This window comes from Pseudomonas sp. S1(2024) (assembly GCF_046557535.1).
The window spans coordinates 1-55,866 of record NZ_JBKGFP010000020.1; the positions used below are offsets into that span (position 1 = coordinate 1).

52 protein-coding genes and 1 pseudogene (1 of these 53 only partly in view) are annotated in these 55,866 nt (G+C 63.6%); 23 read left to right on the forward strand and 30 right to left on the reverse strand.

The window, feature by feature from the left end; translation table 11 throughout:
- Positions 1 to 78: 78 nt before the first annotated feature.
- Entirely contained in the window at positions 79 to 693 is a 615-nt protein-coding gene (locus ACLCGK_RS08385) for an NAD(P)-dependent oxidoreductase (protein ID WP_410951808.1), read from the reverse strand.
- Between the two features lie 27 nt (positions 694 to 720).
- Positions 721 to 1,596 carry an MBL fold metallo-hydrolase gene (locus ACLCGK_RS08390; RefSeq protein WP_410951809.1) on the reverse strand — a complete coding sequence of 292 codons (876 nt, stop codon included), beginning with the start codon at positions 1,594 to 1,596 and terminating at the stop codon, positions 721 to 723.
- Between the two features lie 103 nt (positions 1,597 to 1,699).
- On the opposite strand from ACLCGK_RS08390, the gene ACLCGK_RS08395 reads away from it, so the two are divergent.
- The gene (locus tag ACLCGK_RS08395; protein WP_410951810.1) at positions 1,700 to 2,605 is read left to right on the forward strand and encodes a LysR family transcriptional regulator; all 906 of its coding nucleotides are present in this window, start codon (positions 1,700 to 1,702) and stop codon (positions 2,603 to 2,605) included.
- A gap of 25 nt (positions 2,606 to 2,630) precedes the next feature.
- On the opposite strand, the gene ACLCGK_RS08400 is transcribed toward ACLCGK_RS08395, so the two are convergent.
- The gene (locus ACLCGK_RS08400) at positions 2,631 to 3,500 is read right to left on the reverse strand and encodes an oxaloacetate decarboxylase (RefSeq protein ID WP_003259571.1); all 870 of its coding nucleotides are present in this window, start codon (positions 3,498 to 3,500) and stop codon (positions 2,631 to 2,633) included.
- A 488-nt stretch (positions 3,501 to 3,988) separates the two neighbouring features.
- On the opposite strand from ACLCGK_RS08400, the gene ACLCGK_RS08405 reads away from it, so the two are divergent.
- Positions 3,989 to 5,440, forward strand: coding sequence for an MDR family MFS transporter (locus ACLCGK_RS08405; protein ID WP_410951811.1), 1,452 nt, complete (start codon positions 3,989 to 3,991; stop codon positions 5,438 to 5,440).
- Between the two features lie 221 nt (positions 5,441 to 5,661).
- Here the strand turns inward: ACLCGK_RS08405 and ttgR are convergent, their stop codons facing one another.
- On the reverse strand, positions 5,662 to 6,294 hold the full coding sequence (gene ttgR, locus ACLCGK_RS08410) for an efflux transport transcriptional regulator TtgR (protein WP_013974034.1): 633 nt from the start codon (positions 6,292 to 6,294) through the stop codon (positions 5,662 to 5,664).
- A 258-nt stretch (positions 6,295 to 6,552) separates the two neighbouring features.
- Between ttgR and ttgA the strand changes: the two genes are divergently transcribed.
- From ttgA to ACLCGK_RS08440, 6 genes are all read left to right on the forward strand, one after another.
- Positions 6,553 to 7,707 carry a toluene efflux RND transporter periplasmic adaptor subunit TtgA gene (ttgA, locus tag ACLCGK_RS08415; RefSeq protein WP_013974035.1) on the forward strand — a complete coding sequence of 385 codons (1,155 nt, stop codon included), beginning with the start codon at positions 6,553 to 6,555 and terminating at the stop codon, positions 7,705 to 7,707.
- Between the two features lie 3 nt (positions 7,708 to 7,710).
- Positions 7,711 to 10,863, forward strand: a complete 3,153-nt coding sequence (ttgB, locus tag ACLCGK_RS08420; RefSeq protein ID WP_015271645.1) for a multidrug efflux RND transporter permease subunit TtgB — start codon at positions 7,711 to 7,713, stop codon at positions 10,861 to 10,863.
- A complete protein-coding gene (locus tag ACLCGK_RS08425) occupies positions 10,860 to 12,317 on the forward strand; it encodes an AdeC/AdeK/OprM family multidrug efflux complex outer membrane factor (protein ID WP_013974037.1) in 1,458 nt (485 codons plus the stop codon). Before ttgB ends, ACLCGK_RS08425 begins: the two co-directional genes overlap by 4 nt.
- Before the next feature lie 359 nt (positions 12,318 to 12,676).
- Positions 12,677 to 13,933 (forward strand): OprD family porin, encoded by a 1,257-nt coding sequence (locus ACLCGK_RS08430; protein ID WP_410951812.1) that lies wholly within the window; start codon positions 12,677 to 12,679, stop codon positions 13,931 to 13,933.
- A gap of 183 nt (positions 13,934 to 14,116) precedes the next feature.
- Positions 14,117 to 15,040 carry a LysR family transcriptional regulator gene (locus ACLCGK_RS08435; RefSeq protein ID WP_410951813.1) on the forward strand — a complete coding sequence of 308 codons (924 nt, stop codon included), beginning with the start codon at positions 14,117 to 14,119 and terminating at the stop codon, positions 15,038 to 15,040.
- Between the two features lie 194 nt (positions 15,041 to 15,234).
- Positions 15,235 to 15,759 (forward strand): DUF962 domain-containing protein, encoded by a 525-nt coding sequence (locus ACLCGK_RS08440; RefSeq protein ID WP_410951814.1) that lies wholly within the window; start codon positions 15,235 to 15,237, stop codon positions 15,757 to 15,759.
- A gap of 113 nt (positions 15,760 to 15,872) precedes the next feature.
- Here the strand turns inward: ACLCGK_RS08440 and pcaC are convergent, their stop codons facing one another.
- From pcaC to pcaR, 9 genes are all read right to left on the reverse strand, one after another.
- Positions 15,873 to 16,268: a 4-carboxymuconolactone decarboxylase gene (gene pcaC / locus ACLCGK_RS08445; RefSeq protein WP_054571991.1), complete on the reverse strand. Its 396-nt coding sequence runs from the start codon at positions 16,266 to 16,268 to the stop codon at positions 15,873 to 15,875.
- 10 nt (positions 16,269 to 16,278) lie between these two features.
- The gene (gene pcaD / locus ACLCGK_RS08450; RefSeq protein WP_410951815.1) at positions 16,279 to 17,070 is read right to left on the reverse strand and encodes a 3-oxoadipate enol-lactonase; all 792 of its coding nucleotides are present in this window, start codon (positions 17,068 to 17,070) and stop codon (positions 16,279 to 16,281) included.
- Positions 17,071 to 17,081: 11 nt separating this feature from the next.
- Positions 17,082 to 18,434, reverse strand: a complete 1,353-nt coding sequence (locus ACLCGK_RS08455) for a 3-carboxy-cis,cis-muconate cycloisomerase (RefSeq protein WP_410951816.1) — start codon at positions 18,432 to 18,434, stop codon at positions 17,082 to 17,084.
- A gap of 9 nt (positions 18,435 to 18,443) precedes the next feature.
- Entirely contained in the window at positions 18,444 to 19,733 is a 1,290-nt protein-coding gene (locus ACLCGK_RS08460) for an MFS family transporter (protein WP_015271652.1), read from the reverse strand.
- A 189-nt stretch (positions 19,734 to 19,922) separates the two neighbouring features.
- Complete coding sequence (gene pcaF, locus ACLCGK_RS08465) at positions 19,923 to 21,128, reverse strand: 3-oxoadipyl-CoA thiolase (protein ID WP_169774743.1); 1,206 nt, start codon at positions 21,126 to 21,128, stop codon at positions 19,923 to 19,925.
- Positions 21,125 to 21,904, reverse strand: a complete 780-nt coding sequence (locus tag ACLCGK_RS08470) for a CoA-transferase subunit beta (RefSeq protein ID WP_015271653.1) — start codon at positions 21,902 to 21,904, stop codon at positions 21,125 to 21,127. The genes pcaF and ACLCGK_RS08470 overlap by 4 nt, the downstream gene beginning before the upstream one ends.
- Positions 21,901 to 22,761, reverse strand: a complete 861-nt coding sequence (locus ACLCGK_RS08475) for a CoA transferase subunit A (protein ID WP_015271654.1) — start codon at positions 22,759 to 22,761, stop codon at positions 21,901 to 21,903. The genes ACLCGK_RS08470 and ACLCGK_RS08475 overlap by 4 nt, the downstream gene beginning before the upstream one ends.
- 239 nt (positions 22,762 to 23,000) lie before the next feature.
- Positions 23,001 to 24,347, reverse strand: a complete 1,347-nt coding sequence (locus tag ACLCGK_RS08480; RefSeq protein WP_023660978.1) for an MFS transporter — start codon at positions 24,345 to 24,347, stop codon at positions 23,001 to 23,003.
- Positions 24,348 to 24,674: 327 nt separating this feature from the next.
- On the reverse strand, positions 24,675 to 25,565 hold the full coding sequence (pcaR, locus tag ACLCGK_RS08485) for a pca regulon transcriptional regulator PcaR (protein WP_013974048.1): 891 nt from the start codon (positions 25,563 to 25,565) through the stop codon (positions 24,675 to 24,677).
- A 489-nt stretch (positions 25,566 to 26,054) separates the two neighbouring features.
- Here pcaR and ACLCGK_RS08490 point away from each other — a divergent pair, with 489 nt between their 5' ends.
- Positions 26,055 to 26,255, forward strand: a complete 201-nt coding sequence (locus ACLCGK_RS08490) for a hypothetical protein (RefSeq protein WP_003259583.1) — start codon at positions 26,055 to 26,057, stop codon at positions 26,253 to 26,255.
- 311 nt (positions 26,256 to 26,566) lie between these two features.
- Positions 26,567 to 28,039: an inorganic phosphate transporter gene (locus tag ACLCGK_RS08495; protein WP_013974049.1), complete on the forward strand. Its 1,473-nt coding sequence runs from the start codon at positions 26,567 to 26,569 to the stop codon at positions 28,037 to 28,039.
- A 170-nt stretch (positions 28,040 to 28,209) separates the two neighbouring features.
- On the opposite strand, the gene ACLCGK_RS08500 is transcribed toward ACLCGK_RS08495, so the two are convergent.
- Positions 28,210 to 29,685 (reverse strand): helicase HerA-like domain-containing protein, encoded by a 1,476-nt coding sequence (locus tag ACLCGK_RS08500; protein WP_410951817.1) that lies wholly within the window; start codon positions 29,683 to 29,685, stop codon positions 28,210 to 28,212.
- A 170-nt stretch (positions 29,686 to 29,855) separates the two neighbouring features.
- On the opposite strand from ACLCGK_RS08500, the pseudogene ACLCGK_RS08505 reads away from it, so the two are divergent.
- The 5 genes and pseudogenes from ACLCGK_RS08505 to ACLCGK_RS08525 form a co-directional block, all read left to right on the forward strand.
- A pseudogene (locus ACLCGK_RS08505) lies at positions 29,856 to 30,872 on the forward strand (cache domain-containing protein); the annotation flags it as partial.
- A 93-nt stretch (positions 30,873 to 30,965) separates the two neighbouring features.
- Complete coding sequence (locus tag ACLCGK_RS08510) at positions 30,966 to 31,730, forward strand: methyl-accepting chemotaxis protein (RefSeq protein WP_370464237.1); 765 nt, start codon at positions 30,966 to 30,968, stop codon at positions 31,728 to 31,730.
- A gap of 233 nt (positions 31,731 to 31,963) precedes the next feature.
- On the forward strand, positions 31,964 to 33,085 hold the full coding sequence (locus ACLCGK_RS08515) for a glycosyltransferase family 4 protein (protein WP_061303725.1): 1,122 nt from the start codon (positions 31,964 to 31,966) through the stop codon (positions 33,083 to 33,085).
- Positions 33,078 to 33,842 carry a DUF2334 domain-containing protein gene (locus tag ACLCGK_RS08520; protein ID WP_015271659.1) on the forward strand — a complete coding sequence of 255 codons (765 nt, stop codon included), beginning with the start codon at positions 33,078 to 33,080 and terminating at the stop codon, positions 33,840 to 33,842. Before ACLCGK_RS08515 ends, ACLCGK_RS08520 begins: the two co-directional genes overlap by 8 nt.
- The gene (locus ACLCGK_RS08525; protein ID WP_410951818.1) at positions 33,839 to 34,831 is read left to right on the forward strand and encodes a lysylphosphatidylglycerol synthase transmembrane domain-containing protein; all 993 of its coding nucleotides are present in this window, start codon (positions 33,839 to 33,841) and stop codon (positions 34,829 to 34,831) included. The genes ACLCGK_RS08520 and ACLCGK_RS08525 overlap by 4 nt, the downstream gene beginning before the upstream one ends.
- Positions 34,832 to 35,139: 308 nt before the next feature.
- Here ACLCGK_RS08525 and purU read toward each other — a convergent pair whose 3' ends face one another.
- Positions 35,140 to 35,991: a formyltetrahydrofolate deformylase gene (gene purU / locus ACLCGK_RS08530; protein ID WP_023662871.1), complete on the reverse strand. Its 852-nt coding sequence runs from the start codon at positions 35,989 to 35,991 to the stop codon at positions 35,140 to 35,142.
- Between the two features lie 284 nt (positions 35,992 to 36,275).
- On the opposite strand from purU, the gene mvaT reads away from it, so the two are divergent.
- The gene (gene mvaT, locus ACLCGK_RS08535; RefSeq protein ID WP_015271662.1) at positions 36,276 to 36,653 is read left to right on the forward strand and encodes a histone-like nucleoid-structuring protein MvaT; all 378 of its coding nucleotides are present in this window, start codon (positions 36,276 to 36,278) and stop codon (positions 36,651 to 36,653) included.
- Positions 36,654 to 36,738: 85 nt separating this feature from the next.
- Here mvaT and sbcB read toward each other — a convergent pair whose 3' ends face one another.
- From sbcB to ACLCGK_RS08550, 3 genes are all read right to left on the reverse strand, one after another.
- Entirely contained in the window at positions 36,739 to 38,172 is a 1,434-nt protein-coding gene (gene sbcB, locus ACLCGK_RS08540; protein WP_410951819.1) for an exodeoxyribonuclease I, read from the reverse strand.
- Between the two features lie 71 nt (positions 38,173 to 38,243).
- Positions 38,244 to 38,603, reverse strand: a complete 360-nt coding sequence (locus ACLCGK_RS08545; RefSeq protein WP_003259592.1) for a PilZ domain-containing protein — start codon at positions 38,601 to 38,603, stop codon at positions 38,244 to 38,246.
- Positions 38,604 to 38,726: 123 nt separating this feature from the next.
- Positions 38,727 to 39,113 carry a hypothetical protein gene (locus ACLCGK_RS08550; protein ID WP_003259593.1) on the reverse strand — a complete coding sequence of 129 codons (387 nt, stop codon included), beginning with the start codon at positions 39,111 to 39,113 and terminating at the stop codon, positions 38,727 to 38,729.
- Positions 39,114 to 39,292: 179 nt separating this feature from the next.
- On the opposite strand from ACLCGK_RS08550, the gene pyk reads away from it, so the two are divergent.
- Positions 39,293 to 40,747, forward strand: coding sequence for a pyruvate kinase (gene pyk, locus ACLCGK_RS08555; RefSeq protein WP_013974057.1), 1,455 nt, complete (start codon positions 39,293 to 39,295; stop codon positions 40,745 to 40,747).
- 138 nt (positions 40,748 to 40,885) lie between these two features.
- Here pyk and ACLCGK_RS08560 read toward each other — a convergent pair whose 3' ends face one another.
- Entirely contained in the window at positions 40,886 to 41,806 is a 921-nt protein-coding gene (locus ACLCGK_RS08560) for an iron-sulfur-binding ferredoxin reductase (protein ID WP_410951820.1), read from the reverse strand.
- Positions 41,807 to 42,054: 248 nt separating this feature from the next.
- On the opposite strand from ACLCGK_RS08560, the gene ACLCGK_RS08565 reads away from it, so the two are divergent.
- Positions 42,055 to 43,578: a fumarate hydratase gene (locus tag ACLCGK_RS08565; RefSeq protein ID WP_013974059.1), complete on the forward strand. Its 1,524-nt coding sequence runs from the start codon at positions 42,055 to 42,057 to the stop codon at positions 43,576 to 43,578.
- A gap of 121 nt (positions 43,579 to 43,699) precedes the next feature.
- Here ACLCGK_RS08565 and ACLCGK_RS08570 read toward each other — a convergent pair whose 3' ends face one another.
- Together ACLCGK_RS08570 and ACLCGK_RS08575 are read right to left on the reverse strand one after the other, a co-directional pair.
- Positions 43,700 to 44,572: a carbon-nitrogen hydrolase family protein gene (locus tag ACLCGK_RS08570; RefSeq protein ID WP_410951821.1), complete on the reverse strand. Its 873-nt coding sequence runs from the start codon at positions 44,570 to 44,572 to the stop codon at positions 43,700 to 43,702.
- Positions 44,569 to 45,159 carry a GNAT family N-acetyltransferase gene (locus ACLCGK_RS08575; protein ID WP_013974061.1) on the reverse strand — a complete coding sequence of 197 codons (591 nt, stop codon included), beginning with the start codon at positions 45,157 to 45,159 and terminating at the stop codon, positions 44,569 to 44,571. The genes ACLCGK_RS08570 and ACLCGK_RS08575 overlap by 4 nt, the downstream gene beginning before the upstream one ends.
- Before the next feature lie 115 nt (positions 45,160 to 45,274).
- Here ACLCGK_RS08575 and ACLCGK_RS08580 point away from each other — a divergent pair, with 115 nt between their 5' ends.
- Complete coding sequence (locus ACLCGK_RS08580) at positions 45,275 to 45,673, forward strand: nuclear transport factor 2 family protein (protein WP_015271666.1); 399 nt, start codon at positions 45,275 to 45,277, stop codon at positions 45,671 to 45,673.
- Between the two features lie 124 nt (positions 45,674 to 45,797).
- Here the strand turns inward: ACLCGK_RS08580 and ACLCGK_RS08585 are convergent, their stop codons facing one another.
- The 6 genes from ACLCGK_RS08585 to ACLCGK_RS08610 form a co-directional block, all read right to left on the reverse strand.
- Positions 45,798 to 46,376: a DJ-1/PfpI family protein gene (locus ACLCGK_RS08585; RefSeq protein ID WP_410951822.1), complete on the reverse strand. Its 579-nt coding sequence runs from the start codon at positions 46,374 to 46,376 to the stop codon at positions 45,798 to 45,800.
- A gap of 51 nt (positions 46,377 to 46,427) precedes the next feature.
- Positions 46,428 to 47,585, reverse strand: a complete 1,158-nt coding sequence (locus ACLCGK_RS08590) for a phospholipase D-like domain-containing protein (RefSeq protein ID WP_015271668.1) — start codon at positions 47,583 to 47,585, stop codon at positions 46,428 to 46,430.
- A gap of 1 nt (position 47,586) precedes the next feature.
- Positions 47,587 to 48,168, reverse strand: coding sequence for a YceI family protein (locus ACLCGK_RS08595; protein WP_013974065.1), 582 nt, complete (start codon positions 48,166 to 48,168; stop codon positions 47,587 to 47,589).
- A gap of 44 nt (positions 48,169 to 48,212) precedes the next feature.
- The gene (locus tag ACLCGK_RS08600) at positions 48,213 to 48,509 is read right to left on the reverse strand and encodes a hypothetical protein (protein ID WP_013974066.1); all 297 of its coding nucleotides are present in this window, start codon (positions 48,507 to 48,509) and stop codon (positions 48,213 to 48,215) included.
- Positions 48,506 to 49,585, reverse strand: coding sequence for a serine hydrolase domain-containing protein (locus tag ACLCGK_RS08605; protein ID WP_410951823.1), 1,080 nt, complete (start codon positions 49,583 to 49,585; stop codon positions 48,506 to 48,508). Before ACLCGK_RS08605 ends, ACLCGK_RS08600 begins: the two co-directional genes overlap by 4 nt.
- Before the next feature lie 172 nt (positions 49,586 to 49,757).
- A complete protein-coding gene (locus tag ACLCGK_RS08610; RefSeq protein ID WP_410951824.1) occupies positions 49,758 to 50,645 on the reverse strand; it encodes an acyl-CoA dehydrogenase in 888 nt (295 codons plus the stop codon).
- Between the two features lie 160 nt (positions 50,646 to 50,805).
- Here ACLCGK_RS08610 and olsB point away from each other — a divergent pair, with 160 nt between their 5' ends.
- Together olsB and ACLCGK_RS08620 are read left to right on the forward strand one after the other, a co-directional pair.
- The gene (gene olsB / locus ACLCGK_RS08615; RefSeq protein ID WP_013974069.1) at positions 50,806 to 51,561 is read left to right on the forward strand and encodes an L-ornithine N(alpha)-acyltransferase; all 756 of its coding nucleotides are present in this window, start codon (positions 50,806 to 50,808) and stop codon (positions 51,559 to 51,561) included.
- Positions 51,561 to 52,349: a lysophospholipid acyltransferase family protein gene (locus tag ACLCGK_RS08620; protein WP_410951825.1), complete on the forward strand. Its 789-nt coding sequence runs from the start codon at positions 51,561 to 51,563 to the stop codon at positions 52,347 to 52,349. Before olsB ends, ACLCGK_RS08620 begins: the two co-directional genes overlap by 1 nt.
- Before the next feature lie 122 nt (positions 52,350 to 52,471).
- On the opposite strand, the gene ACLCGK_RS08625 is transcribed toward ACLCGK_RS08620, so the two are convergent.
- Positions 52,472 to 53,056 (reverse strand): ACP phosphodiesterase, encoded by a 585-nt coding sequence (locus tag ACLCGK_RS08625; protein WP_410951826.1) that lies wholly within the window; start codon positions 53,054 to 53,056, stop codon positions 52,472 to 52,474.
- A 150-nt stretch (positions 53,057 to 53,206) separates the two neighbouring features.
- Here ACLCGK_RS08625 and ACLCGK_RS08630 point away from each other — a divergent pair, with 150 nt between their 5' ends.
- On the forward strand, positions 53,207 to 53,509 hold the full coding sequence (locus tag ACLCGK_RS08630) for an ArsR/SmtB family transcription factor (protein ID WP_003258229.1): 303 nt from the start codon (positions 53,207 to 53,209) through the stop codon (positions 53,507 to 53,509).
- A 17-nt stretch (positions 53,510 to 53,526) separates the two neighbouring features.
- Complete coding sequence (locus ACLCGK_RS08635) at positions 53,527 to 54,576, forward strand: alkene reductase (protein WP_013974072.1); 1,050 nt, start codon at positions 53,527 to 53,529, stop codon at positions 54,574 to 54,576.
- 108 nt (positions 54,577 to 54,684) lie between these two features.
- On the opposite strand, the gene ACLCGK_RS08640 is transcribed toward ACLCGK_RS08635, so the two are convergent.
- Positions 54,685 to 55,554 (reverse strand): ATPase, encoded by an 870-nt coding sequence (locus ACLCGK_RS08640; RefSeq protein WP_397460946.1) that lies wholly within the window; start codon positions 55,552 to 55,554, stop codon positions 54,685 to 54,687.
- A gap of 87 nt (positions 55,555 to 55,641) precedes the next feature.
- Positions 55,642 to 55,866, reverse strand: the final stretch of a protein-coding gene (locus ACLCGK_RS08645; RefSeq protein ID WP_015271678.1) for an NAD-dependent epimerase/dehydratase family protein. The gene runs 771 nt beyond the window's last position; the window shows 225 of its 996 coding nt (coding positions 772–996); the start codon falls outside the window, past its right edge — the gene reads right to left on this strand; it ends in the stop codon at positions 55,642 to 55,644.

Sequence of the window (55,866 nt, forward strand, 5' to 3'; positions counted from 1 at the left end):
CCGCTCCCACAGGTACAGCACAGATTCCAAGACCTGTGCTTTACCTGTGGGAGCGGGCGTGCCCGCGAAGCAGGCGACTCAATAGCCGACAGTGAAACGCTGCCGCGAATGCGCCGGTTTTTCCAGTTCATCGAGCATGGCAATCGCGTAATCGGCAAAGGTGATCCAGCTCTTGCCATCCGCGCCGATCAACAGATGATCCTTGCCCAGCTTGTAATGCCCGCTGCGCTCACCTTCAACGAACTCCGCCGACGGCGACAGGAAGGTCCAGTCCAGGTTCGGCTCCCGTTGCAACGCTTCCAGGAAACGCACTCCGGCAGTGGCATCGGCCTTGTATGCCTCGGGGAAGTCCGGGCTGTCGATCACCCGATGCCCAGACGGCAGCAACAGGCTGCCGGCCCCCCCCACCACCAGCAGGCGCCTGACCCCGGCCCGTTTGACTGGCTCGATGATGGCGTGTGGCTCGATGGTCGAGAAATGCGCCGCACTCAGCACCGCATCCACACCCGCGACCGCCGCTTGCAGGGCTGCGCTGTCCTTGGCATCCAGCGCCTTGACGGTCACCCCCTCCCGCCCCTGCAACCGCGACGGGTCGCGGGCGATGGCCAGCACACTGTGGCCACGGCGCAGGGCCTCTTCCAGCAACTGGCTGCCAGCGCGGCCAGTGGCACCGATGATTGCAATCTTGCTCATGGGATACTCTCCATCAGTTGAACGGAACTACCACTTCATCTCGCCCTTGGCGACCTTGGCCCCCAGCTCCAGCGAGCTTTCATCGGCCAGGCTCGGGTAACGTCGCTTCATCGCCGCGATCAACGCACCGGCGTCTTTCGCCTGGGCGGTCTCGGCATCGAAGTCACGAATGTAGTTCGCCGTGAAATGCACGGCCTCCAGCGATCGACTGCTGTCTTCCAGGTAATGCCCGGGGATGACCGTGCGCGGCGCCAGCGCTTCGATGTGCGCCAGGGTGCCGAGCCAGTCGGCGTGGGACTTGGCCGTTTGCGTGTCGGCCATCCACACATGAATGTTCTCCGACACCACCACGCCACCGACCACCGCCTTGATCGACGGGATCCACACAAAACTGCGGTCAGGTTGCGAGCCGTCGAGGCCGACCACCTCGAGGTCCTGCCCTTCCAGCGTCAGGCGGTTGCCTTCGAGCACCTGTGGCAGCACCAGCCGCGCCGGCTTGTCCGCGCCCATCTGCGGGCCCCAGTAGGCCAGCTTGGCATCCTTGGTCTGGCGGATATGGGCAACCGTGGCGGCCGACGCCAGCACCTTGGCGTCCGGGAAGGCCTGGGTCAGGGTATCCAGGCCGAAGTAGTAGTCCGGGTCGCCATGGCTGATGTAGATAGTGGTCAGCTGCTTGCCGCCTGCCCGCAGGCGCTGCACCAGCTGCTCGGCCTGGGCCTTGCCGAACTGGGCATCGACGAGGATGGCGTCGTGCTCGCCGCTGACGATCACCGAACTGACCGGGAAGATCGCCTCGTGCCCGGGGTTGTAAACCTCCAGCCGCAAGGGGTCGGCAGCCAGCGCCGGGCCGGCCAGGGTCACACAGGCCAGCAGCAGGCCACGCAAGGGAGTGAAAAGAGACATCGCAAACGCCCGTCAGATGAACAATGCCCAACAGCTTAGTTGCCCAATCCGTGACAAAAAATGCGATGCTCGAACATAGTTTGTTTCTGAAACCGGGCAAATCATGGACCGTCTCAACGCCATGCGCGTTTTCGTCACCGTCGTCGACCTGGGCAGCCAGTCGGCGGCGGCGGATCATCTGCAACTGTCGCGGCCAGTGGTATCGCGCTACCTGGCAGAGCTGGAAGACTGGGTTGGCGCACGGCTGATGCAGCGCACCACACGCAAGCTCAGCCTCACCGCCGCCGGCCAGGAAACCCTGCCCCGCTGCCGGCAATTGCTGGAATTGGCTGGCGACCTGCAGGCCGCGGTGCAGCAGCCGGATGACGCGCCCAAGGGCGCGCTGCGCATCAGCGTCAGCACCTCCTTCGGCCAGGCCCAACTGGTGGATGCTGTGGCCGCTTACGTCCAACGCTACCCCGGGGTGAAGGTGGAACTACAGATGCTCGATCGCACGGTCAACCTGGTGGACGAGCGCATCGACCTGGCCATCCGCACCAGCAATGACCTGGACCCCAACCTTATCGCCCGGCGCCTGAGCGTATGCCGCTCGGCAGTGTGTGCGGCACCGGCCTACCTGCGCGAGCACGGCACGCCGCAACGGGTCGAGGAACTGAGCCGGCACAACTGCCTGACACATGCCTACTTCGGCCACAGCCTGTGGCATTTCGAGGTAGCCGGCCAGCAAGTCGCCGTGCCAGTGGCGGGGAACATCAGTGCCAACGAGGCGATGACACTGCAGAAGGCGGCGCTGGCCGGCGCAGGTATCGCCATGCTGCCGACCTACCAGGCCGCGCAGGCCCTGCGCCGGGGTGAACTGGTGCGCCTGCTGCCCGAAGCCAGCCCGCGCGAGCTGAACCTGAATGCGGTGTACACCTCACGCAAGCACATGCCGGCGACCTTGCGCAGCATGCTGGATTTTCTTGTGCAGTGGTTCAAGGACGAACCGGAGTGGGATCAGGACTTGTAAAGCCGCTCCTACAGGAATGGCATTGTCACTCCTCGACGCTCATGTACTCCTTGGCCCAGCGGATGTAGTCCTCGGGCTGGGTGTAGGTGTGCGAGAGTTCGGTGGCGCTGAGGTTTTCCGACTTGTTCTGCTGGCCGCGCTGCAGCCGCAGGCAATCGTAGGTGGCCTTGATCGCGGCAAAGTAGGCCGCGTGACCATCGACCACGATGCGCACGCCCAGGCGTGCCAGGCGCTCGTCGTCACGCAGGTTCGGGTTGCCGTAGGTCACCAGCATCAATGGCACCGTCAAGTGCTCGGCAATCTGCTCGAGTTGCTCGAAGTCCTTCACCCCCACCATGCAGATGCCATCGGCTCCGGCCTTCTGGTAGCTCTGGGTACGCACGATGATTTCTTCGGTGGTGAGCACGCCAGCGTTGGTCCGGGCAATGATCGACAGCGACGAATCGACCCGTGCCTCCAACGCCGCACGGATCTTGCCGACGCCCTCTTCAACCGGGATCAAGTCGGTGGACTTGCGCCCGAACTGGGCAGGTAGCAGGGTGTCCTCGATGGTCAGCGCAGCCACGCCGGCGCGCTCCAGTTCGATGACCGTGCGCATGACGTTCAGCGCGTTGCCATAGCCGTGGTCGGCGTCAGCCAGCACCGGCAGTTGTGCCACGCGACCAATACGGGTGGCCTGCTCGACGAACTCGCTGAGGGTGATCAGGGCGAAGTCCGGTGCAGCCAGTACCTGCAGCGAAGCGACGGAGCCACCGAGGATGCCGACCTCGAAGCCCAGGTCTGCGGCAATGCGTGCCGACATCGGGTCGAACACCGATGCGGTGTGATAACAGGAACCTGAAGCGAGCAGCTCGCGGAAGGCAAAACGCAGATCTTGATGGGAAGCCTTGGGCATGATCACTCCGCAAAATAAGTTGAAATTCGAACGGTAACTACCGACCCCTGTAATCGGGTCTACCTGGCCTGTTCCAACCGTCGCCATCTGGGCGGTCATGCTCGACATGCAGGCAGAGGAATAAAAGGTGTGGGAGACAGCGGCGCAAAAACCTGCGGCATAATGTTGCACCAAGCTGGTGCAAACCCCCGATTTTCGGCCTCTGTGGCATACCAACGATATCACGCAGCCATGCAGCACTGAATGAATGCGCCAATGCCGATCTTGCATAGGGGATGCAGATAGTGGATAGGAAGCTACCTAACTCAGGTTACAATTTCGGGGCCCCTTCGCGGGCACGCCCGCGAAGAGGCCTCAACCGATAAACAAGGTATCCCCGTGACCGCCGCCCTGCCCCACAGGTACACCACAGCCTTCAAGCCCTGTGTTGTACCTGTGGGAGCGGGCGTGCCCGCGAAGAGGCCTCAACCGATAAACAAGGTATCCCCGTGACCGCCGCCCTGCCCCCCACCACCCTGCGCAACGTGCTCACCGCCCTGATGCTGGCGATCTTCCTCGGCGCCCTGGACCAGACCATCGTTGCCGTCTCGCTGCCGGCGATCTCGGCGCAGTTCAACGATGTCGGCCTGCTGGCCTGGGTCATCTCCGGCTACATGGTGGCGATGACCGTGGCCGTGCCGATCTACGGCAAGCTGGGCGACCTGTACGGGCGGCGCAGGATGATCCTCACCGGCATCAGCCTGTTCACCCTGGCCTCGATCGCCTGCGCCCTGGCCCAGGACATGCAGCAACTGGTGCTGGCCCGGGTACTGCAGGGCATTGGTGCCGGCGGCATGGTCTCGGTGAGCCAGGCGATCATCGGCGACTTCGTGCCCCCGCGAGAGCGCGGCCGCTACCAGGGCTATTTCAGCAGCATGTACGCGGTGGCCAGCGTCGCCGGGCCGGTGCTGGGCGGCTGGCTGACCGAATACCTGTCATGGCGCTGGGTGTTCTGGATCAACCTGCCGCTGGGGCTGGTTGCACTGTGGGCGATCCGCCGCGCCCTCGGCGGCATGCCGGCGCAGCGCCGCGAGGCGCAGGTGGACTACCTTGGCGCCGTGCTGCTGATCCTCGGCCTGGGTAGCCTGTTGCTGGGCATTACCCTGGTCGGCCAGGGCCACGCCTGGGCCGACCCGGCCGTGCTGGCCCTGTTCGCCTGCGCCGCGCTGGGCCTGATGCTGTTCATCGCCCATGAACGCCGCTGCCGGGATCCACTGCTGCCACTCGGCCTGTTCGGCAACCGCGTGGCGGTGCTGTGCTGGGGCGTGATCTTCTTCGCCAGCTTCCAGTCGATCTCCCTGACCATGCTCATGCCGTTGCGCTACCAGGGCATCACCGGTGCCGGCGCCGACAGTGCTGCCCTGCACCTCCTGCCGCTGGTGATGGGGCTGCCCATGGGTGCCTTCACCGGCGGGCGCATGACCAGCCTGACCGGGCGCTACAAGCCGCAGATCCTGGCCGGCGCACTGCTGATGCCACTGGCCATTTTCGCCATGGCGCTGACCCCGCCGCAGTCGGTCTTGCTCAGTGCACTGTTCATGCTGCTGACCGGCATCGCTTGCGGGCTGCAGTTCCCGACCTCGCTGGTAGGCACGCAAAGCGCGGTGGACAGCAAGGACATCGGCGTGGCCACCAGCACCACCAACCTGTTCCGCTCGCTGGGCGGGGCCATGGGAGTGGCGTGCATGTCCAGCATGCTGCTGGCGCTGCTGCACCAGGGCGGGTTCGAGTCGCTGGGTAATCCGTTGCTGGGGAGCCTGAAGGCCGGTGAAGTGGACCTGGTGACACAGGGGCGGTTGCTCGAGACGTTCCGGCAGTTGTTGATGGGGAGTGCCGGGGTAGCCGTGCTGGGACTGTTTGCAGCGTTTGCATTGCCCGACCGGCAACTGCGCGGACGCTAGAAGCTACGCGATCTCTGTGGGAGCGGCCTTGTGTCGCGAAAGGGCCGCGACGCGGCCCCAGGATTTCAGCAGTGATGCACAAATTGCCGGGGCTGCTGCGCAGCCCTATCGCGACACAAGGCCGCTCCCACAGGATCTGTGATTTGTTCAAGGTCATCCGGAAGCATTAATCCCCCCTTAACACAAAGGGGTAACACTCCCTCACAATCCTTAACAAAGTGTCATTTGCGCAGAGCCGGGCTCAAGCGCAGCATATCCAGCCCGGTGTCGACCCATTTTTCGACATCCTTCAACAAATCGACACTGTCAGGCAGCAACAGCCAGCGCCCGATCAGGCCATCGACATAGGCGAACATGGCCACCGCCGCGCGCTCGACATCAAGCTCGCCTGGCAACTGGCCCCGGCGCACGGCATTGGCCAACGCCAGGGTGATGCCCTTGTGGCAATCCAGCACAGCAGCCTGGCGCTGCTGGCGAATTTCACACATGTCATCGGTGAACTCGCACTTGTGATGCAGGATTTCGTTGATACGCCTGGTTCGGGCATCGAGCACCAGCTCGTTGAACACTTGCAGCAACAGCTTGCGCATGCAGCCAAGCGGGTCCACTTCGTCCTCGCTTTCGCTCGCCCGCGCCAGGTGGTCATGGGTTTCATGCAGGCTGTCGAGCAACGCCTGCACCAACTCGGCCTTGTTGTTGAAATGCCAGTAGATCGCTCCTCGCGTCACACCCGCCAGTTCGGCGATGTCGGCCAGGGTGGTTCGCGCAACCCCGCGCTTGTAGAAGGCCTTTTCCGCCGCCTCGATGATCTGGGCGCGGGTTTCCTGGGCTTCTTCTTTGGTTCGACGGACCATGGCAGTACAAACCTCATCTGCCCCGAACGCGCGGCGCGTGCGGGGAACACTCCGGGGGCACCTCTGCAGGGCGCCTCGCGGGGGAGCTAATCAAGAGCTGTGGCAGTACCCGAGTACAACCCAGCGGTATTTACAAACAACCATGAATGTAAGTATATTCCTTAGCAAGCTATTTATCCACCGGATAGCAATTTTTCCAGATCAAGACTCTTCCATTACTCTTGAGCGTCTCCCAGCTCCAGCGACCCGAGGATCCTCATGCAATTCAAGCCAGCCGTTACCGCTCTGGTTTCCGCCGTCGCCCTGGCAACCCTGCTCAGTGGCTGTAAGAAAGAAGAAGCAGCGCCAGCGGCGCAGGCTCCTCAGGTCGGCGTCGTGACCATCCAGCCCCAAGCCTTCACCCTGACCTCGGAATTACCGGGGCGTACCACTGCCTACCGCGTCGCCGAAGTGCGCCCGCAGGTCAACGGCATCATCCTCAAGCGCCTGTTCAAGGAAGGCAGTGAGGTCAAGGAAGGCCAGCAGCTGTACCAGATCGACCCTGCCGTGTACGAAGCCAACCTGGCCAATGCCCAGGCCAACCTGCAGGCCACCCGCTCGCTGGCCGAGCGCTACAAGCAGCTGATCGACGAACAGGCTGTCTCCAAGCAGGAATACGACGACGCCAATGCCAAACGATTGCAGGCCGAGGCTTCGCTCAAAAGCGCGCAGATCGACCTGCGCTACACCAAGGTCCTGGCACCGATCAGCGGCCGTATCGGCCGTTCTTCGTTCACCGAAGGTGCACTGGTGAGCAATGGCCAGGCCAACGCCATGGCTACCATCCAGCAACTCGACCCGATCTACGTCGACGTAACCCAGTCCACCGCCGAACTCCTCAAGCTGCGCCGTGACCTGGAAAGCGGCCAGCTGCAAAAGGCCGGCGACAACGCCGCCTCGGTGCAGCTGGTGCTGGAAGACGGCAGCCTGTTCAAGCAGGAAGGCCGCCTGGAGTTCTCCGAAGTCGCGGTCGACGAGACCACCGGCTCGGTCACCCTGCGCGCCCTGTTCCCCAACCCCGATCACACCCTGCTGCCAGGCATGTTCGTGCATGCGCGGCTCAAGGCCGGGGTCAACGCCAACGCCATCCTGGCCCCGCAACAGGGCGTGACCCGCGACCTGAAAGGCGCGCCGACCGCGCTGGTGGTCAACCAGGAGAACAAGGTCGAACTGCGCCAGCTCAAGGCCAACCGTACCCTGGGCAGCGACTGGCTGATCGAGGAAGGCCTGAACCCGGGCGACCGCCTGATCACCGAAGGGCTGCAGTACGTGCGCCCGGGCGTCGAGGTCAAGGTCAGCGAAGCCACCAACGTCAAGAAGCCGGCCAGCCCTGTTCAGGCCAACGCGGCGAAAGCAGACGCCAAAGCGGAGTAAACCATGTCGAAGTTCTTTATCGATCGCCCGATCTTCGCCTGGGTGATCGCCTTGGTGATCATGCTGGTCGGCGCCTTGTCGATCCTGAAGCTGCCGATCAACCAGTACCCCAGCATCGCGCCGCCGGCCATCGCCATCGCCGTGACCTACCCGGGCGCCTCGGCGCAAACCGTGCAGGACACCGTGGTACAGGTGATCGAGCAGCAGCTCAACGGTATCGACAACCTGCGTTATGTGTCGTCGGAGAGTAACTCCGACGGCAGCATGACCATTACCGCCACCTTCGAGCAGGGCACTAACCCAGACACTGCGCAGGTGCAGGTGCAGAACAAGCTGAACCTGGCTACCCCGCTGCTGCCGCAGGAAGTGCAGCAGCAAGGTATCCGCGTCACCAAGGCAGTGAAGAACTTCCTGCTGGTGATCGGCCTGGTGTCCGAAGACGGCAGCATGACCAAGGACGACCTGGCCAACTACATCGTTTCCAACATGCAGGACCCGATCTCGCGTACCGCGGGTGTGGGTGACTTCCAGGTGTTCGGTGCGCAGTACGCCATGCGTATCTGGCTCGATCCGGCCAAGCTGAACAAGTTCCAGCTGACCCCGGTCGACGTCAAGACCGCCGTGGCCGCGCAGAACGTGCAGGTGTCCTCCGGCCAGCTCGGCGGCCTGCCGGCCATGCCGGGTACCCAGCTGAACGCCACCATCATCGGCAAGACCCGCCTGCAGACTGCCGAGCAGTTCGAGAAGATCCTGCTCAAGGTCAACAGCGACGGTTCGCAGGTGCGTCTGGGTGATGTCGCCCAGGTTGGCCTGGGTGGTGAAAACTATGCCGTCAGCGCCCAGTTCAACGGCAAGCCGGCCTCCGGCCTGGCAGTTAAACTGGCTACCGGTGCCAACGCCCTGGACACCGCCAAGGCCCTGCGCCAGACCATCGCCGACCTGGAACCGTTCTTCCCGCCTGGGGTGAAAGCGGTATTCCCGTATGACACCACCCCGGTGGTCACCGAATCGATCAGTGGCGTTATCCACACCCTGATCGAAGCCGTGGTCCTGGTGTTCCTGGTGATGTACCTGTTCCTGCAGAACTTCCGCGCCACCATCATCACCACCATGACCGTACCGGTTGTGTTGCTGGGTACCTTCGGCATCCTTGCCGCTGCCGGCTTCAGCATCAACACCCTGACCATGTTCGCCATGGTCCTGGCCATCGGCTTGCTGGTGGACGACGCCATCGTCGTGGTGGAGAACGTCGAGCGGGTGATGTCCGAGGAAGGCTTGCCGCCCAAGGAAGCGACCAAGCGCTCGATGGAGCAGATCCAGGGTGCCCTGGTGGGTATCGCCCTGGTGCTGTCGGCGGTACTGCTGCCCATGGCGTTCTTCGGCGGCTCCACAGGTGTGATCTACCGGCAGTTCTCCATCACCATCGTCTCGGCCATGGGCCTGTCGGTGCTGGTGGCGCTCATCTTCACCCCGGCCCTGTGCGCCACCATGCTCAAGCCGCTGAAGAAGGGCGAGCACCATGTGGCCAAGCGCGGCTTCTTTGGCTGGTTCAACCGCAACTTCGACCGCAGCGTAACCGGCTACGAGCGCAGCGTGGGCACCATCCTGCGCAACAAGGTACCGTTCCTGCTGGCCTACGCGCTGATCGTGGTCGGCATGATCTGGCTGTTCGCCCGCATCCCTACCGCATTCCTGCCGGAAGAAGACCAGGGCGTATTGTTCGCCCAGGTACAGACCCCGGCCGGCTCCAGTGCCGAGCGCACCCAGGTGGTGGTCGACCAGATGCGTGAGTACCTGCTCAGCGAAGAGGCCGACACCGTGGCTTCGGTGTTCACCGTCAACGGCTTCAACTTCGCCGGCCGTGGCCAGAGCTCGGGTATGGCATTCATCATGCTCAAGCCGTGGGATGAACGCTCCAAGGAAAACAGCGTGTTCGCCCTTGCCCAGCGCGCTCAGCAGCACTTCTTCACCTTCCGCGATGCGATGGTGTTCGCCTTTGCCCCGCCTGCGGTGCTCGAACTGGGTAACGCCACCGGCTTCGACGTGTTCCTGCAGGACCGCGGCGGTGTCGGCCATACCAAGCTGATGGAAGCGCGCAACCAGTTCCTGGCCAAGGCCGCGCAGAGCAAGATCCTCAGCGCCGTGCGACCGAACGGCCTGAACGACGAGCCGCAGTACCAGCTGACCATCGATGACGAGCGTGCCAGCGCCCTGGGTGTGACCATCGCCGACATCAACAACACCCTGTCGATTGCCTTGGGTGCCAGCTACGTCAACGACTTCATCGACCGTGGCCGGGTCAAGAAGGTGTACATCCAGGGCGAGCCGAACGCGCGGATGAGCCCGGAAGACCTGCAGAAGTGGTACGTGCGCAATGGCGCCGGCGAAATGGTGCCGTTCTCCTCCTTCGCCAAGGGCGAATGGACCTACGGTTCGCCGAAGCTGTCGCGTTACAACGGCGTCGAGGCAATGGAAATCCTCGGTGCTCCGGCCCCGGGTTACAGCACCGGTGAAGCCATGGCCGAGGTCGAGCGCATTGCTGGCGAACTGCCAAGCGGCATCGGCTTCTCCTGGACCGGCATGTCCTACGAGGAAAAACTCTCCGGTTCGCAGATGCCGGCACTGTTCGCCCTCTCGGTACTGTTCGTGTTCCTGTGCCTGGCAGCCCTGTACGAAAGCTGGTCGATCCCGATCGCCGTGGTACTGGTAGTACCGCTGGGTATCATCGGTGCCCTGATCGCCACCAGCCTGCGCGGGTTGTCCAACGACGTGTACTTCCTGGTCGGCCTGTTGACCACCATCGGCCTGGCGGCGAAAAACGCCATTCTGATCGTCGAGTTCGCCAAGGAACTGCACGAGCAAGGCCGCAGCCTGTACGACGCGGCGATCGAGGCGTGCCGCATGCGTCTGCGCCCGATCATCATGACCTCGCTGGCGTTCATCCTCGGCGTGGTACCGTTGACTATCGCCAGCGGCGCCGGCGCCGGCAGCCAGCATGCCATCGGTACTGGCGTGATCGGCGGCATGATCAGTGCGACCGTGCTGGCTATCTTCTGGGTACCACTGTTCTTCGTCGCAGTGTCGTCACTGTTCGGCAGCAAAGAGCCGGAAAAAGACGTCACCCCTGAAACTCCACGTTATGAGGCTGGGCAATGACCAAGTCTTTGTTGTCCCTGGCAGTAACCGCTTTCATTCTTGGCGGCTGCTCGCTGATCCCTGACTACCAGACCCCGGAATCGCCGGTGGCTGCGCAGTGGCCGCAAGGCCCGGCTTACTCGCCGACGCAGTCGGCGGAGGTTGCCGCCGCCGAACAGGGCTGGCGTCAGTTCTTCCACGACCCGGCCCTGCAGCAGCTGATCCAGACCGCGCTGGTGAACAACCGCGACCTGCGCGTTGCCGCGTTGAACATCGACGCCTACCGTGCGCAGTACCGCATCCAGCGTGCCGACCTGTTCCCTGCGGTTTCGGCCAACGGTAGCGGCAGCCGCCAGCGCGTACCGGCGAACATGTCGCAGACGGGCGAAGCGGGCATCACCAGCCAGTACTCGGCCACCCTGGGCGTCAGCGCCTATGAGCTGGACCTGTTCGGCCGCGTGCGCAGCCTGACCGAGCAGGCCCTGGAAACCTACCTGTCCAGCGAACAGGCGCGTCGCTCCACGCAGATCAGCCTGGTGGCCAGCGTGGCCAACGCCTACTACACCTGGCAGGCCGACCAGGCGCTGTTCAAGCTGACCGAAGAAACGCTGAAGACCTACGAGGAAAGCTACAACCTCACCCGTCGCAGCAACGAAGTCGGCGTAGCCTCGGCGCTGGACGTCAGCCAGGCGCGTACCGCCGTGGAAGGCGCCCGGGTCAAGTACTCGCAGTACCAGCGCCTGGTCGCCCAGGACGTCAACAGCCTGACCGTGCTGCTGGGCACCGGCATTCCCGCCGACCTGGCCAAGCCGCTGGAGCTCAATGCCGACCAACTGGCCGAAGTACCGGCCGGCCTGCCGTCGGACATCCTCCAGCGTCGCCCGGACATCCAGGAAGCCGAGCACCTGCTCAAGGCCGCCAATGCCAACATTGGTGCAGCCCGCGCAGCGTTCTTCCCGAGCATCAGCCTGACTGCCAATGCCGGCAGCCTGAGCCCCGACATGGGCCATCTGTTCTCGGGCGGCCAGGGCACCTGGCTGTTCCAGCCGCAGATCAACCTGCCGATCTTCAACGCCGGCAGCCTGAAGGCCAGCCTGGACTACTCGAAGATTCAGAAGGACATCAACGTCGCCAAGTACGAAAAGACCATCCAGACCGCTTTCCAGGAAGTCTCCGATGGCCTGGCGGCGCGCAAGACCTTCGAAGAGCAGCTGCAGGCGCAACGCGACCTGGTGCAGGCGAACCAGGACTACTACCGCCTGGCTGAGCGCCGCTATCGCATCGGTATCGACAGCAACCTGACCTTCCTCGACGCCCAGCGCAACCTGTTCAGCGCCCAGCAGGCACTGATCGGCGACCGCTTGTCGCAGCTGACCAGCGAGGTCAACCTGTACAAGGCGCTTGGCGGTGGCTGGTACGAGCAGACCGGGCAGGCCAACAACCAGCAGGCTGCGGTGGAAGCACCGAAGAGCTGATTGAAGCTGTCAAAGCATCAAGCCCTCCCTCGCGGTGGGCTTTTTGTTTTGTGTTGCCTGGACCGGCCTCTTCGCGGGCTCGCCCGCTCCCACAGGGCCACCACAGTTTCCGAGGCTGGGATGATCCTGTGGGAGCGGGCAAGCCCGCGAAGAGGCCAGCACAGGAAAAACAATTAACCAACCAGAACATTCCGTTCGATTATCGCCCGCTTCCGCTTGTGGCGAATTGCCTCACCCCAGCCATACCCCGCACCATCCTCCCACGCAACGTTGCCCCGGTTCATCCCAAAAGACCCGCACCTGCAGGCCGCATCCTGCAACGTACCGGCTCGCCCATAAAAACAAGAGATCCACGACAGATGAGCACTTTGCTACCCGCACGCCAGCTGCTGCCCGGCCTGTTGGCCATGTCCTGCGCACTCCCCGTGTTCGCCGCCGACCAAGGTGGTTTCCTGGAGGACGCGAAGGCCACCCTCAACCTGCGAAACTTCTACATCAACCGCAACTTCGTCGACCCGGCCCACCCGCAGGCCAAGGCCGAAGAGTGGACGCAGAGCTTCATCCTCGACGCCCGCTCCGGCTTTACCCAGGGCACCATCGGTTTCGGCGTGGACGTACTGGGCCTGTATTCGGTCAAGCTCGATGGCGGCAAAGGCACCACCAATACTCACCTGCTACCGGTGCACGACGATGGCCGCCCCGCCGATGACTTCGGCCGCCTGGGCGTGGCACTGAAAGCCAAGCTGTCCGAAACCGAGCTGAAAGTGGGTGAATGGATGCCGGTACTGCCGATCCTGCGCTCGGACGATGGCCGCTCGCTGCCGCAGACCTTCCGCGGCGGCCAGCTGACCTCGAAGGAAATCGCCGGCCTGACCCTGTACGCCGGCCAGTTCCGCGGCAACAGCCCGCGCAACGACGCCAGCATGGAAGACATGTCGATGAACGGCAAGGCAGCGTTCACCTCCGACCGTTTCAACTTTGGCGGCGGCGAATACACCTTCAACGACAAGCGCACCATGATCGGCCTGTGGAATGCCCAGCTCAAGGACATCTACCGCCAGCAGTACCTCAACCTGGTGCACAGCCAGCCCTTGGGCGACTGGACCCTGGGCGCCAACCTGGGCTACTTCATCGGCAAGGAAGACGGCGCCGAACGCGCCGGCGAACTGGACAACCGCACGGCCTCGGCCATGCTCTCCGCGCGCTATCAGGGCCACACCTTCTACGTCGGCCTGCAGAAAGTCAGCGGCGACGACGCCTGGATGCGGGTGAACGGCACCAGTGGCGGCACCCTGGCAAACGACAGCTACAACTCCAGCTTCGACAACGCCAAGGAGCGCTCCTGGCAGGTGCGCCATGACTTCAACTTTGCCACCGTTGGCGTGCCAGGCCTGACCCTGATGAACCGCTACATCAAGGGTGACAACGTCACCGCAGGCGGCGTGGACGATGGCAAGGAATGGGCGCGGGAAACCGAGTTGGCCTATGTGGTGCAGTCGGGCAGCTTCAAGGACCTGTCGGTGAAGTGGCGCAACTCCACCATGCGCCGGGACTTCAGCACCAACTCGTTCGATGAGAACCGGTTGATCCTGAGTTACCCGCTGAATCTCCTCTGAATTCTTCGCGGGACCGCACCAGCCTTGAAACCTGTGCGGTCCCTGTGGGAGCGGGCATGCCCGCGAAGAGGCCAGAAGCTACAACAAATAACCCTAAGCTATAAACAAATCAATAAACCTTCTTTGACGACATATGCAGCAACCGCTTGAATAGGCCCCTGATCCCCGCCCCAGAGCCATGACATGGACCTCCGTCAGCTGCGCTACTTCATCGCCCTCACCGAATACCGCAGCTTCGTCCGTGCCGCCGAGGCCATTGGCATCACCCAACCCGCCTTCAGCCGTGCCATCCAGAGCCTGGAACACAGCTTCGGCTGCCCACTGGTCGACCGCGCCAGCAAAGCCCTGCCGCCCACCCCCGAAGGCCTGGTGGTGCTGCAACATGCCCGGCGCCTGGTACAAGGTGCCGCGCAGCTGAGCAACGAAGTGCTGCAGATGACCAAGCTCGACGCCGGCGAACTGCATTTCGGCAGCGGCCCGGCGCTGGCCGTGCGCCTGGTGCCCGAAGCCCTGCGCCACTTTCTCGAACGCCACCCGGGCATCCGCACCTCACTGCTGGTGGACAACGCCGAACGCCTCGGCCAGGCCCTGCGCCGCGAGCAGATCGAATTTTTCGTCGACGATATCCGACCGTTCGAAGCCGATCCCAACTTTCACACCGAGCCCCTTTCAACGCGCCCCGGCCTGTTCTTCTGCCGCCCGGGGCACCCATTGCTGGCCAAGGACAGCCTGTCGACCAACGACCTGTTCAGCTACCCGCTGGCCAGCGCCCTGCTCGCCCCCGGTGTGCGCAAGCGCCTGGCCAACCTGAGCGGGCGCAGCGATTTCACCCCGCACCTGCAAACCGAGCACCTGGCCGTGCTGCGCAGTGTGGTGCAGGCCAGCGATGCCATCGGCACCGCCAGCGAGGAAGCAGTTGCCGAAGACCTGGCCAGCGGCCGGCTGGTGCGCCTGCACTGGCGCAACCTGCCACCGGCGCTGGAAGTGCTGAGTGTGCGCTGTGGCGTGGTCAGCCGCAGCGGTTACCGGCTGTCGCCGGCGGCGCGAGCGATGATCGAGACGCTGGTGGGGCTGGATATGCCAGTGCGGGCTGCTGCCATTCGCTGAGCTGATGATGGTGGTGGCTGCGGGCTATCCTGATCACTATCCGGTCACAGGTTGCCTGTACTGGCCTCTTCGCGGGCTCGCCCGCTCCCACAGGTAATCCACCTGGTTTGAAAACTGTGGTGATCCTGTGGGAGCGGGCAAGCCCACGAAGAGGCCGGTTCAGGCAAAACAAAGCTGAACAGGGAGGCACAACAATGAAAACCCTCGTCGACCACCTGAGCCAATACGCCAGCTACCACCGCGACCCACGCAACATCGCCACCCACTTCGTCGGCATCCCGATGATCGTGCTGGCGGTCACCATTCTGTTGTCGCGCCCTGGCTGGGAGGTAGCGGGCATGTGGCTGTCCCCTGCCCTGCCTGCGGCGGCGGCCTCGGTCTGGTTCTACCTTCGCCTGGACCTGCGCTTCGGCCTGGTGATGGGGTTGTTGCTTGGGCTATGCCTATGGGTCGGCCAGGTGCTGGCGATGCAGACGACAGCGCTGTGGCTCGGCACCGGGCTGGGAGCGTTCGTGGTGGGCTGGATCATCCAGTTCGTCGGCCATTACTACGAAGGCCGCAAACCGGCGTTTGTCGACGATGTCAGCGGATTGATCATCGGGCCGTTGTTCGTGGTGGCAGAAGCGGCATTCATGCTCGGCCTGTGCCCAGCCCTGAAGCAGGCTGTGGAAAGCAAAGCCGGCCCGGTGGCCATGCGGCAGAAGAATGCGGCCATGTAAACATTCCATGGCCCTATCGCCGGCAAGCCAGCTCCCACAGGGACTGCACTGCCCTCAAGCCTGATGCAATCCCAGTGGGAGCTGGCTTGCCGGCGATAGGGCCGGTACAGGCATTACTGCTGTCGCGACTCCACACCCAGCTCATCCCACACCGACTCAGCCATGTGGAAGGTGGCATTGGCCGCCGGAATGCCGCAATAGATCGCGCTCTGCATCAGCACTTCCTTGATTTCGTCGCGGGTCACGCCGTTGTTGGCCGCCGCGCGCAGGTGCAGCTTCAGCTCGTCGTTGCGGTTCATGCCAATCAGCATGGCGATGGTGATCAGGCTACGGGTATGGCGCGGCAGGCCCGGGCGGGTCCAGATGTCACCCCAGGCGTGGCGGGTGATCATCTCCTGGAACTCGCCGTTGAATTCGTTGAGCTTCTCCAGGCTGCGGTCCACGTGGGCATCGCCAAGCACTGCGCGGCGTACTTGCATGCCGGCGTCGTAACGTTGTTTCTCGTCCATGGCGGTATCCTCAGTGAGCCAGCAGGAAGTCGAGCACACGGCGACTGAACGCCGCGCCGATCTCGACGTTGGACAGGTGCGCCGCCGGGAAGTCGACGTACTCGGCACCCGCGATACCGGCCTGCATGAAGCGGCCGTGCTCCGGAGTGGTCACCACGTCCTCGGTACCGGCAACGATCAGCGCCGGCACCTGGATACGGCCCAGTTGCTCGCGGTAATCGGCATCACGCACCGCCGCGCAGTTGCCGGCATAACCTTGCGGGCTGGTTTGCGCCAGCATCTGGCAGATGCGCTGGGCCTGCGCTGGCTGGGCCTGGGCGAAGCCTGGGGTGAACCAGCGGGCGATGGAGGCATCGCGCAGGTCGACCATGGCCTGCTGGCCGCCCTTGAGCACGGTGTCGATACGGGTGTTCCACACCTCGTCGTTGGCGATCTTGGCGGCGGTGTTGCACAGGGTCAGGCTGTGCAGGCGCTCGCCGGCGTTGATGCCCAGCCACTGGCCGATCAAGCCGCCCATCGACAGGCCGACGAAGTGCGCCTTGGCGATATCCAGGCCATCGAGCAGGGCCAGCACGTCACGGCCCAGCTGTTCGATGCTGTAGGGGCCTTCAGTGACCAGCGACCCACCGTGGCCACGGGTGTCGTAGCGCAGCACGCGCAAGTGCTGGCTCCACAGTGGTATCTGCGTGTCCCACATGCCCAGGTCGGTGCCCAGCGAGTTGGACAGGACCAGCACCGGGGCGTTTTCCGGGCCATCGATCTGGTAATTCAAAACGCCATCGGCCAGTTGCAAGTGCGCCACAGCGGTCTCCTTCAGGCAGTGAAACGTTGATGTTCGGACACGGCGCGCGCCACCCAGACGCGGGCCTGGCCCAAGTAATGGGCAGGGTCGAGCAAGCGATCGAGTTCTTCGGCAGACAGCTCGGCACTGACCTGCGGCTCTTCACCCAGCACGGTGCGCAGGTGGCGCTGTTCGGCCACAGCGCGCTGACAGCACTGCTCCAGCAGGTGATGGGCGTGGTCGCGGCCCAGGCGCTGGGCGAGGACGATGCTCACCGCTTCGGCCAGCACCAGGCCCTGGGTCAGGTCGAGGTTACGGCGCATGCGCGCGGCATCCACTTCCATGCCCTCGGCAATCACCTGGGCCTGGCGCAGCGCACCAGAGACCAGGCAGCAGATGTCCGGCAGGGTTTCCCATTCGGCATGCCACAGGCCAAGGCTGCGCTCATGCTCCTGGGGCATGGCGGCGAACAGCGTAGAGACCAGCCCCGGCACGCGGGTCGCGGCGCCGATCAGCACCGCGGCGCCGACAGGGTTGCGCTTGTGCGGCATGGTCGAAGACCCACCCTTGCCCGGCGCGGAAGGCTCGAACAGTTCCCCCGCCTCGGTCTGCATCAGCAAGCTGACATCGCGTCCGAACTTGCCCAGGCTACCAGCGATCAGGCCCAGCACCGAGGCAAACTCCACCAGGCGATCGCGCTGGGTGTGCCAGGGCTGCTCGGGCAGGGTCAGCTTGAGCTGCTCGGCCAGGGCTTCGGCTACCGGCATCGCCTTGCTGCCCAACGCCGCCAGGCTGCCCGAGGCGCCGCCGAACTGCAGCACCAGCAAGCGTGGGCGCAGCTCATGCAAGCGCTGGCGGTGACGGGTCAAGGCGCCCAGCACACCGGCCAGTTTCATCCCCAAGGTCACGGGGGTGGCGTGCTGCAGCCAGGTGCGCCCCACCAGCGGCGTGTCGGCGTGCTGCAAAGCCTGGCGCGACAGGGTATCGGCGAGCTTGCCTAGATCGGCTTCGATCAGGTCGAGGGCAGCACGCAGCTGCAGGACCAGCCCGGTGTCCATCGCGTCCTGGCTGGTGGCGCCCAGGTGCACATAGCGCTCGGCTTCGGGCACGCCACTGGCAATCACCTTGCCCAACGCCTTCACCAGCGGGATCGCCGAGTTGCCAGCAGTGGCGATGGCATTGGCCAGCGCGTCAACGTCATAGCGCTCGGCGTGGCACGCCGCCTCGATGGCCGCTACAGCGCTATGCGGGACCAGCCCGGCAGCCGCCTCGGCACGCGCCAGCGCCGCCTCGAAATCGAGCATGCCCTGCAGGCGGCCACGGTCGGAGAAGATCTCGCGCATGGCCGGTGCGGTGAAGTAGGCGTCGAACAGTTGGTTGGTCATGCCACGTCCTTAATTATCGTGGTGCAGGTAGGCCGCCTGCTTCGGCAGGCGCAGGCTGAACAGGAAGGCAATCGCCATCATCGCCGTCACGTACCAGTAGAAAGTGTTTTCCATGCCCAGGGTCTTCAGGCCCAGGGCCACGTACTCGGCCGAACCGCCGAACGCCGCGTTCGCCACTGCATAGGCCAGGCCCACGCCCAGTGCGCGTACTTGCGGCGGGAACATCTCGGCCTTCACCAGGCCGCTGATCGAGGTATAGAAACTGACGATACACAACGCCAGGGTAATCAGCACGAAGGCCATGAACGGGCTGCTCACGGTTTTCAGCGCCATCAGCAACGGCACGGTAAACAGCGTCCCCAGGGCACCGAACAGCATCATCGAATTACGCCGACCGATGCGGTCGGAGAGCATGCCAAAGAACGGCTGTAGCACCATGAACAGGAACAGCGCACCGGTCATCACATAGCTGGCGTTCTTCGCGGTCATGCCAGCGGTGTTGACCAGGTACTTCTGCATGTAGGTGGTGAAGGTATAGAAGATCAGCGAACCGCCCGCGGTATAGCCGAGCACGGTGATGAAGGCCGCCGCATGATCGCGGAACAGGCCCTTGATGGTGCCGGCATCCTTGTCCTGGCGGGTTTCGGCGCTGCTGGTCTCATGCAGCGAGCGGCGCAGCATCAGCGAGATCAGTGCGGCAATGGCACCGACCACGAACGGAATGCGCCAGCCCCAGGCGCGCAGCTCTTCTTCGGTGAGCAGTTGCTGCAGGATCACCACCACCAGCACCGCCAGCAACTGGCCGCCGATCAGGGTCACGTACTGGAACGAGGCGAAGAAACCGCGCTGGCCGCGCAGGGCTACTTCACTCATGTAAGTGGCAGTGGTGCCGTATTCGCCGCCTACCGACAGGCCCTGGATCAACCGGGCCAGCAAAAGCAGCGCCGGGGCCCAGGTGCCGATGCTGGCATAGGTAGGCAGGCAGGCGATCATCAGGGAGCCGAAGCACATCATCAGCACCGAGATCATCAGGGAATTCTTGCGACCATGGCGGTCAGCGAGGCGGCCGAAGATCCAGCCACCGATGGGGCGCATCAGAAAGCCCGCGGCGAACACGCCTGCCGTGTTCAACAACTGCACGGTGGGGTCGTCGGAGGGGAAGAAAGCCGGGGCAAAGTAGATCGCGCAGAAGGCATAGACGTAGAAGTCGAACCATTCCACCAGGTTGCCTGAAGAGGCACCAACGATAGCGAAGATGCGTTTGCTGCGTTCTTCGCCGGTGTAATAGGTTGAGGTCATGGTGAGTTTACTCCTGGAGGGTCGCAGGTAATTCTAGACACACCTGGTAACACACTCGTTCCGCTATCTGGCTGGCAACTGGCCTTGAGTCTGGCAGGACCGGCCTCTTCGCGGGCAAGCCCGCTCCCACCGCGGGAGGCGTGGTTCCCCCTGGGGGGGCGGGTTTACCCGGGAAGAGGCCGGTACAAGTCAAACCCGCTCGATGGCCAGCGCCAAACCTTGGCCTACGCCCACACACATGGTCGCCAGGCCCTTACGCCCACCGCTCTTCTCCAGCTGGTGAAGCGCAGTCAGCACCAGGCGCGCACCGCTCATGCCCAGCGGGTGGCCCAGGGCGATGGCACCGCCGTTGGGGTTCACCTGCGGTGCATCGTCGGCCACACCCAGCTCACGCAGCACCGCCAGACCTTGGCTGGCAAAGGCTTCGTTGAGCTCGATCACATCGAAATCATTCACCGCCACACCCAGGCGCTCGGTCAGCTTGCGCACTGCCGGCACCGGACCAATGCCCATCACTCGCGGTGCAACACCGGCGCTGGCCATGCCCAGTACGCGGGCACGTGGGGTCAGGCCGTGTTTCTTCACAGCCTCGGCCGAAGCCAGGATCAACGCCGCGGCACCGTCGTTCACGCCCGAGGCATTGCCAGCGGTGACGGTCTTGTCCGGGCCGTTGACCGGCTTGAGCTTGGTCAAGGCTTCCAGCGTGGTTTCCGGGCGCAGGTGTTCGTCACGCTCGACGATGGTCTCGCCCTTCTTGTGCGCGATACGCACCGGCACGATCTCTTCGGCGAAGAAGCCGGCGGCCTGGGCCGCAGCTGCCTTCTGCTGGCTGCGCAGGGCGAAGGCGTCCTGGTCGGCACGCGAAACCTGGTAATCGTCGGCCACGTTGTCGGCGGTTTCCGGCATGGAGTCCACACCGTACTGGCTCTTCATCAGCGGGTTGATGAAACGCCAGCCGATGGTGGTGTCTTCGAGCTTCATGTTGCGCGAATAGCCGCTTTCGGCCTTGCCCATGACGAACGGGGCACGCGACATCGACTCGACGCCGCCGGCAATCGCCAGCTCCATTTCGCCGCTGGCAATGGCGCGGAAGGCAGTGCCGATGGCATCCATGCCCGACGCGCACAGGCGGTTCAAGGTGACACCCGGAATGCTCTCCGGCAGGCCGGCCAGCAGCAGCGCCATGCGTGCCACGTTGCGGTTGTCTTCACCAGCCTGGTTGGCGCAGCCGAAGAACACTTCGTCAACCTGATCCCACTGCACGGTCGGGTTGCGCTCGATCAGCGCCTTCAGTGGCACGGCGGCCAGGTCGTCGGCCCGCACGCCGGCCAGGGCGCCACCGAAGCGGCCGATCGGGGTGCGAATGGCGTCACAGATGAATACGTCGCGCATCAGGCTTCTCCTGCGACCTGGCCATGGGCCGCGGCGGTACGGGCTTCGAGGTCACGCAGAGCGGACAGCTCGACTTCGGTCGGTTCGGCGGTGGTCTGCACATCGTCGGCAAAGCGGATCGCCCAGCCAGTGGCGGCGATGATCTGCTCGCGGGTCACACCCGGGTGGATCGCAGTGACGACGAATTCGTGGGTCCCGGCTTCCGGCTCCATGATGCACAGGTCGGTGATGATACCGACCGGGCCGTCGCCTGGCAGGCCAAGGCGTTTGCGCGAGTCGCCGCCTTCACCGTGGCCAACCGAGGTGATGAAGTCCAGCTTGTCGACAAAGGCACGCGGCGACTGCTTGAGGATGATCAGTACCTGCTTGGCGGAACCAGCGATTTCCGGTGCGCCACCAGCACCTGGCAGGCGGGTTTTCGGGGCGTGGTAATCACCGACGACGGTAGTGTTGATGTTGCCGAAGCGGTCGACCTGGGCGGCGCCGAGGAAGCCGACGTCGATGCGCCCACCTTGCAGCCAGTAGCGGAAGATCTCGCCGGTCGGCACCACGGTGTCAGCGGTTTCGGCCAGCTCGCCGTCGCCGATAGACAGCGGCAGCACGCTTGGCTTGGCGCCGATCGGGCCGGATTCGTAGATCAGCACCACGTCTGGCGACGATGTCAGGCGCGCCAGGTTGGCAGCCTTGGATGGCAGGCCGATGCCGACGAAGCACACAGCACCGTTGCGCAGGCGACGGGCTGCAGCGACGGTCATCATTTCGGAAGTGGAGTAGCTCATTGTGCGGCCTCCGCAGTGCTGGCCAGCTTGGCCTTGAATTCGTTGAAATCGGCAGTGCCACGGATGTAGGTGTCGATCCAGGCGGTGAACGATTCGCGACTACGCGCGATCGGGTCCCAGGCCTGGTAGAAGCGGTTGTCACGCTCGTAGTAGCCGTGGGCATAGGACGGGTGCGCACCGCCAGGTACCAGGCATACCGCGCTCAGGGCCCAGGTCGGCAGCACACAGGCGTTCATCGGGGCCTGCAGGTCGTCGACGATTTCCTCGACGGTGACGATGCAGCGCTTGGCGGCCAGGGCGGCTTCCTTCTGCACACCGAGGATGCCCCACAGCAGCACGTTGCCTTTGCGGTCGGCCTTTTGCGCGTGGATCACGGTCACATCCGGGCGCACCGACGGCACGGCTGCCAGCACTTCCCCGGTGAACGGGCAGGTGACGCTCTTGATCAGCGGGTTGACCTTCGGCAGGTCGGAGCCGGCGTAGGCACGCAGCACGGCGAACGGCAGGCCAGAAGCACCGGCGACATAGGCGTTTGCCAGGTCGGCATGGCTGTGTTCTTCAATTTCGATGGCGTGTGGCCACTGCTTCTCGACGGCATCACGCAGGCGGTGCAGCGAACCGACACCTGGGTTACCACCCCAGGAGAAGATCAGCTTGCTGGCGCAGCCGGCGCCGATCAGCTGGTCGTAGATCAGGTCCGGAGTCATGCGCACCAGGGTCAGGTCGCGCTTGCCCTGACGGATGATCTCGTGGCCGGCGGCAGTCGGGATCAGGTGGGTGAAACCTTCGAGGGCGACGGTATCGCCATCCTGGATGAACTGCTTCACGGCTTCGTGAAGCGGGAGAATTGCAGCCATTTGGAGACTCCTGGTCAGGGTGCTTCGGTGAGCTCAGATTAAGGAGACTGGTGGGTGGCTTACAATCCGATAATCGACTATTTGTGCGATTATCGAACCAATTATTGCATCCCTACCTATCTCCCCTCACTGCCTGTACTGGCCTCATCGCCGGCAAGCCAGCTCCCACAGGTACCGCACCGGCTCGGGGCCTGATGCATTCCTGTGGGAGCTGACTTGCCGGCAATGAGGTCATTGCGTCAGGTCGCGTCAGCGTGGCTCACCAGCCCTTTCACGATCACACCCACGGTCGCCAGCCCCGCCGGCACCAGCAATGCCGTCAGCACCTGTTCGAAGTTCCAGCCCAGCCCCAGCAGCGTCGCACCACTCCAGGCCCCGAGAATCGCACCGAAGCGGCCGATACCCAGCATCCACGATACCCCTGTGGCGCGGCCCTGTGTTGGATAGAAGCGCGCCGCCAGCGAAGGCATCGCCGATTGGGCGCCGTTCACGCACATGCCGGCAACCAGCACCAGCGTGGCCAATACGGTGATGTTGCCCAGGCTCTGCCCCACGGCGTAGGCGAACACCCCGGCCAGCAGGTAGAAAATGCCGATCACCTTGTGCGGATTGAAGCGGTCCATGGCCCAACCCACACCGACGGCGCTCAGCACGCCACCGAACTGGAACAGTGCGCCGATGAAGGCAGCCTGTTCCATGCTCGCGCCGCTGTCGCGCATCAAGGTTGGCAACCAGCTGGTCAGCAGATAGACGATCACAAGGCCCATGAAATAGGTCAGCCACAACAGCATGGTGCCCATGCCGTAGGTACCGGAGAAGATCAGCGCAAACACGTTGCGCGCAGCCACTGCCTTTTGCTCCGGCACGCTGAAGCTGCCCGCCTCGGCCACCACCTGTGGCGCGATGGGCGACAAGGTCTTGCGCACCTTGTCGGTCCCCCGGTTGCGCACCACCAGGAACCGCGCTGACTCCGGCAGCCACACCATCAGCACAAGCGCCAGCAGCAACGGCAGCACGCCACCGATCACCAGCAGGCTGTGCCAGCCGTAGGCCGGGATCATCTTGGCGGAAATGAAACCACCACCGGCCATGCCCAGGTTGAAGCCGCAGAACATGCTGGTCACCAACAGCGACTTGAGGCGCTCGGGGGTATATTCAGACAATAGCGTGGTGGCGTTGGGCATACCTGCACCAAGGCCCAGGCCAGTCAGGAAGCGCAACACCAGCAACTGATCGACGTTGGTGGCGTAGGCCGAGGCCAGGCTGAAGCCACCGAATACCAGCACTGCGCCCACCAGCACGCCCTTGCGGCCAAAACGGTCCGCCAGTGGGCCGGAGCCGAGGGCACCGAAAACCATACCGATCAATGCAGCACTCATGACCGGGCCGAGGCTGGCGCGGTCTATCCCCCACTCCTGCGAAAGGGCCGGGGCGATGAAGCCCATGGCGGCGGTGTCCAGGCCATCGAGGAAGACGATCAGGAAGCACAGCAACACCACCCGCCATTGGTAGCGGGACAGCGGCTGCTGATTGATGAACGACTGGACGTCGAGGCTATTGCCGACGTTGGTTTGCGCTTGATTCATTATTGTTTTCCAGAATGAGGGGCACAGCCAGCCCACTGCACGCGATCAAACGGTACAGAGGACGATGATTTGGGGAATGCGGCCGGCGTCAGCCTGGATATAACGGTACTGCGCGCGGGTGCGGCCGCGGCAGCGAGGGGACAGTATTCATGTTAAGTGCCTCTTATGTTTTTCTTGTTCGGTCGGCACAGCCGACCGTTGCGAGAGACATTAATCAGCGGGCGGAAGCGGCGCAATTCACCGCGAACGACACTGTGCGTTTATCGCACAGGAAAGGGTTTTTCCTGTTCTAAATTTGAAAGTGGCGCGCTGTGCGCCCTGCGGGGCTCAGCCAAACAACTGATGGCAAAGGTCCCGGCTGGCTGCGAGCAGGATCGGCAAGAACCGCTGCTCCAGCTCACTGCGCGTCACCCGCCCGACATGGGTACTCACATTCAACGCAGCCAGCACCTGCCCCGAGGCGTCATACACCGGCACCGCAATCGAGCGCAGCCCCTGCTCCAGTTCCTGGTCTACCACGCACCAGCCCTGGGCACGCACCTGCTGGATACAGGCGAACAGCGACTCGGGGTCGTGCAAGGTACGGCTGGTACGCGCCTTCAGGTCGGCACGCTCCAGGTATTCACGCAGGCTGGTGTCGTCCATGGCCGCCAACAGGATGCGCCCCATCGATGTGCAATAGGCCGGCAGGCGCCCGCCCACCGACAGGTCGACCGAAATCAGCCGCTCCACGGTGGCCGAACGGGCTATATAAAGAATGTCGTCACCTTCGAGCGTGGCCATGTTGGCCGCCTCGTGCAGCTGGTCGCTGATGCGGTCCAGGTAAGGCTGGGCGGAAATCGCCAGCGGCGTCGACGACAGGTACGCATGCCCCAGCGTCAGCACTTTGGGCAACAGCGAATAGGTGCGCCCGTCGGTGGTGGCGTAACCCAGCTTGATCAACGTGTGCAGGCAACGGCGTACCGCAGCACGGGGGATTTCGGTGCGGTGGCTGATCTGGGCGATGGTCAGGTGGCGCTTGCGTTCCTGAAAGGCCTGGATGACTGCCAGGCCTCGCGCCAGGGAAGTCATGAAGTCCGGGTCGCCGGTAAAGGCCTGGATGCGCTTGGCCGGTGACGCCACGATCGGTGGTGCCAGGGCTGCCGAGGCAGGTCGCCCCTGCTCCAGGTTGACCGACTCTGGATTGACGGAATCGCTGGCCAAGGTTTCGTCACTCATCGCACACCTCAAAAAAAAACGCCCACTCGTGCGATTATCGAACAAACGGCCGATAATCGCAATTGACCGCTGACACTTTTACTTATACCTTTCTCATGCCACTTGTGGCTTCTTTGGAGAGACTGGTCAGGTACCCACCGTAGAAGTCCCCAGGCAACGGCCTCGCCTTTTGGCGAGGCCGTTTTTCATTACCCTCCCGGTCGACGGTCCCGCTGCTGCACTGCAACGAACTTTTGTCCGTATTGCCTTTCAAACTTGTACGAAAGGCCCAAACTGTCATCGAATGCATTCCATTACTTGCGTCTTGTGATGTCAGGGTTGGGTAAATTACGATGTTCGGCGAATATCGATTGCTATAATCGATTGCGCAGGCCTCGACGATGCCGTGGTAATGGAACCCTCCGCTGTATCAAGCCGTTGCGGCCAGCAAGGCATGTGCACGCTGCACAACGCATAACAACTGTCATCAAACTTAATTCAGGTACTACTGTGACGAAAGATGAACTGCGCGCGGAACTCGAGCGCCAGGCTGAACGTTACAAGGATGTTTATGGTGGCGAAGTCACCACTTACGCCGCACAACCGGATCCGGAACGCAAACCTTGGCGCAAGCGCGCCAGCGTGCGCGACCAGGCCTTCAGCCAGGAACTGGAACGTATGGAAAAGGAACTGCGCAGCGACACTCCCTGACCCGGGACCACGCCAGCGCGTCGTCGCCCGGCCAGCCCGGGCGCGGTCGATCTTTACTGTCCGGCCGATGGTGAAATGGAATTACACAAATTTCATACGCCCGTTTGAAACGAAGCGAAGCGGCTTTTTATCCAGCTTTTTGCCGGTTTTCGCCAGCTTTTACGCGCTTTAGCGGATATTTCCCTGCCGGCACGTCGCACCGTGCACATCACGCTCGCGTCAGGAAGATTGCCGTCGGTCTGTCGCAAATGCATCGATTGCCAACGTTTTCTGGCATAATCCCGCCCCCCTAAGATCGCCAGACAACCTTCATGATCGAATTATTCAGCGGACTGGATGCCTGGGTGTTGGTGAGCCTGCTGCTCGCCTTGACCTTCGTGCTCGCCTTCGAGTTCATCAATGGCTTTCATGACACCGCCAACGCGGTAGCTACCGTCATCTATACCAAAGCCATGCCGCCGCACCTCGCCGTGTTCTTCTCCGGCGTGTTCAACTTCCTTGGCGTTCTGCTCGGCGGTGTCGGGGTGGCCTATGCCATCGTGCACCTGCTGCCAGTAGAGTTGCTGATCAATGTGAACACCGGACACGGCCTGGCCATGGTCTTCTCGCTGCTGGCTGCGGCCATCACCTGGAACCTGGGCACCTGGTACTTCGGTATCCCCGCCTCCAGCTCGCACACGCTGATCGGCTCCATCCTCGGCGTCGGCCTGGCCAACGCCCTGATCAACGACATCCCGCTGGGCGACGGTGTCAACTGGCAGAAGGCTATCGACATCGCCATGTCGCTGGTGGTCTCGCCGATGGCCGGCTTCGCCGTTGCCGCTATGGTGCTGATCGGCCTCAAGTGGTGGCGTCCGCTGTCGAAGATGCACAAGACCCCCGAGCAGCGCCGCAAGCTCGACGACAAAAAGCACCCACCGTTCTGGAACCGCCTGGTACTGGTGGTTTCGGCCATGGGCGTGAGCTTCGTGCACGGCTCCAACGACGGCCAGAAAGGCATCGGCCTGATCATGCTGGTGCTGATCGGTATCGTCCCGGCCAAATTCGTCCTCGACCTGAACAGCACCACCTACCAGATCGAGCGTACCCGCGACGCCACCTTGCACATGAGCCAGTTCTACCAGCGCAACGCCGCCACCCTGGGCGAGTTCCTGGCACTGGGCAAGGCCAAGTCCAGCGACCTGCCGGAGCAGTTCAGCTGCAACCCGCAGCAGACCGAGCCGACCATTGCCGCGCTGCAGTCCTCGCTGCAGGGCGTGACCGACTACCACAGCCTGAGTGCCGACAAGCGTGTCGAAGTGCGCCGCTACCTGCTGTGCCTGGACGACACGGCGAAGAAGGTCGGCAAGCTGCCAGGCCTGGAAGCCCGTGAAAAGGCCGATCTGGAAAAACTGCGCAAAGACCTGACCGCCACTACCGAGTACGCCCCGTTCTGGGTGATCGTGGCCGTCGCCCTGGCCCTGGGCCTGGGTACCATGGTCGGCTGGAAGCGCGTGGTACTGACCGTTGGCGAGAAGATCGGCAAGCAGGGCATGACCTATGCCCAGGGCATGTCGGCACAGATCACCGCGGCTTGTGCCATCGGCATGGCCAACATCTTCGCCCTGCCGGTATCGACCACCCACGTGCTGTCGTCCGGTGTGGCCGGCACCATGGTCGCCAACAAGAGCGGCCTGCAAGGCGGCACCGTGAAGACCATCCTGCTGGCCTGGGTACTGACCCTGCCTGCGTCGATGGGCCTGGCGGCCGGCCTGTTCTGGCTGGCGTCCAAAGCCATTGGCTGAGTGATACCGCAATAAGAAGAAGGCGCCTGACGGGCGCCTTTTTCATAGGTGTCATTCCTGTACCGGCCCTATCGCCGGCAAGCCAGCTCCCACAGGTATTGCACCGCCCGCAAGGCCTGTGCAGTACCTGTGGGAGCTGGCTTGCCGGCGATAGGGCCGGTACAGGCAACCTACCTTTTCTTGCCCCCCAGCAACGACCCCATCAACCCTCGCACCAACTGCCGCCCCAACTGGTTGGCCGCCTGGCGCACCGCCGACTCGATGGCCTGCCCTGCCGCACTTTGCAAGAACTCACCAGCCTTGTCGGCAAAGCTCTCTTCATCCGCCTTGGGTTGCGGCGCGGGCTCCACCGGCTCGCCCTTGCGCTGGGTCAGCATCTCATACGCCGACTCACGGTCCACAGGCTTGTCGTAACGCCCTGCCAGCGGCGAATTGGCAATCAGCACACTGCGCTCAGCCGCGCTCAACGGCCCGATACGCGACTGCGGCGGTGCAATCAGCACACGCTGCACCATCGCTGGCGTGCCCTTCTCTTCCAGTGTCCCCACCAGCGCCTCGCCAATACCCAGTTCGGTCAGCACCGCCAAGGTGTCGAACGCCGGGTTGGGGCGGAAGCCATCAGCCACCGCCCGCAGCGACTTCTGCTCCTTGGCAGTGAACGCCCGCAAGCCATGCTGAATGCGCAAGCCCAACTGGGCCAGCACCGCATCTGGCAAGTCCCCCGGCGACTGGGTGACGAAGTACACACCCACGCCCTTGGAACGAATCAGCCGCACCACCTGCTCCAGGCGATCCTGCAATGCCTTGGGTGTATCGTTGAACAACAAGTGCGCTTCATCGAAGAACAACGCCAGCACCGGCTTGTCGGCATCACCACGCTCGGGCAACTGTTCGAACAACTCGGCCAGTAGCCACAACAGGAAGGTCGCGTACACCTTGGGGGCATCGTGAACCAACCGGCTGGCGTCCAGCAGGTGGATACGCCCACGGCCATCCGGGTCTGGCCGCAGGAGGTCCTCAAGCTGCAACCCCGGTTCACCGAACAACGCCTCGGCGCCCTGCTGTTCCAGGGTCGCCAACCGGCGCAACAGCGCCTGAGTGGAGGCCGTGGTCATCAGCGCGCTGTCTTCGCCCAGCAGTTGCGGGTTGTCCTTCAGGTGCGCGAGCAGCGCCTTGAGGTCCTTGAGGTCCAGCAGCAGCAGGCCTTCACGGTCGGCTACCTTGAACGCCGCATACAGCGCCGCCTGTTGGCTGTCGGTCAGTTCCAGCAGGTTGCCCAGCAGCAGCGGCCCCATTTCACTGAGGGTGGTACGCAGCGGGTGGCCGGACTGCCCGGCAATGTCCCACAGGCTCACCGGGTAAGCCTGGGGCCTGTGCCCCAGCCAGGGCATGCCGGCGATACGCTCGGCCACCTTGCCCTGCGGCGCACCAGCAGCGCCCAGGCCGCACAGGTCGCCTTTGACATCGGCGGCGAACACCGCAACCCCGGCGTCACTGAACGCTTCCGCCAGATGCTGCAGGGTGACGGTCTTGCCAGTACCCGTAGCGCCCGCAACCAGGCCATGGCGGTTGGCCAACCTCATGGCTTGCCCAACCGGCTGGCCATCCGGACCAGCACCTACAACGATGGTCGAAAATTCCGACATCTCATAAATCCTCTGCTCAAGCTTTACCGTAATTCGGCCGATACCTGTGGGTGATATTCGCCTTAATAGAGAGGAACAACCGAAAAGGGACTTTTTCGGGATATTGCACTGCTTTGCGACTCCACGCGTGCAAACGCCTGATATGAAACCTTAGCGGAACCGATTACGCCATGAACAAAAGCCTTCGTTTCAGCCACAAGATTCTTTTGGCAGCATCACTGATCGTGATACTCGCCTTCAGCCTTTTCACGCTCTACAACGATTACCTCCAACGTAATGCGATCCGCGAGGACCTCGAGAACTATCTGGCTGAAATGGGCGCTTCCACTTCGACCAATATCCGCAACCTGTTCGAAGGCCGTATCAAGCTGGTGGAAAACCTGGCGCAGAATATTGCCCAGAACCCGGCCAGCGCAGAAACCCTGATGAGCCAGAATGCACTGATCTCGAGCTTTCTCACAGTTTACGTGGGCAAGGTCGACGGTGGCTTCAGCGTGCGTCCTGACACGAAGATGCCAGACGGCTACGACCCACGCATCCGTCCCTGGTACAAGGACGGCATGAACGCCGCAGGCCCGATCCTGACCGAGCCATACATCGACATGGCCACCAACAGGATGGTCATCGGCATCATCAACAAAGTGTCCGGCAGTGTCGGTGTCGTCGGTGGCGACCTGGCCCTGGACGGCCTGGTGCAGATCATCAACTCGCTGAACTTCGGCGGCATGGGCTATGCCTTCCTGGTCAACGATCAAGGCAAGATCCTGGTGCACCCGGACAAAGACCTGGTGATGAAGTCGCTGTCGGACCTGTTCCCGCAGCACACGCCGAAACTGAGCGGTGAGTTGACCGAAGTGCAGAGCGACGGCCAGGCCCGCCTGCTGACCTTCACCCCGATCACCGGCCTGCCGTCGGCCAACTGGTACATCGGCCTGTCGGTGGACAAGGACAAGGCCTTCTCGATGCTGAGCACCTTCCGCACCTCGGCGGTGATCGCCACGCTGGTGGCGGTGGTGATCATCATCGGCCTGCTCGGGCTGCTGATCCGCGTGCTGATGCAGCCGCTGCACACCATGACCCGTGCCATGGAAGACATCGCCGAAGGTGAAGGCGACCTGACCAAGCGCCTGCGCATCCACAACCATGACGAATTCGGCATTTTGGGCAGCGCCTTCAACCGTTTTGTCGAACGTATTCACAGTTCGATCCGCGAAGTGTCCTCGGCCACCGAGCAGGTCAACGAAGTTGCCCTGCGGGTCATCAGTGCCTCGAACTCGTCGATGACCAACTCCGACGAACAGTCCAACCGCACCAACAGCGTGGCCGCCGCCATCAACGAACTGGGCGCCGCCGCCCAGGAAATTGCCGGCAACGCCGCCCAGGCCTCGCAGCACGCCAGTTCGGCGCGGCTGCTAGCCGAAGAAGGACAGCAGGTGGTGGAACGCAACATTGCAGCAATGAACCGCCTGTCCGACCTGATCGTCACTTCCAGCGCGCACATCGAGACGCTGAACAGCAAGACCGTCAACATCGGTCAGATCCTTGAGGTGATCACCAGCATTTCCCAGCAGACCAACCTGCTGGCGCTGAACGCGGCCATCGAGGCGGCACGCGCCGGTGAAGCCGGGCGTGGTTTTGCGGTTGTCGCCGATGAAGTACGCAACCTGGCGCACCGCACCCAGGAGTCGGCGCAACAGGTGCAGACCATGATCGAAGAACTGCAGGTCGGCGCGCGCGAATCGGTCGAGACCATGGACCAGAGCCAGCGCCACAGCCAGGACAGCATGCAGATCGCCAACCAGGCCGGTGAACGGCTGGACAGCGTTACCGTGCGCATCGGAGAGATCGACGGCATGAACCAGTCGGTAGCCACCGCCACCGAAGAGCAGACCGCCGTGGTCGAAGCGATCAACATGGACATCAACGAAATCAACATGCTCAACCAGGAGGGCGTGGAAAACCTGCAGGCCACCCTGCGCGCCTGCTCCGACCTGGAGCAGCAGGCCGGCCGCCTGAAGCACCTGGTGGGCAGCTTCCGCATCTGATCTCAATCCGCGTCGCCTGCTTCGCGCGCCCGCCCGCTCCCACAGGAACTGCACAGCCCCTGAAGCCTGTGTAATCCCTGTGGGAGCGGGCAAGCCCGCGAAGAAGCCCACACCGATCCCCCGCCCAACCCAACCCCGATCGAACAAACTATCCTTCTGATAGGTCAACCTTTAGGCGCGTCATCGCCGGCCCGTTAACGCCGGATGACAGACCCGAAGACGATCCCGGAGGGATGCTGATCGTGCACATCGCCGACATCACCATGTTCTACGCCCCCGCCAGTGGTGGCGTACGTACCTATCTTGATGCCAAACACCACCGCCTCGACGCCATCCAGGGCGTCCGCCACAGCTTGCTGATACCCGGTGCCAGCGCCCAGCACGCCGATGGCATATACCAGGTGCCCGCACCGCCGCTGCCGTTCGGCAATGGCTACCGCTTCCCGGTACGCCTGGCCCCTTGGTGCAATGTGCTGCGCAGGCTCAAGCCCGACCTGATCGAAGTCGGCGACCCCTACCTGACCGCCTGGGCTGCGCTGGAAGCGCGGCGCAAGCTCGATGTGCCGGTAATCGGCTTCTACCATTCCGACCTGCCGCTGCTGGTCAGCAACCGCATGGGCAACTGGTTCACCCCCAATGTAGAGGCCTATGTCAGCAAGCTGTACGGCAATTTCGACCGGGTCCTGGCCCCCAGCCAGGTCATGGCAGACAAGTTGCGCCGCTTGGGCGTGCGCGATGTGCACGTGCAGCGCCTGGGCGTCGACCTGGCCACCTTCCACCCCAACCAGCGCGACCCGCAGCTGCGTGCCGAACTGGGTATTGCCGAAACCAGTCGCCTGCTGATCTACGCCGGCCGTGGCTCGCGAGAAAAGAACCTGCCAGTGCTGCTCGACTGCATGCAGCACCTGGGCCACCCCTACCACTTGCTGTTGGTGGGTTCGAACATGCCGGCCAACGTACCGCGGAACGTCAGTGTGATCGATCACTTCTGCCCGGCACCGGAAGTCGCCCGGCTGATGGCCAGCGCCGACCTGCTGGTGCATGCCGGTGACCAGGAAACCTTCGGCCTGGTCATTCTCGAAGCGATGGCCAGCGCCACGCCGGTAGTGGCCGTGCGCGCAGGTGCTTTCGGCGAAATCGTCAACGAACAGTGCGGGCGCTTGTGCCGCCCCAACGATAGCCAAGCCATGGCGACGGCCGTGCAAGAGGCGTTCGAAGCCGGTGTGCGCACGCTTGGGGTACAGGCCCGTCGCCATGCCGAGCAGCACTATTCGTGGGACAACGTCGTCACCGGCCTGCTGCAGCACTACCAGGCTGTGCTCGGCCACCAGCCACAGGTACGTGCCCATGGCTGAGCCGCTACCGGCATCGCGCAGCCTGATGCTGGTGCTGCACGATGTCGCGCCCGAGACCTGGCCCGACTACCAGCCTTTCGTCCAGGCCGTCGACGCCATCGGCGGCATCCCAATGACCTGGCTGGTGGTGCCGGACTTTCACCACCGCAACCCGCTGCAACGCTCGCCTACCTTCTGCCGCTTGCTCGAACGGCGCCTGGCCCAGGGCGACGAGCTTGCCCTGCACGGCTTCTACCATGCCGACAGCGGGCCACCACCGCGCACACCCGGCGAATACTTCATGCGCCGCATCTATACCCACGAAGGCGAATTCTACGCCCTTGACCAGCAGCAGGCCCTGCAACGACTGGAGCACGGCCTGGCACTGTTCGCCCAGCAGGGCTGGCCAGTGGCAGGCTTCGTCGCGCCTGCCTGGCTGATGAGCGAAGGCACCCGCCAGGCACTGCGCCGTCTGCCGCTGCGCTACACCAGCACGCCACAGCACCTGTATCGTTTACCGGACTTCACCGCGATCAAGGCCCCAGGGCTTGTCTGGAGTGCACGCAGTGCCTGGCGCCGTGGCCTGTCACGGGTGCTGTGCGACTGGCAATGCCGGCGCTGGCGCGACGCCCAGACCCTGCGCCTGGGCCTGCACCCGGTGGACATGCGCCATCGCGCGTCCCGCGACTATTGGCTGAACACCTTGCACACGCTACTGGCACAGGGCCGCGAGCCGCTGACCAAGTCCACCTGGCTCGACCGCCAGGCCAGCGTATGAACCGCCTGGCCTGGCTGGCCCTGACACTGCTGGGTGCCGTGCTGGTGCCGGCCCTGCTCGGTGGCAGCGAGCTGCTGCCGAGGCTGCAGCGCTTCGCCCCCAGCCTCATGCTGACCCTGCTAGGCATGATCCTGCTTTGCTGGGTCATCAACGCCATCCGCTTGCGCCTGTTGCTCGGCCAGCAAGGAGCAAGGCTTGGGCGTCTGCGCAGCCTGGGTGTGGTGATGGCTACCGAGTTCGCCATCTGTACCACCCCCGGCGGCAGCGGCGGCCCCTTGACCCTGATGGCCCTGCTGGCACGTGACCGGATCGGCCCGGCGCGCAGCGGCGCGGTGTTTGCCATGGATCAGCTGAACGACCTGGTGTTCTTTTTCTGCGCGATGCTGGCTATTGCCGGTTATGCACTGTTCCACAGCCTGGGCCGCAGCCAGGAGAGCATGTTGCTGGGCAGCGCGTTGCTGCTGTGCACGGCACTGGCCGGGGTGATCGGCCTGCTGCGCTACCGGCGCACGGTGATGCGCGTGAACGGCAGGTTGCTGCGCCGCCTGGGCATGAGCCGCCAGCGCAAGCGGCGCTGGGCACGCAAACTGCTACGCTTCATCGATGCACTGGCGCAGACCTGGCGCCTGCCCAAGCGTACGCTGACCTTGGTGTTCACCCTGACCTGCGCCCACTGGGGCCTGCGCTACAGCGTGTTGTATCTGGTATTGAGGGGGTTGGGGGTAGACCTGGCGTGGATCCCCAGCTTCCTGGTGCAGATGCTGTCGCTCAGTGCTGGCCAGTTCAGCCTGCTGCCGGGTGGTGCCGGCGCCGCCGAGCTGACTTCGGCCAGCCTGCTGACGCCACTGGTGGGCAGTTCGACCGCGGCTGCGGCAATCCTGATATGGCGGGCGGTCACTTACTACTTTTATCTGCTGGCGGGTGGGCCGGTGTTTGTGTGTCTGCTGGCGCGCCCGCTGCTGGAGCGTTGGCGGCGTCAGGCGGGTTGAGCTGCTGCCAGAGTTCGGCGGCGCCGGGGAAATCGGTGCCATCGGTATCGGCCAGGGCTTCGGGATCGTAGCGGGCCAGGCAGCCTTCACCGAGGGTGGGTGGGGGTGAGGCGGTGGGTTGGTTGCGCTGCTTGGCCATCGGCTTATCCCTCAGATTGCTGGGGGCGCTTCGCGCCCCTTTCGCGACACAAGGCCGCTCCTACAGGAGTTACGCGACGCAGTGCCGGTACGCGATCCCTTGTAGGAGCGGCCTTGTGTTGCGATGGGCTTCAAAACAGCCCCAAAACCCCACAAACAAACAGTCTGTATCAGTCAAACACCACAGTCTTGTTGCCATGCACCAGCACCCGGTCTTCCAGGTGATAACGCAGGCCACGGGCCAACACCATCTTCTCCACATCACGGCCAAAGCGGACCATGTCATCGATGCTGTCGGCATGGCTGACACGCACCACGTCCTGCTCGATGATCGGACCGGCGTCCAGCTCTTCGGTAACGTAGTGGCAGGTCGCGCCGATCAGTTTCACACCGCGAAGGGCGGCCTGGTGATACGGCTTGGCGCCGACGAACGACGGCAGGAAGCTGTGGTGGATGTTGATCACCTTTTCAGCATAGTCCTGGCACAGCTGCGGCGGCAGGATCTGCATGTAGCGGGCCAGCACCACCACGTCGGCGGCGTGCTCCTGCACCAGGCGCGAAACTTCGGCAAAGGCCGGTGCCTTGTCCTTGGGGTCGACCGGTACATGGAAGAACGGAATACCGTGCCACTCGACCATGCTGCGCAGGTCGTTGTGGTTGGAGATCACGCAAGGGATCTCGCAGTCCAGTTCATCGGTGTGCCAGCGGTGCAGCAGGTCGGCCAGGCAGTGCGACTCGCGGCTGGCCATCAGCACCACGCGCTTTTTCTGCGCCGAGTCGGTAATGCGCCAGGTCATGGAGAACTCTTCGGCAATCGGCGCAAACGCCTCACGGAAGGCTTCGATACCGAACGGCAGCGATTCGGCGCGGATTTCATGGCGCATGAAGAACCAACCGCTCTGCTCATCAGAGTGGTGGCTGGCTTCGTTGATCCAGCCATTGTACAAGGCCAGGAAATTACTGACTTTCGCCACGATGCCAACACGGTCGGGGCAGGCGATCACCAGACGATAGGTGCGCATGAATGAGACTCCAGAACTTCGCAAAGGCGCTCATTCTAGCGGCCCGCCAGAAAAAACGCAGTATTGATCGCAGCGGCCGTGGCCTGTGTTCCTGACGAGATGCACTGCCGGCATTCTCTGACAGACATGACGAAATGCAGGGTTAATTGTAAATTTTTGTTCACGCAGAGAAATGGTTGTCACAGCTTAGTTAACAGTTAATTGCCCAACAATATGTTTACTTGCGAGTATTGCCTGTCTATTATTGCCCCACACATTTCTGAACACGCATTAAGGAACACTCCATGTCCCTGATCAACGAGTACCGCGCTACCGAAGAAGCCATCAAGGAACTTCAGGCCCGCCTGGCCAACCTGTCGCAGGATGACAAGCTGAAGAAAGAACTGGAGTTCGAAGGCAAATTGCGCGCACTGATGGGCGAGTACTCCAAGTCGCTGCGCGACGTGATTGCCCTGCTCGACCCAGAGTCGAAACTGAGCAAGGCACCTCGTGGTGCGGTCAAGACTACCGCCACCAAGCGTGCACGCAAGGTCAAGCAATACAAGAACCCGCACAACAATGAAGTGATCGAAACCAAAGGCGGCAACCACAAGACCCTGAAAGAATGGAAAGCCAAGTGGGGTGGCGATGTGGTTGAAAGCTGGGCGACCCTGCTGGACTGATTGTCCGCACACGCCTGCTGCTTATCGCAACAAGAACGCCGGCATATTGCCGGCGTTTTTGTTTGTCCGCGTTTTGTGCCAGCGCTCAGCCAACTGCATACTGTGCCTGCAATTGCCGGGCATGTACCTGCCAAGCATCCAGCACACGCCGCCCGGCATCGTCAGCGCCCTCCCAGGCTTGCTGCCGCGCCTGCTCGAAGTCGCCCAGCGTATTCGGCGCGCCCCACTGCGGGTCGCTCAGGCGCTGCTGGCAGAAGCTGAACCAGCGTTGCCGCTCTTCGCCGGTCAGGGTCTCGGGGAAGTTGCGCGCCCGATAGCGGAACAACAGTTCAGGCAGGCGCGGGTCATCGAACATCCACTGCCCACGGCTCAACTGCGCCGGTTCCAGTGCACGAACTTGCTCGCATAAGCGGCGGTCACGGTCCCCCAGAAAACCGTCATACAATTGTTGTTCCGGGTCTTCACTCGGGGCAAAGTCTTCCTTGCCGTAGATGTGTTCCAGCTTGTCTTGCCATTGCGCCTGTTGCTCGGCCAATTCTTCGCCGCGCAATTGTAACAACGTCAAGTCCAGGCCCAACCGTTGTTGATCGGCCGGGCGCAATACCGAAAGTGGCGCCAGTACCGGGCAGCGATTGATCTGCACCAATTTGAGCGGCACGGGTAATTCGCCTTCGGCCAGTTCTTCATGGCGGGTATACAAACGCTGGCGTAGAACTTCAGCACTTTCCCGTAGTAACGGTAGGGTTTCCTGATGCAGGTCGCACACAATCAGTGCATTGCGATTACGCGGGTGCCAGGCCAGTGGCAATACGACACCAAGGTAATTGCGTGCCGCCGAGAAGCGCCCGGATATATGCACCAGTGGCTGCAACAAACTGATCTGCTCCATCACTTTATGCTTGCTGCGCAACTGGAACAGCCAGTCATACAACTTGGGCTGTTTCTGTCGGATCAGGCGGGCCAGGGCGATGGTTGCCCGCACGTCGGAAAGCGCTTCGTGGGCATGCCCGTGGTCGATGCCATTGGCCTTGCTCAGCAGTTCAAGACGCAGGCTGGTGCGCCCGTCCTGTTGCGGCCACTCGATGCCGTCCGGGCGCAGTGCATAGGCCGTGCGCACGATGTCGATCAGGTCCCAGCGGCTGTTGCCGCCCTGCCACTCTCGGGCATAAGGGTCGAAAAAGTTGCGGTACAGGCTGTAGCGGGTCACTTCGTCGTCGAAGCGCAGGGTGTTGTAGCCGGCACCGCAGGTACCAGGGTGCGCGAGTTGCGCATGCACCCGGGTCATGAACTCCGCTTCGCACAAACCCTGCTCGGCCAGCAGGTGCGGGGTGATGCCGGTCACCAGGCAAGCCGCCGGGTGCGGCAGGATATCGTCGGAGGGCCGACAATAAAGGCTGATCGGCTCGTCGATTTCGTTGAGGTCGAAGTCGGTGCGCACGCCGGCCACCTGCAGCGGCCGGTCGCAACGCGGGTTGATGCCGGTGGTTTCGTAGTCGTGCCAGAAAATGCTGGAGGTCACGGGGTCGTCCTGTATCGAGGTCGACCCGATTCTAGCGCGATTCCAGTAGCTGGGCCCGGGGCTCAGCAGGTTCAGGCAGATGCGTTGGCGGGGCGGAAACTGAAATAGTCGCGCAACGAACGGACGAATTCATCGTACTCGCGGGGGGCCTGCAGCAGCATGAAACCGGAATCGTAGTGCCCGGGAGTCTGGTCTTCACGACACCACAGGCAGCTGGCGGTAAGGTTGACGAATTGATGCCCGCCACCAAGCAGCGGCAGGCGTAATTGCAGATCGTAGTCGGGCCCGACCAGCACAGGTAGCTGGCTTATCAGCATCAGCCCGTCTTCAGAGGCGTTACCCAGTTGGCCGATGGCCTGACCGGTAATGCGGTTGAACACCTTGAGAACACAAGGCAGCTGATGGCGTTCGATGTGGCGCTTGTTGAACATGATCGCAAGTGCAGTCCGTATCCGATGCCAGGAATACGTGGAACTGGCGGTTGTTGTAACAACTGAGTTACAGATTAGCGCAGCGCGCGCGGCAAATCCCGTGAAATAAATCACACCTTGGTGTTAACGCCAAGGTGCGGCGGTCACCGGGTTCGCCACGGCGGCTTCGGTGCCGCGCAAATGGCCGAGTTTCTCCAGGGTCTGCAGGCGTGCCTGGGCACGATAGGCGTATTCATTGCCCGGGTACTGCTGGATCAGGTACTGGTAGGTCTGCGCCGCATCCACGTACAAGGCCTGGCGCTCCAGGCACTGGCCGCGCAGCAGCGACACCTCGGGGTGGATGAACGGTCGTGCACGGCTGGTGCGGTCGACCTGCGACAGCTCGAGCATGACCCGCGCGCAATCGCCACGGTCGTAGGCACGGTAGGCATTGTTCAGGTGGTGGTCCATGGACCAGCGGGTGCAGCCGACGGCGCTGGCCGCCAGGGCTAAAACGATCAGGGCTCGCATGGGGGTCTCCTTTGATGCCAGTGTATCGGCCTTTGCCGGCAAATCTTCACACCCTTTTGCAAGGATGCCCTGCCCGTTCAAATGCCACCCTGCCTTGGTCGCAGGTAGTGCAACGGAACAATGACTACAGCGAGATTCAGGAGTAGCCTTTCGCTGCGCTTCACTATAGGAGTCTGTGCATGAGCATCCGCCGTACCAAAATCGTCGCCACCCTTGGCCCCGCCAGCAACTCGCCGGAAGTGATCGAACAGCTGATCCTCGCCGGCCTGGACGTGGCACGCCTGAACTTCTCCCACGGCACTCCGGACGAGCACAAGGCCCGCGCGCGCCTGATCCGTGACATCGCCGCCAAGAACGGCCGCCATGTTGCACTGCTGGGCGACCTGCAGGGTCCGAAGATCCGCATCGCCAAGTTCGCCAACAAGCGTATCGAATTGAAGATCGGTGACAAGTTCACCTTCTCCACCGCCCACCCGCTGACCGAAGGCAACCAGGACATCGTCGGTATCGACTACCCCGACCTGGTCAAGGACTGCGGCGTTGGTGACGAACTGCTGCTCGACGATGGCCGCGTGGTGATGCGCGTCGAGACCGCCACCGCAGATGCCCTGCACTGCGTGGTGATCATCGGTGGCCCGCTGTCCGACCACAAAGGCATCAACCGTAAAGGTGGCGGCCTTACCGCACCGGCCCTGACCGAGAAAGACAAGGCCGACATCAAGCTGGCCGCGGAAATGGACCTGGACTACCTGGCCGTGTCCTTCCCGCGTGACGCCAGCGACATGGAATACGCGCGCAAGCTGCGTGACGAAGCTGGCGGCAGCGCCTGGCTGGTGGCCAAGATCGAACGCGCCGAAGCGGTGGCCGACGACGAGACCCTCGACAAGCTGATCCTCGCATCCGACGCCGTCATGGTCGCCCGTGGCGACTTGGGCGTGGAAATCGGCGACGCCGAGCTGATCGCCATCCAGAAGAAGATCATCCAGCACGCCCGCCGCAACAACAAGGCAGTGATCGTGGCGACCCAGATGATGGAGTCGATGATCCAGAACCCGATGCCGACCCGTGCCGAAGTGTCCGACGTGGCCAACGCCGTGCTGGACAACACCGACGCGGTGATGCTGTCGGCCGAGAGCGCCGCCGGTGCCTACCCGATCGAAGCTGTCCAGGCCATGGCCCGCATCTGCCTGGGTGCCGAAAAGCACCCGACCAGCCAGAAGTCCAGCCACCGCCTGCACACTACCTTCGAGCGCTGCGACGAGAGCATCGCCCTGGCGGCCATGTACACCGCCAACCACTTCCCGGGCGTGAAGGCGATCATCGCCCTGACCGAGAGTGGCTACACCCCGCTGATCATGTCGCGCCTGCGTTCGCACGTGCCGATCTTCGCCCTGTCGCCGCACCGCGCCACCCAGGCCCGTGCCAACATGTTCCGCGGCGTGTACCCGATCGCCTTCGATCCGGCCTCGCTGCCGGCCGACAAGGTGAGTCAGGCAGCGGTCGACGAACTGCTCAAGCGTGGCCTGGTGGAGCAAGGTGACTGGGTAATCCTGACCAAGGGTGACAGCTACCACACCATCGGTGGCACCAATGGCATGAAGATCCTGCATGTCGGTGATCCGCTGGTCGGTTGATCTGCTCCAAACGGGGCCGCACTGCGGCCCCATCGCCGGCAAGCCAGCTCCCACAGGTACCGCGCAGGCCTAGGTCTGTTGCAATCCTGTGGGAGCTGGCTTGCCGGCGATGGGGCCAGCCCAGATTACACAAATACCTCAGGCATGCTCGACAAACACATCGGCAAACACCTGCCCCCGTGGCACCCCGGCAATGAACAGCCGCCGGGCAAACCGCTCGACACTCCCCGGCGCCCCGCACACCAGCGCCACCGTCTGCCGCGATGACGGCCGCAACCCGGCCAACGCTTCATCCAGCCGCTCTGCCAGTACCAACTCGACACTCACATCCGCCATCTTGCGCAACGGCTCGGCCAGATAATGCCCAGCGTCCTCGCGCGCCACATGCATGACCCTGATTTCCCCTTGGTGCCCCTGCCGCAGAGCCTCGCGCAAGATGCCCCACAACGGCGCCAGCCCGGTCCCCGCCGCCAGCAACCACAGCGGCCGCTGCTGCCAGTCCGGGTCGTAGTGCAAGGCCCCACCCCTGAGCTCGCCCAGGCGCAGCACATTACCCAGTTGCAAGCCACGGGCCTTGTCACAAAAGGCTCCGGGGTGCTGGCAGTCGATATGAAACTCGAGGAAATCATCTTCGCCCGGCAGGCTGGCCAAGGAGTAAGGCCGCGCCACCGCGCCATTCCACAGCACCACATGCTGCCCCGCTTGGTAACGCATTGCCCGTTCGGGCCGCAGCCGCACGCGCAGCACATCGCCGAACCAGTCCAGGGCACAGACCTGCGCCGGCAGGCCATCCTGCTGCGGGTCGAACAGCGCCACGCGCAGATCTTCGACTACCCGACACTGACAGGCCAGCCGCCAGCCCTGGGCATGCTTGTCCGGCGCCAGGGCCTCGGGCATGGCATCCAGCGGTTGCCCGCCCAGGCAGTGCACCAGGCAGGCATGGCAACTGCCGGCGCGGCAACTGTAGGGTACGTTCAGCCCGGCCTCGTTCAAGGCATCGAGCAGGTTGCTGCCGGTCGGCACCGCCCAGCGGCGCTCGCCCACGCAAAGTTCGGGCATGGTCGGTCTTTCTCCACATATCACAGTGCACTTTAAGCCAAGCACGCAACGGCAGCAAAAAGGATGCCCAACCACTGCCGACCATGGTCCAGACCGACCGCAGGTGTGCCCGGCACGGATGCGCGCTATACTGCCGCGCCTTTTTCCGTCGGCCTGACCTGCCGGCGCCTTGCAAGGCGCTTCGACACGCTGGTCGGCACCGTCGAGCGCCGTAATGAATGTTCCCGTCTTTAAGAGGAGCGCGCTGCATGACCGTGATCAAGCAAGACGACCTGATTCAGAGCGTCGCCGACGCCCTGCAATTCATCTCGTACTACCACCCCGTCGATTTCATCCAGGCCATGCACGAGGCCTATCTGCGTGAAGAATCGCCTGCTGCGCGCGATTCCATCGCCCAGATCCTGATCAACTCGCGCATGTGCGCCACTGGCCATCGCCCGATCTGCCAGGACACCGGTATCGTCACCGTGTTCATCCGCGTGGGCATGGACGTGCGCTGGGACGGCGCCACCATGAGCGTCGACGACATGATCAACGAAGGTGTGCGTCGCGCCTACAATCTGCCTGAAAACGTCCTGCGCGCTTCGATCCTGGCCGACCCGGCCGGTGCCCGCAAGAACACCAAGGACAACACCCCGGCAGTGATCCACTACTCCATCGTCCCCGGCGACAAGGTCGAGGTCGATGTCGCAGCCAAGGGCGGCGGCTCGGAGAACAAGTCGAAGATGGCCATGCTCAACCCGTCCGACTCGATCGTCGACTGGGTACTGAAGACCGTCCCGACCATGGGCGCTGGCTGGTGCCCGCCTGGCATGCTCGGCATCGGCATCGGCGGTACCGCCGAGAAGGCCGCCGTCATGGCCAAGGAAGTGTTGATGGAGTCCATCGACATCCACGAACTGAAAGCCCGTGGCCCGCAGAACCGCCTGGAAGAAATCCGTCTGGAGCTGTTCGAGAAGGTCAACCAGCTGGGCATCGGCGCCCAGGGCCTGGGTGGCCTGACCACCGTGCTCGACGTCAAGATCATGGACTACCCGACCCACGCCGCTTCGCTGCCGGTGTGCATGATCCCCAACTGCGCCGCCACCCGCCACGCCCACTTCGTGCTCGATGGCTCCGGCCCGGCCGAGCTGGAAGCGCCGTCGCTGGACGCCTACCCGGAAATCGTCTGGGAAGCCGGCCCGAGCGCCCGTCGCGTCAACCTCGACGCCATCACCCCGGAAGAAGTCGCGAGCTGGAAGCCGGGCGAAACCATCCTGCTCAACGGCAAGATGCTGACCGGCCGCGATGCCGCGCACAAGCGCATGGTCGAAATGCTCAACCGTGGCGAAGAGCTGCCGGTGGACCTGAAAGGCCGCTTCATCTACTACGTTGGCCCGGTCGACCCGGTCGGTGACGAAGTGGTAGGCCCAGCCGGCCCGACCACCGCCACCCGCATGGACAAGTTCACCCGCCAGATCCTCGAGCAGACCGGCCTGCTCGGCATGATCGGCAAGTCCGAGCGCGGCCCTGCCGCCATCGAAGCGATCAAGGACAACAAGGCCGTGTACCTGATGGCCGTCGGCGGTGCTGCCTACCTGGTGGCCCAGGCCATCCGCAAGTCGAAGGTCCTGGCCTTCGCCGAGCTGGGCATGGAAGCGATCTACGAGTTCGAGGTCAAGGACATGCCGGTGACCGTCGCCGTGGACAGCAACGGTGAGTCGGTACACATCACTGGCCCTGCCCTGTGGCAGAGCAAGATTGCCCAGAGCCTGGCAGTCGAAGTGAAGTAAGCCTGATGTAACAGCGGCGGCCTCTTCGCGGGCTTGCCCGCTCCCACAGGTAACGCGTAGCCCTCGGGCTTGCGCTGTACCTGTGGGAGCGGGCAAGCCCGCGAAGAGGCCGCCGCTGTTTTCACAGGACTCTGTCAAACTGCTCCGGCCAGTCCCTGCGGGTAAACACCTGCCCTTCCCGCCTCACCCGCCGTACTTCCTCAAGGTCCACCTCACAGACCAGCCACTGACTAGTGGCAGGGCTCGATTCTTCACTCAAGGCCACCACCCCATCCCCCGGCATCCCATGATCCGGCGGCACGAACAGCCCTGCCCGGCCGATATTCTCGTCCAGCGCCGGCGACCAGGGCGCCAGCCCGACCGTGGGGCTCTGCAACACCGCAATCTGGTTCTCCAGCGCCCGCGCCTGGGCACCGATGCGCACCCGGTGGTAACCCGCCTCGGTGTCGGTACAGCTCGGCGCCAGGATCAGGTCGGCACCACCCTCCGCCAGGCGCCGCGCCAGCATCGGGAATTCGTTGTCGTAGCAGATCAGGATCCCCAGGCGCCCCAGTTCGGTGTCGAACACCTGCAGCCCCTGGCCCGCGGCTATGTCCCACTGCTCCCGCTCGAAACGGGTCATCATCAGTTTGTCCTGGTACCCCAGCACACCTTGGGGGCCGAACAGCCAGGCACGGTTGCGGTAGCGCCCATCGCTGTCCAGCACCGGTACGCTACCCGGTTGCAGGTAGATACCCCAGCGCCGGGCAAGGCTCTCGCACAAGGCCCTCCAGGGTTCGATCAGCGGCTGGATACCGGCGATGGAAGCCTTCAGGTCACCCCGCTGCTCGGCACTCAGTTGCCCGCTGAGCACCAGGCCGGCGTACTCCGGCAACAGCAGCAAGCGGGCCCCCGCGTCCACCGCCCCGGCGCACAGGGCTTGCAGATGATCGGCGTAGGCCTCCCAGGTTTCATGCAGCTCGATGGCGTACTGGCAGGCCGCCAGGCGGATCATATCGGCAGTTCCTTGAGCCAGAACGACATCAGCTTGTCGGAGCTTTCCTGCTCGTCCAGGTCGCGCCAGGCGTAGCTGGTGCGCAGCGACGGGTCGTGCAGGAAGCCGCGGTTACGCCAGAAGCCATGCAACGGCTTGTAGTCCGCAGGCCGCCGCGGATGCACACCTGGCCGCTCGACCGCACAGAACGCGCAATAGTCGAACTCGGCCAGCTTGTGTGCGTAGGACTCGCGCTCGATGAAAAAGCGCACCCCCAGGCCCTGGCCACGGTACTCGGGCAGTACCACCGATTCACCGAAGTAATACACGCTGGCCGGGTCGCGCCCCTGGGCCAGGAACGGCTGCTGGAACTCGGGGGCGACATCCACCAGCGGCAGGCCGGTGGAGGCGCCGACCACCTTGCCGTCGTCCAGCGCCAGCACCACCAGGCTGCGACCGGAGCGGGCATAAGTGGCCAGGTAGTCGGCCTCGTACTCCGGGGTGCCGTCATAAAGGTAGGGAAACTCGCGAAACACGGTAAGGCGCAGGCGAGCGAGGTCATCGATGTAAGGCGCGATAGCGGCGCCGTGCAACAGGCGTATTTCCATGCTTGGCGGTCGTTTTGTCGATGTGGATGACGCGCTCGGCTAAGCCGGGCTTGAGGGGAAACCCTATCATCCGGAGCGACGACCCGCCTTTTCCCTCCACGACAGGTATTGTTCCATGACCGCTACCGAACTGGTAAATGCTTACTACGCCGCCTTCAATGCGGGCGACATGCCGGCCTTTCTCGCCCTGCTCAGCGAGGATGTGATCCACGACATCAATCAGGGCGAGCGGCAGATGGGCAAGGCCCGGTTTGCAGCGTTCATGGACAAGATGAACCGCTGCTACCGCGAGCGCCTGGCCGATATCGTGGTGATGCAGAACGCCGACGGCAGCCGCGCGGCGGCGGAGTTCACCGTGCATGGGGAATATCTGGCCGATGACGAAGGGTTGCCGGCGGCCAACGGGCAAACCTATGTGCTGCCGGCAGGAGCGTTCTTCTATATCCACTGCGGAAAGATTGCCCGGGTGACCAACTACTACAACCTCAATGACTGGGTTGAGCAGGTGGGTTAAGCCTGGTTGAGCTGTGTTGCCTGCACTGGCCTCATCGCCGGCAAGCCAGCTCCCACAGGTACTCCACAGGTCTTGAAACCTTCGCTAAACCTGTGGGAGCTGGCTTGCCGGCGATAAGGCCGTATCAGGCAATACGGGTACCAAGCACCTTGAGGAATGCCGACAGCCACGCCGGATGCGCCGGCCATGCCGGTGCCGTCACCAGGTTGCCGTCCACATGCGCCTGGTCCACCGCGATATCGATGAATGTCCCGCCCGCCAAGCGCACTTCCGGGGCGCACGCCGGGTACGCACTGCATTCGCGCCCTTCCAGCACGCCGGCCGCCGCCAGCAACTGGGCACCATGGCAAACCGCCGCGATCGGCTTGCCGGCCTGGTCGAACGCCCGCACCAGCTCCAGCACCCGCTCATCCAGGCGCAGGTACTCCGGTGCACGTCCACCCGGGATCAGCAACGCGTCGTAACCCTCGGCACGCACCCGCACGAAATCGTAGTTCAGGGCAAAGTTGTGCCCCGGCTTTTCGCTGTAGGTCTGTTCGCCCTCGAAATCATGAATCGCGGTACGCACGGTCTGCCCCGCGACCTTTTCCGGGCATACCGCATGCACCGTGTGCCCGACCATGCTCAGCGCCTGGAACGGCACCATGACTTCGTAATCTTCGACGTAGTCACCGACCAACATGAGAATTTTCTTTGCCGTCATCGCACCCACTCCTTCGATTGCCTTGAGCCAATCACTGCACGATAGCTGGTCTCAGTCGCGACGGTCGAGCAAGTTGACCACCAACCGGTCCAGCCACCCCCACAACCGCTGCTTCACCCGGCGCCACAGCGGCCGGGCATTCCAGTGGCCCAGGTCGACCACCTCGCTCAAGGCGAAATCACGCTCGAAACTGGCCTGCACGGCAGCCGTCAGCGGCGGGTCGAGTGCCTCGATATTGGCCTCGAGGTTGAAGCGCAGGTTCCAGTGATCGAAGTTGCATGAGCCGATACTGACCCAATCGTCGATCAACACCATCTTCAGGTGCAGGAAACACGGCTGGTACTCGTAGATACGCACCCCGGCGCGCAGCAGACGCGGGTAATAGCGGTGCCCGGCGTAACGTACCGATGGGTGATCGGTGCGCGGCCCGGTCAGCAGCAGCCGCACATCGACCCCCTTGCCGGCAGCCCGGCGCAGCGACCGACGCACGCTCCAGGTCGGCAGGAAGTAAGGCGTGGCCAGCCACACTCGCTGCTTGCCGCTGTTGATCGCGCGCACCAGCGAATGCAGGATGTCCTGGTGCTGGCGGGCGTCGGCATAGGCTACCCGGCCCATGCCCTGCCCCTGTGCAGGCACCTTGGGCAGGCGCGGCAGGCCAAAGCCCTCGGCGGGGCGCCAGGCTGTGCGACGGTTGTTGGCGTGCCACTGGCGGTCGAACAGTAGCTGCCAGTCGCTTACCACCGGCCCCTGCATCTGCACCATCACCTCGTGCCATTCACTGGTCGCCTCGCCCGGCGTCCAGAACTCGTCGGTGACGCCCGTGCCGCCCACCACTGCCCAGCGTTCGTCCACCAGCAGCAACTTGCGGTGATCGCGGTACAGGTTGCGCAAGCCACGCTTCCAGCGCAGGCGGTTGTACCAGCGCAGGTACACACCTGCGTCCAGCAGGCGCTGACGCAACTTGCTGTTGAAGGCCAGCGAGCCATAGTCGTCGAACAGGCAGCGCACCCGCACGCCACGTCGGGCAGCCTGCTCCAGCGCTTCGACCACCGCATCCGCGCAGTCACCGGCCTCAACCAGGTACAGTTCCAGGTCGACCTGGAATTCGGCGCGCATGATCGCCAGGAGCATGCGCGGAAAAAACTCGGGGCCGTCGATCAGCAGTTCGAACTGGTTGCCATCCCGCCAGGGAAAGACCGGCCCCGGCATGTCAGCGGGCGGTGAAGATCAGCACCGCGCTAACCGGCACCGACGGGTTGATGGACTTGAGCCCGGCGAACTTGCGCAGGCGTTGCAGCCCCGGCAGCAGGCCGAAATCCTCGGCGCGCAGCACCAGGGGCTCCAGGGTCACCACCTGGAAGCGTCGCTCGTCCAGGCGGGTGGCCAGCAGCAGGGCGTTGTAGCTGTGGGACTGGCCATGCAGCGTCACGGTCAATGGCAGGCGTAGTTCGATCTGGGCACCGTTGGCCAGGTCGTTGATCGGCCGTAGGTCCAGTTGCGCCTGCACCTTGGCTTCGGCAAAGCGCTCGACCTCGAACAGGTCCTCGCGCATGCGTTCATCACGCAGCGGAATACCGCTGCTCACCGAGTCCATCTCGATGCTCAACCCGGCCACTCCCTTGCGGTCGACCGTGCCATGCAGCACCAGAAAGCGATGCACTTCGGCGGTGTTACCGTTCTTGCCGGTAATGAACGAAAGGCGCGAAGACTCGCCATCGAGGTGCCAGTTGGCGTGGGCGGGCAGGCAAAAAGCCAGCAACAAAGCGGGCAGCAGGCGGGGCAGCTTGAACATGACAGATCTCGTGAAACCAGGCCGCCAACCTTACCCGCCCGCCTTCACGGCAGCAAGCGGCAGCCCTCGCGCGGGCCTTGCCAGGCAGCCTGGTTGCGACGGCCCAGGCCTTCGGCGGTGACCTGCCGCTGCTGGCTGTCTTCCTCCAGCAGGCTCAGCGGTAGCCATTGCTTCACGTAGCCTTGGCAATACGCCGGCTCGAACCCCATGACGAAGCGGCACGAGCAATATTCCTTGGCCGAGTAGGCCGAAAGGATACCGGGGAAGTCCGCCAGGGCCTGGCGCTCATGCCAGGCCCAGTAGACCACCCCCAGCAACACCACCAGCAGCACCCGCTTCATGCCCCCTCCCCAGCCAGCGCCGCGAGTATCCGCTTGAGCAGTTCATCGTGCTGGTAGCTGCCGTCGCGGTCATCGGCGTAACGCACGATCACCAGCTTTTGCGCGGGCAGCACGTACAGCGCCTGGCCCCAGTGGCCAAGGGCGGCATAGGTGTCTGCGGGGGCACTCGGCCAAGGCCGTGCTGCGCCGGGCAGCGGCTGGTTGAGCCACCAGTGGCCACCGGGGTTGGCCTCGCCGGGCAGTGCTTCGGCTTCGGCAAACGGCGTGCGGTTGAAAGCCACCCAGGGCTTGGGCAGCAATTGCCGATCCTGCCAGCGCCCGTCGCGCTGCATCAGCAGGCCGATGCGCGCCAGGTCGCGAGCGCTGAGGTACAGGTAGGACGAACCCACATAGGTACCCGCGCGGTCCCGCTCCCATACCGCGCTGTCGATCCCCAACGGAGTGAACAGCGCATGCCAGGGGTAGTCGGGGTACTGACCGGCATCGAGCATGCCGCGCAACGCGGCGGCCAGCAGGTTGCTGTCGCCACTGGAATAGAGAAACCGCTGGCCCGGGCTGGCCACCGCTTCCCGCGCCGCCGTGTAGGCCGCCATGTCCTCGCGGCCACGGGTATACAGCATGGCCACCACCGAGGACTTGAGCGGGGCGTACTCGTAGTCTTCCTGCCAGTCCAGGCCACTGGCCCAATGCAGCAGATCGGCCATGCGCACGCCGGGATGGGCGTGCATGGCCGGGTAGAAACGGGTCACCGGGTCCTGCAGCTGGAAGCGGCCTTCGCCCTGGGCTACGCCCAATAGCGTGGCGAGTACGCTCTTGCTGATCGACCAGGTCAGGTGGGCGGTGGCGGCAGTGCTGGGGGCGGCGTAGCGTTCGTGGAGGATGCGGCCGTCGCGGATGATCAGCAGGGCGTCGGTGCGGATGCCGCTGCGTTCGGGGGTGGTGCGTGCGGGGAAGGCGTAGGCGTCGACGGCTTGCCAGTCGAGGGGGGTGTTGTCGATTGGCCAGTCGGGTTCAGGCCAGTCTTCGGCCCGGGCACAACCCGCAACCATTATCAGGATGATCAACAGTACCTTCATCGTGATCGCCGTTATTGGGGCCGCTGCGCAGCCCTATCGCGACACAAGGCCGCTCCTACAGGTACAGCGTCAGCCTGAACTTGGCGCGTTCCCCTGTAGGAGCGGCCTTGTGTCGCGATAGGGCTGCGCAGCGGCCCCAGGATTCATCGGATCACACAAACCTATCAGGCATTCATGACAATCCCGCAGCAGCCCAAGCCTTGTTCAGCCGCTTCTCCCGCGCCGCCGCCGCCAGCGCCATCACCCCCTGGTCACGCTGCCAGATCTGCGACCACTGCGCCGGCCCCGCCGCCAACGTGGCATCGATCTCCCCTCGCAGCGCCTGGAACTGTGCAAACAATCCTCCCAGCAACAAATGGCAGCCAACGCTATCGGCACACTGCCGACTACCCTCGGCACACCCGGCCAGCAGCCCAAGCAGCTGCAGGCGCAGGGCCTGCGGCCAGGCGCACTCCTGCCCCACGCCATATAACCAGGCGGTCAACGCCGTAAGCACATACAAGTCCTCCAGCGAACGGAACGGCTTCACATAGGCATCCCAACCATCACCGGCCAACAACTCGCACGCCGCGTGCTCCAGCACCAGTCGCCCATGGCCTACCTCCGGCATCAGCGGCAGCGTCGGCAGCGCTTCCAGCGTCACACCTGGCTCCCCGGGGTAGACCACCGCCAGGTTCAACTGCGGCGCCGCGCCCGTCGCCTCGCAGCGCGCCGCCACCAGCAGCCATTCCGCCTCCAGGCCGGCAGTGACGAAGTCCTTGCTACCGGTCAGCCGCAAGCCGTCCAGGCGCGTGCGCATGTCAGCCGGCCGCACGCTGCGCCGTTCGGTGGCGCACAGGGCGCCGAGGCTGGGTGGAGCACTGGGCCACAGCACGCGCAAGGCGGCCTGGTAGCCGACCAGGAAGGCCAGGCCGGGGGTGGCCATCGCGCGCCCACCGAGCACCGCCAGTTCGAACGGGGCAACAGGGCCAAGGCGCTCGAGCAGCGCGGCATAGGTTTCGCCCAGAGTGCCCGCCAGCGCTTGGCGAAGCGGGTCGTTGAGTCGTTGCAACCAGGCCATCGGTCGGCTCCTTGCTGAAGGGCTTTCAGTTGTGGCTCAGGGGGTGTCACGCAAGCATCACCAAAGATTCACAGGGGTGACACCCCATCTACCTAGGCTGACTTTGCACAACAAAGCCGACCGGCCGCAACCCTTCATGGCTGGCTTATGGAGACTCGTAATGACTCGGATCGCTCACGCTGGCGACAACAGCACCGAACGCCGTCTGCAAGCCGAACGCCTGGTTGGCGCCACGGCCCTGCAGGAAGCCCAGGCCCTGCGCTACAAAGTGTTCAGCGCCGAATTCAAGGCCAAGCTCAAAGGAGCCGAGCAAGGCCTGGACATGGACGACTACGACGTGCACTGCCGCCACATTGGCGTACGCGACCTGAGCACCGGCGAGCTGGTTGCCACCACCCGCCTGCTCGACCATCAGGCCGCCAGCAGCCTGGGCCGCTTCTATAGCGAAGAAGAATTCAGCCTGCATGGCCTGTTGCAGCTGCAGGGCCCGATCCTGGAGCTGGGCCGAACCTGCGTAGCTCCCGACTACCGCAACGGCGGCACCATCGCCGTGCTCTGGGGCGAACTGGCCGAAGTGCTCAACGAAGGCCGCTACAGCTACCTGATGGGCTGCGCCAGCATCCCCATGCAGGATGGCGGGGTACAGGCCCATGCGGTGATGCAGCGCCTGCGTGACCGCTACCTGTGCACCGAGCACCTGCGCGCCGAGCCGAAGAACCCATTGCCCAACCTGGCACTGCCGAACAACGTCATCGCCGAGATGCCACCGCTGCTCAAGGCGTACATGCGCCTGGGCGCGAAGATCTGCGGCGAGCCGTGCTGGGACGAAGACTTCCAGGTGGCCGACGTGTTCATCCTGCTCAAGCGCGACGAACTGTGCCCACGCTACGCCCGCCACTTCAAGGCAGCGGTCTGATGCCGAAGCTGCGGGTAATGGCCCGCCTGACTCGACTGCTGCTGGTACTGCTGCTGGGCATGCTGATGGCCAGCGTGATCGCCCTGGGCGAACGCCTGGGGTTCAAGACGCCCATCGAGCGCCGCCAGCGCTGGACCTGCCTGTTCATGAAGCGCCTGGTCGCGGCCCTGCCCTTCGATGTGCGGGTGATCGGAGAGCTGCCCCACCGGCCAATGCTGTGGGTCAGCAACCACGTGTCCTGGACCGATATCCCGTTGCTTGGCATGCTGCTGCCGCTGTCGTTCCTGTCCAAGGCCGAAGTGCGGCACTGGCCGGTGGCCGGCTGGCTGGCGGAAAAGGCCGGCACCTTGTTCATCCGCCGTGGCGGGGGCGACAGCCAGCGCCTGCGTGAGCAGATCGCCAGGCAACTGGGTCTTTCCCGGCCGCTACTGATCTTCCCGGAGGGCACCACCACCAGTGGCCGTACCCTGCGCACCTTCCATGGTCGCCTGCTGGCAGGTGCCATCGACCGTGGCGTGGCGGTGCAGCCGGTCGCCATCCAGTACCTGCGCGATGGCCAGATCGACCCGATTGCACCGTTTATTGGTGACGATGACCTGGTGTCGCACCTGATGCGCCTGTTTGCCCTGCCGCGGGGCGAGGTATGCATTCACCTGCTGCAGCCGATCGGCAGCGTGGGCAAGGAGCGAGCGGTGCTGGCGTTGCAGGCGCAGCAGGCGATTCACCTGGCGTTGTTCGGGGTTGAGGAAGTTGAGCTGGCGCCACGGCGGCAGGCGCGGGCTGCCTGAACTCTTGCACTGCCAGTACCGGCCTCTTCGCGGGCTTGCCTGCTCCCACAGGGACCGCGCATATCTTGAGAACTGCGCCAACCTGTGGGAGTGGGCAAGCCCGCGAAGAGGCCTGCGCAGGACTAACTGCCAGACAACCGGCCAGCCGCTGCAAACGCCTGCAACTGTGGATAAAACTCCCTGAAGTCCGCCAGCAATGGCTCATACAGCCGCTCCAGCTCCCCCATCACCCCAACCATGCCCTCCGGCCTCGACAAGCGCCGCGCAATACCGTTGAACACCTGCTCCAGCGTGGCAAAATCGCCATACGCCCCCAGCCAGTCATCCGCCGCCATGAACGGCGCTATCCGCGCCAGCCGCCCCGGCAACTCGGCCTCCGCAAGCAATACCCGATAAAAGTCCCCGGTGAACTGCTCCAGCGGCTGCTCGGCATAATCCTGCCAATGCCGGGCCAGGCAATGGTCGAAAAACACATCCAGAACGATGCCGGCAAAGCGCCGCCGCTCCCGCGGAAAACGCGCAAGAGCCGCCAACACCAACGGGTGCTGGTCGGTGTAGCTATCGATATGCCGGTGCAGCCGGATGGCCGCCTCCAGCGCTGGCGGGAAGCGCCCTTCCAGCGAGCCTTTGACGAAGTCGCCATACAGGCTGCCAAGCAGTTGTTGCGGCGCCGGGCCGCCAAGGTGCAGGTGTGCGAGGTAGTTCATGAGCGCAGTCTAGCACCGCCGGCCCATATATCGTTATAACGCGATATAGCGATTCGTGCTCAGCTCAGAACCTCTTCATATTTGTATATCGGGAAAACACGATTTACATTTCGTCCTATCGCGATATACCGCTACAACGAGCCTCAACCCATGCCTCTCGATCTCGACGAAATCATAAAAGCGCTGGCCCACCCGGTCAGGCGAGAAATCCTCAGCTGGCTGAAGGACCCGGCAACGCAATTCCCCGATCAGTACCACAGCACCGAGAACGGTGTGTGTGCCGGGCAGATCGACCAACGCTGCGGCCTGTCGCAGTCGACCGTCTCCGCCCACCTGGCCACCTTGCAGCGCGCCGGGCTGATCAGCAGCCAGAAGATCGGCCAATGGCATTTCTTCAAACGCAACGAAGCCACCATCCAGGCGTTTCTCGAACAACTGCGCCAAGCACTCTGAACAGGCAGGTAACCGTAATGACCACGCTTTTCGATCCGATCACCCTGGGCGACCTGCAACTGCCCAACCGCATCATCATGGCCCCGCTCACCCGCTGCCGGGCCGACGAAGGCCGCGTGCCCAACGCGCTGATGGCCGAGTATTACGTGCAGCGCGCCAGCGCCGGGCTGATCCTCAGCGAGGCGACCTCGGTCAGCGCCATGGGCGTCGGCTACCCGGATACCCCTGGTATCTGGAACGACGAACAGGTGCGTGGCTGGAACAACGTGACCAAGGCCGTGCATGCCGCCGGCGGGCGCATCTTCCTGCAGCTGTGGCATGTTGGCCGCATCTCCCACCCCAGCTACCTGAACGGCGAGCTGCCGGTGGCCCCCAGCGCGATCCAGCCCAAAGGCCATGTAAGCCTGGTGCGCCCGCTCAGTGACTACCCCACCCCACGTGCGCTGGAAACCGAAGAAATCATCGACATCGTCGAGGCCTACCGCAGCGGTGCCGAGAATGCCAAGGCTGCCGGTTTCGATGGCGTGGAAATCCACGGCGCCAACGGCTACCTGCTCGACCAGTTCCTGCAGAGCAGCACCAACCAGCGCACCGACCGCTACGGCGGTTCACTGGAAAACCGTGCGCGGCTGCTGCTGGAAGTGACCGATGCGGCCATTGAGGTGTGGGGCGCAAACCGCGTGGGCGTGCACCTGGCGCCGCGGGCCGATGCCCATGACATGGGCGATGCCGACCGTGCCGAAACCTTTACCTACGTGGCCCGTGAGCTGGGCAAGCGTGGTATTGCCTTCATCTGCTCGCGGGAAAAGGAAGCCGATGACAGTATCGGCCCGCTGATCAAGGAAGCGTTCGGCGGCCCGTACATCGTCAACGAGCGCTTTGACAAGGCCAGTGCCAATGCAGCCCTGGCCAATGGCAAGGCCGACGCAGTGGCGTTTGGCGTGCCGTTCATCGCCAACCCTGACCTGCCGGCGCGGCTGGCGGCGGATGCGCCGTTGAACGAGGCGCGGCCAGAGACTTTCTATGGCAAGGGGCCGGTGGGGTACATCGACTATCCGCGGTTGTGATTCAAGGCCATTCGCGGGCACGCCCGCTCCCACAAGTACAGCGACAAGCTTGAAGATTGTGCTGACCCTGTGGGAGCGGGCGTGCCCGCGAAGAAGGCCCAGATGATCTCACGGCCGGGCATTGATCTGCTGCTGCAGGTTCTGGATCTGGCTCTGCAAGGTATTCAGGTTGCGTGTCGTCTGCGCCCGGAAGGCGTCGAATTCCTGCACCGAAGCACCACTGGACGCCGCCGCGGCCGGGCGGTTGTCGATCTGGCTCTTGAGCACCAGGATGTCCTGCTCCAGGTCCTGGATGGCCGCGCTCGGGTTACCCTGCTTCTTCAGCGCAGCAACCTCGCTGCCCAGGCTCTTGAGCTGCGCATCCAGCTTGGCGCCATCCACCTGTGCGGCCTTCAGCGCAGCAACCTGTTCGTTCAGGCCCTTGAACTGGGTATCCAGCTTGCCACCATCGACCTGGCCCGAGCGCAACGCGGCCAGCTCGCCATTCACCGCCTTCAACTGCGCCTGCAACTGGGTTTGCAGTTGGGTCACGACCTTCTGCTGTTCACGGGTATCAGCCAGTACCTGCTCCAGGCGCTTGCCCAGGTCGCCGGTCTGCCCGGCCACACCCTTCTGCAACTGGCGCAACTGCAGCTTCAACGCCTCGCTGTTGGTAGTCGCGCCGGATTCGCTGGCCGCCACCTTGCCGCTGATCGCCTGCAGGCGCCCGGCAGCCTCTTCGCTGATGCGAGCGAAGCTTTCCTGGGTCGCCACCAGTTGCTGCTCCATCAGCGAGATCTGCTGGAAGCTCCACCAGCCAAGGCCCGCCAAGGCGATGAACGAGGCCCCGAGCAATGCCCACAGCGGCGCCGTGCTGGCACCGCGAGCGGCCTTCTGGCGGCTGCGCACCACGTGCGCCGGCATCAGTTCGTCATCGTCATGGGTGCCCGCCCGCAGGCTAGGCACGTCATCGTAGTCATCGTGAGCATGGTTACGCATGGATACATTCAACCGCGGTAGTCGCAAAGAGGCACGAGTATAAACCGCCAGCGCGGCGCGTTGATGACCATTGTCGGCCGGCCGGCTTTACTGCCCCGGCGGCTGGTGCTTCCACCAGGCACAGAATTCATCCAATGCCGTCCACAGGCTGACCTTGGGCTGGTAGTCCAGGTACTGTCGGGCGCGGCTGATATCCAGGGTGAAATCGCGGCTCATCACCTGCATCCCCAGGCGCGACAGGGTCGGTTGCGGGCGTCCCGGCCACAACATGCAGGCCGCCTCGTTCAGCGCGGCCAGGCTGTAGGCCAGGCC

What these genes read in the sequence shown, in the direction of transcription:
- ACLCGK_RS08385 (WP_410951808.1), bottom strand. Translation starts at nt 693, where the DNA reads ATGAGCAAGATTGCAATCATCGGTGCCACTGGCCGCGCTGGCAGCCAG.
- ACLCGK_RS08390 (WP_410951809.1), bottom strand. Translation starts at nt 1,596, where the DNA reads ATGTCTCTTTTCACTCCCTTGCGTGGCCTGCTGCTGGCCTGTGTGACC.
- ACLCGK_RS08395 (WP_410951810.1), top strand. Translation starts at nt 1,700, where the DNA reads ATGGACCGTCTCAACGCCATGCGCGTTTTCGTCACCGTCGTCGACCTG.
- ACLCGK_RS08400 (WP_003259571.1), bottom strand. Translation starts at nt 3,500, where the DNA reads ATGCCCAAGGCTTCCCATCAAGATCTGCGTTTTGCCTTCCGCGAGCTG.
- ttgR (WP_013974034.1), bottom strand. Translation starts at nt 6,294, where the DNA reads ATGGTCCGTCGAACCAAAGAAGAAGCCCAGGAAACCCGCGCCCAGATC.
- ttgA (WP_013974035.1), top strand. Translation starts at nt 6,553, where the DNA reads ATGCAATTCAAGCCAGCCGTTACCGCTCTGGTTTCCGCCGTCGCCCTG.
- ttgB (WP_015271645.1), top strand. Translation starts at nt 7,711, where the DNA reads ATGTCGAAGTTCTTTATCGATCGCCCGATCTTCGCCTGGGTGATCGCC.
- ACLCGK_RS08425 (WP_013974037.1), top strand. Translation starts at nt 10,860, where the DNA reads ATGACCAAGTCTTTGTTGTCCCTGGCAGTAACCGCTTTCATTCTTGGC.
- ACLCGK_RS08430 (WP_410951812.1), top strand. Translation starts at nt 12,677, where the DNA reads ATGAGCACTTTGCTACCCGCACGCCAGCTGCTGCCCGGCCTGTTGGCC.
- ACLCGK_RS08435 (WP_410951813.1), top strand. Translation starts at nt 14,117, where the DNA reads ATGGACCTCCGTCAGCTGCGCTACTTCATCGCCCTCACCGAATACCGC.
- ACLCGK_RS08440 (WP_410951814.1), top strand. Translation starts at nt 15,235, where the DNA reads ATGAAAACCCTCGTCGACCACCTGAGCCAATACGCCAGCTACCACCGC.
- pcaC (WP_054571991.1), bottom strand. Translation starts at nt 16,268, where the DNA reads ATGGACGAGAAACAACGTTACGACGCCGGCATGCAAGTACGCCGCGCA.
- ACLCGK_RS08455 (WP_410951816.1), bottom strand. Translation starts at nt 18,434, where the DNA reads ATGACCAACCAACTGTTCGACGCCTACTTCACCGCACCGGCCATGCGC.
- ACLCGK_RS08460 (WP_015271652.1), bottom strand. Translation starts at nt 19,733, where the DNA reads ATGACCTCAACCTATTACACCGGCGAAGAACGCAGCAAACGCATCTTC.
- ACLCGK_RS08470 (WP_015271653.1), bottom strand. Translation starts at nt 21,904, where the DNA reads ATGAGCTACTCCACTTCCGAAATGATGACCGTCGCTGCAGCCCGTCGC.
- ACLCGK_RS08475 (WP_015271654.1), bottom strand. Translation starts at nt 22,761, where the DNA reads ATGGCTGCAATTCTCCCGCTTCACGAAGCCGTGAAGCAGTTCATCCAG.
- ACLCGK_RS08480 (WP_023660978.1), bottom strand. Translation starts at nt 24,347, where the DNA reads ATGAATCAAGCGCAAACCAACGTCGGCAATAGCCTCGACGTCCAGTCG.
- pcaR (WP_013974048.1), bottom strand. Translation starts at nt 25,565, where the DNA reads ATGAGTGACGAAACCTTGGCCAGCGATTCCGTCAATCCAGAGTCGGTC.
- ACLCGK_RS08495 (WP_013974049.1), top strand. Translation starts at nt 26,567, where the DNA reads ATGATCGAATTATTCAGCGGACTGGATGCCTGGGTGTTGGTGAGCCTG.
- ACLCGK_RS08500 (WP_410951817.1), bottom strand. Translation starts at nt 29,685, where the DNA reads ATGTCGGAATTTTCGACCATCGTTGTAGGTGCTGGTCCGGATGGCCAG.
- ACLCGK_RS08510 (WP_370464237.1), top strand. Translation starts at nt 30,966, where the DNA reads ATGACCAACTCCGACGAACAGTCCAACCGCACCAACAGCGTGGCCGCC.
- ACLCGK_RS08515 (WP_061303725.1), top strand. Translation starts at nt 31,964, where the DNA reads ATGCTGATCGTGCACATCGCCGACATCACCATGTTCTACGCCCCCGCC.
- ACLCGK_RS08520 (WP_015271659.1), top strand. Translation starts at nt 33,078, where the DNA reads ATGGCTGAGCCGCTACCGGCATCGCGCAGCCTGATGCTGGTGCTGCAC.
- ACLCGK_RS08525 (WP_410951818.1), top strand. Translation starts at nt 33,839, where the DNA reads ATGAACCGCCTGGCCTGGCTGGCCCTGACACTGCTGGGTGCCGTGCTG.
- purU (WP_023662871.1), bottom strand. Translation starts at nt 35,991, where the DNA reads ATGCGCACCTATCGTCTGGTGATCGCCTGCCCCGACCGTGTTGGCATC.
- mvaT (WP_015271662.1), top strand. Translation starts at nt 36,276, where the DNA reads ATGTCCCTGATCAACGAGTACCGCGCTACCGAAGAAGCCATCAAGGAA.
- ACLCGK_RS08545 (WP_003259592.1), bottom strand. Translation starts at nt 38,603, where the DNA reads ATGTTCAACAAGCGCCACATCGAACGCCATCAGCTGCCTTGTGTTCTC.
- ACLCGK_RS08550 (WP_003259593.1), bottom strand. Translation starts at nt 39,113, where the DNA reads ATGCGAGCCCTGATCGTTTTAGCCCTGGCGGCCAGCGCCGTCGGCTGC.
- pyk (WP_013974057.1), top strand. Translation starts at nt 39,293, where the DNA reads ATGAGCATCCGCCGTACCAAAATCGTCGCCACCCTTGGCCCCGCCAGC.
- ACLCGK_RS08560 (WP_410951820.1), bottom strand. Translation starts at nt 41,806, where the DNA reads ATGCCCGAACTTTGCGTGGGCGAGCGCCGCTGGGCGGTGCCGACCGGC.
- ACLCGK_RS08565 (WP_013974059.1), top strand. Translation starts at nt 42,055, where the DNA reads ATGACCGTGATCAAGCAAGACGACCTGATTCAGAGCGTCGCCGACGCC.
- ACLCGK_RS08570 (WP_410951821.1), bottom strand. Translation starts at nt 44,572, where the DNA reads ATGATCCGCCTGGCGGCCTGCCAGTACGCCATCGAGCTGCATGAAACC.
- ACLCGK_RS08575 (WP_013974061.1), bottom strand. Translation starts at nt 45,159, where the DNA reads ATGGAAATACGCCTGTTGCACGGCGCCGCTATCGCGCCTTACATCGAT.
- ACLCGK_RS08580 (WP_015271666.1), top strand. Translation starts at nt 45,275, where the DNA reads ATGACCGCTACCGAACTGGTAAATGCTTACTACGCCGCCTTCAATGCG.
- ACLCGK_RS08585 (WP_410951822.1), bottom strand. Translation starts at nt 46,376, where the DNA reads ATGACGGCAAAGAAAATTCTCATGTTGGTCGGTGACTACGTCGAAGAT.
- ACLCGK_RS08590 (WP_015271668.1), bottom strand. Translation starts at nt 47,585, where the DNA reads ATGCCGGGGCCGGTCTTTCCCTGGCGGGATGGCAACCAGTTCGAACTG.
- ACLCGK_RS08595 (WP_013974065.1), bottom strand. Translation starts at nt 48,168, where the DNA reads ATGTTCAAGCTGCCCCGCCTGCTGCCCGCTTTGTTGCTGGCTTTTTGC.
- ACLCGK_RS08600 (WP_013974066.1), bottom strand. Translation starts at nt 48,509, where the DNA reads ATGAAGCGGGTGCTGCTGGTGGTGTTGCTGGGGGTGGTCTACTGGGCC.
- ACLCGK_RS08605 (WP_410951823.1), bottom strand. Translation starts at nt 49,585, where the DNA reads ATGAAGGTACTGTTGATCATCCTGATAATGGTTGCGGGTTGTGCCCGG.
- ACLCGK_RS08610 (WP_410951824.1), bottom strand. Translation starts at nt 50,645, where the DNA reads ATGGCCTGGTTGCAACGACTCAACGACCCGCTTCGCCAAGCGCTGGCG.
- olsB (WP_013974069.1), top strand. Translation starts at nt 50,806, where the DNA reads ATGACTCGGATCGCTCACGCTGGCGACAACAGCACCGAACGCCGTCTG.
- ACLCGK_RS08620 (WP_410951825.1), top strand. Translation starts at nt 51,561, where the DNA reads ATGCCGAAGCTGCGGGTAATGGCCCGCCTGACTCGACTGCTGCTGGTA.
- ACLCGK_RS08625 (WP_410951826.1), bottom strand. Translation starts at nt 53,056, where the DNA reads ATGAACTACCTCGCACACCTGCACCTTGGCGGCCCGGCGCCGCAACAA.
- ACLCGK_RS08630 (WP_003258229.1), top strand. Translation starts at nt 53,207, where the DNA reads ATGCCTCTCGATCTCGACGAAATCATAAAAGCGCTGGCCCACCCGGTC.
- ACLCGK_RS08635 (WP_013974072.1), top strand. Translation starts at nt 53,527, where the DNA reads ATGACCACGCTTTTCGATCCGATCACCCTGGGCGACCTGCAACTGCCC.
- ACLCGK_RS08640 (WP_397460946.1), bottom strand. Translation starts at nt 55,554, where the DNA reads ATGCGTAACCATGCTCACGATGACTACGATGACGTGCCTAGCCTGCGG.